Annotated in this window: 55 protein-coding genes and 8 pseudogenes (2 of these 63 running past the window's edge); 37 read left to right on the top strand and 26 right to left on the bottom strand. The window is 57.4% G+C overall.

Annotation, left to right across the window (positions count from 1 at the left end):
• A protein-coding gene (locus PSQ19_RS07020) for a UDP-2,3-diacylglucosamine diphosphatase (protein WP_282220176.1) crosses the window boundary here: on the top strand, positions 1-539 show its 3' portion. Its footprint begins 271 nt before the window's first position; 539 of the gene's 810 nt are visible here — the last part of the coding sequence; its start codon lies beyond the left edge, outside the window; it ends in the stop codon at positions 537-539.
• A 112-nt stretch (positions 540-651) separates the two neighbouring features.
• On the top strand, positions 652-1,833 hold the full coding sequence (locus tag PSQ19_RS07015) for an MFS transporter (protein ID WP_282220175.1): 1,182 nt from the start codon (positions 652-654) through the stop codon (positions 1,831-1,833).
• 96 nt (positions 1,834-1,929) lie between these two features.
• Here the strand turns inward: PSQ19_RS07015 and PSQ19_RS07010 are convergent, their stop codons facing one another.
• Positions 1,930-5,718, bottom strand: a complete 3,789-nt coding sequence (locus tag PSQ19_RS07010) for an apolipoprotein A-IV repeat region-like domain-containing protein (RefSeq protein ID WP_282220639.1) — start codon at positions 5,716-5,718, stop codon at positions 1,930-1,932.
• A gap of 132 nt (positions 5,719-5,850) precedes the next feature.
• Positions 5,851-7,434, bottom strand: a complete 1,584-nt coding sequence (locus PSQ19_RS07005; protein WP_282220174.1) for a coiled-coil domain-containing protein — start codon at positions 7,432-7,434, stop codon at positions 5,851-5,853.
• A gap of 331 nt (positions 7,435-7,765) precedes the next feature.
• On the opposite strand from PSQ19_RS07005, the gene PSQ19_RS07000 reads away from it, so the two are divergent.
• From PSQ19_RS07000 to PSQ19_RS06945, 12 genes and pseudogenes are all read left to right on the top strand, one after another.
• A complete protein-coding gene (locus PSQ19_RS07000; protein WP_282220173.1) occupies positions 7,766-7,915 on the top strand; it encodes a hypothetical protein in 150 nt (49 codons plus the stop codon).
• The gene (locus PSQ19_RS06995; protein ID WP_282220172.1) at positions 7,896-8,186 is read left to right on the top strand and encodes an Hpt domain-containing protein; all 291 of its coding nucleotides are present in this window, start codon (positions 7,896-7,898) and stop codon (positions 8,184-8,186) included. Before PSQ19_RS07000 ends, PSQ19_RS06995 begins: the two co-directional genes overlap by 20 nt.
• Before the next feature lie 161 nt (positions 8,187-8,347).
• Positions 8,348-9,952 (top strand): annotated as a pseudogene (locus PSQ19_RS06990) (peptide chain release factor 3).
• A complete protein-coding gene (locus PSQ19_RS06985) occupies positions 9,949-10,422 on the top strand; it encodes a hypothetical protein (protein WP_282220171.1) in 474 nt (157 codons plus the stop codon). Before PSQ19_RS06990 ends, PSQ19_RS06985 begins: the two are co-directional and overlap by 4 nt.
• The gene (locus tag PSQ19_RS06980) at positions 10,400-11,128 is read left to right on the top strand and encodes a class I SAM-dependent methyltransferase (protein ID WP_282220638.1); all 729 of its coding nucleotides are present in this window, start codon (positions 10,400-10,402) and stop codon (positions 11,126-11,128) included. Before PSQ19_RS06985 ends, PSQ19_RS06980 begins: the two co-directional genes overlap by 23 nt.
• Positions 11,129-11,191: 63 nt before the next feature.
• On the top strand, positions 11,192-11,512 hold the full coding sequence (locus PSQ19_RS06975) for a 2Fe-2S iron-sulfur cluster-binding protein (protein WP_282220170.1): 321 nt from the start codon (positions 11,192-11,194) through the stop codon (positions 11,510-11,512).
• 266 nt (positions 11,513-11,778) lie between these two features.
• Positions 11,779-13,110 carry a siroheme synthase CysG gene (gene cysG, locus PSQ19_RS06970; protein ID WP_282220169.1) on the top strand — a complete coding sequence of 444 codons (1,332 nt, stop codon included), beginning with the start codon at positions 11,779-11,781 and terminating at the stop codon, positions 13,108-13,110.
• Entirely contained in the window at positions 13,107-13,433 is a 327-nt protein-coding gene (locus PSQ19_RS06965) for a DUF2849 domain-containing protein (RefSeq protein WP_282220168.1), read from the top strand. Before cysG ends, PSQ19_RS06965 begins: the two co-directional genes overlap by 4 nt.
• Positions 13,420-15,078, top strand: a pseudogene (locus tag PSQ19_RS06960) (nitrite/sulfite reductase). The gene PSQ19_RS06965 and the pseudogene PSQ19_RS06960 overlap by 14 nt, the downstream one beginning before the upstream one ends.
• Positions 15,065-16,339 carry a phosphoadenylyl-sulfate reductase gene (locus PSQ19_RS06955; protein WP_282220167.1) on the top strand — a complete coding sequence of 425 codons (1,275 nt, stop codon included), beginning with the start codon at positions 15,065-15,067 and terminating at the stop codon, positions 16,337-16,339. Before PSQ19_RS06960 ends, PSQ19_RS06955 begins: the two are co-directional and overlap by 14 nt.
• Before the next feature lie 84 nt (positions 16,340-16,423).
• A pseudogene (locus PSQ19_RS06950) lies at positions 16,424-17,453 on the top strand (NAD(P)/FAD-dependent oxidoreductase).
• A 15-nt stretch (positions 17,454-17,468) separates the two neighbouring features.
• Positions 17,469-17,789, top strand: a complete 321-nt coding sequence (locus PSQ19_RS06945; RefSeq protein WP_282220166.1) for a 2Fe-2S iron-sulfur cluster-binding protein — start codon at positions 17,469-17,471, stop codon at positions 17,787-17,789.
• Positions 17,790-17,852: 63 nt separating this feature from the next.
• Here the strand turns inward: PSQ19_RS06945 and PSQ19_RS06940 are convergent, their stop codons facing one another.
• Together PSQ19_RS06940 and PSQ19_RS06935 are read right to left on the bottom strand one after the other, a co-directional pair.
• Positions 17,853-18,281 carry an SRPBCC family protein gene (locus PSQ19_RS06940; RefSeq protein WP_282220165.1) on the bottom strand — a complete coding sequence of 143 codons (429 nt, stop codon included), beginning with the start codon at positions 18,279-18,281 and terminating at the stop codon, positions 17,853-17,855.
• Positions 18,278-18,499, bottom strand: coding sequence for an ArsR/SmtB family transcription factor (locus tag PSQ19_RS06935; protein WP_282220164.1), 222 nt, complete (start codon positions 18,497-18,499; stop codon positions 18,278-18,280). Before PSQ19_RS06935 ends, PSQ19_RS06940 begins: the two co-directional genes overlap by 4 nt.
• Before the next feature lie 267 nt (positions 18,500-18,766).
• On the opposite strand from PSQ19_RS06935, the gene PSQ19_RS06930 reads away from it, so the two are divergent.
• Entirely contained in the window at positions 18,767-19,132 is a 366-nt protein-coding gene (locus tag PSQ19_RS06930; RefSeq protein ID WP_282220163.1) for an SRPBCC domain-containing protein, read from the top strand.
• Positions 19,133-19,154: 22 nt separating this feature from the next.
• On the opposite strand, the gene PSQ19_RS06925 is transcribed toward PSQ19_RS06930, so the two are convergent.
• The 5 genes and pseudogenes from PSQ19_RS06925 to PSQ19_RS06905 all read right to left on the bottom strand — a co-directional run bounded on the left by PSQ19_RS06925 (position 19,155) and on the right by PSQ19_RS06905 (position 23,582).
• Positions 19,155-20,174 carry a YcjF family protein gene (locus PSQ19_RS06925; protein WP_282220162.1) on the bottom strand — a complete coding sequence of 340 codons (1,020 nt, stop codon included), beginning with the start codon at positions 20,172-20,174 and terminating at the stop codon, positions 19,155-19,157.
• Positions 20,171-21,596, bottom strand: a pseudogene (locus tag PSQ19_RS06920) (YcjX family protein). The gene PSQ19_RS06925 and the pseudogene PSQ19_RS06920 overlap by 4 nt, the downstream one beginning before the upstream one ends.
• A gap of 147 nt (positions 21,597-21,743) precedes the next feature.
• Complete coding sequence (locus PSQ19_RS06915; protein WP_282220161.1) at positions 21,744-22,655, bottom strand: homoserine O-succinyltransferase; 912 nt, start codon at positions 22,653-22,655, stop codon at positions 21,744-21,746.
• A gap of 59 nt (positions 22,656-22,714) precedes the next feature.
• A complete protein-coding gene (locus tag PSQ19_RS06910; protein ID WP_282220160.1) occupies positions 22,715-23,257 on the bottom strand; it encodes a hypothetical protein in 543 nt (180 codons plus the stop codon).
• Entirely contained in the window at positions 23,244-23,582 is a 339-nt protein-coding gene (locus PSQ19_RS06905) for a hypothetical protein (protein WP_282220159.1), read from the bottom strand. Before PSQ19_RS06905 ends, PSQ19_RS06910 begins: the two co-directional genes overlap by 14 nt.
• Positions 23,583-23,821: 239 nt before the next feature.
• Between PSQ19_RS06905 and PSQ19_RS06900 the strand changes: the two genes are divergently transcribed.
• From PSQ19_RS06900 to PSQ19_RS06875, 6 genes are all read left to right on the top strand, one after another.
• On the top strand, positions 23,822-24,997 hold the full coding sequence (locus tag PSQ19_RS06900) for a flagellar hook-basal body complex protein (protein ID WP_282220158.1): 1,176 nt from the start codon (positions 23,822-23,824) through the stop codon (positions 24,995-24,997).
• Positions 24,987-25,577 carry a flagellar hook-basal body complex protein gene (locus PSQ19_RS06895; protein WP_407649098.1) on the top strand — a complete coding sequence of 197 codons (591 nt, stop codon included), beginning with the start codon at positions 24,987-24,989 and terminating at the stop codon, positions 25,575-25,577. Before PSQ19_RS06900 ends, PSQ19_RS06895 begins: the two co-directional genes overlap by 11 nt.
• 101 nt (positions 25,578-25,678) lie before the next feature.
• On the top strand, positions 25,679-27,472 hold the full coding sequence (gene flgK, locus PSQ19_RS06890; protein WP_282220157.1) for a flagellar hook-associated protein FlgK: 1,794 nt from the start codon (positions 25,679-25,681) through the stop codon (positions 27,470-27,472).
• Between the two features lie 12 nt (positions 27,473-27,484).
• A complete protein-coding gene (locus tag PSQ19_RS06885) occupies positions 27,485-28,006 on the top strand; it encodes a hypothetical protein (protein WP_282220156.1) in 522 nt (173 codons plus the stop codon).
• A 90-nt stretch (positions 28,007-28,096) separates the two neighbouring features.
• Positions 28,097-28,891 carry a hypothetical protein gene (locus PSQ19_RS06880; protein WP_282220155.1) on the top strand — a complete coding sequence of 265 codons (795 nt, stop codon included), beginning with the start codon at positions 28,097-28,099 and terminating at the stop codon, positions 28,889-28,891.
• A complete protein-coding gene (locus tag PSQ19_RS06875; RefSeq protein ID WP_282220154.1) occupies positions 28,845-29,135 on the top strand; it encodes a flagellin in 291 nt (96 codons plus the stop codon). Before PSQ19_RS06880 ends, PSQ19_RS06875 begins: the two co-directional genes overlap by 47 nt.
• A 73-nt stretch (positions 29,136-29,208) precedes the next feature.
• On the opposite strand, the pseudogene PSQ19_RS06870 reads toward PSQ19_RS06875, so the two are convergent.
• The 8 genes and pseudogenes from PSQ19_RS06870 to PSQ19_RS06840 all read right to left on the bottom strand — a co-directional run.
• Positions 29,209-29,370: pseudogene (locus PSQ19_RS06870) on the bottom strand (flagellar biosynthesis regulator FlaF); the annotation flags it as partial.
• Positions 29,371-29,446: 76 nt separating this feature from the next.
• A pseudogene (locus tag PSQ19_RS19765) lies at positions 29,447-29,575 on the bottom strand (hypothetical protein); the annotation flags it as partial.
• Positions 29,529-29,951 (bottom strand): flagellar biosynthesis repressor FlbT, encoded by a 423-nt coding sequence (flbT, locus tag PSQ19_RS06865; protein WP_282220153.1) that lies wholly within the window; start codon positions 29,949-29,951, stop codon positions 29,529-29,531. The pseudogene PSQ19_RS19765 and the gene flbT, both read right to left, overlap by 47 nt.
• 111 nt (positions 29,952-30,062) lie before the next feature.
• Positions 30,063-31,526 carry a flagellin N-terminal helical domain-containing protein gene (locus PSQ19_RS06860; RefSeq protein WP_282220152.1) on the bottom strand — a complete coding sequence of 488 codons (1,464 nt, stop codon included), beginning with the start codon at positions 31,524-31,526 and terminating at the stop codon, positions 30,063-30,065.
• Positions 31,527-31,696: 170 nt separating this feature from the next.
• The gene (locus tag PSQ19_RS06855) at positions 31,697-32,020 is read right to left on the bottom strand and encodes a hypothetical protein (protein WP_282220151.1); all 324 of its coding nucleotides are present in this window, start codon (positions 32,018-32,020) and stop codon (positions 31,697-31,699) included.
• Positions 32,021-32,121: 101 nt separating this feature from the next.
• Positions 32,122-32,589: a hypothetical protein gene (locus PSQ19_RS06850; protein WP_282220150.1), complete on the bottom strand. Its 468-nt coding sequence runs from the start codon at positions 32,587-32,589 to the stop codon at positions 32,122-32,124.
• Positions 32,586-32,915, bottom strand: coding sequence for a rod-binding protein (locus PSQ19_RS06845; protein ID WP_282220149.1), 330 nt, complete (start codon positions 32,913-32,915; stop codon positions 32,586-32,588). The genes PSQ19_RS06850 and PSQ19_RS06845 overlap by 4 nt, the downstream gene beginning before the upstream one ends.
• Positions 32,915-34,039, bottom strand: coding sequence for a flagellar basal body P-ring protein FlgI (locus PSQ19_RS06840; RefSeq protein ID WP_282220148.1), 1,125 nt, complete (start codon positions 34,037-34,039; stop codon positions 32,915-32,917). Before PSQ19_RS06840 ends, PSQ19_RS06845 begins: the two co-directional genes overlap by 1 nt.
• Before the next feature lie 211 nt (positions 34,040-34,250).
• Between PSQ19_RS06840 and PSQ19_RS06835 the strand changes: the two genes are divergently transcribed.
• Both PSQ19_RS06835 and dksA read left to right on the top strand, forming a co-directional pair.
• Complete coding sequence (locus tag PSQ19_RS06835) at positions 34,251-34,715, top strand: flagellar assembly protein FliX (RefSeq protein WP_282220147.1); 465 nt, start codon at positions 34,251-34,253, stop codon at positions 34,713-34,715.
• 158 nt (positions 34,716-34,873) lie between these two features.
• A complete protein-coding gene (dksA, locus tag PSQ19_RS06830; RefSeq protein WP_282220146.1) occupies positions 34,874-35,293 on the top strand; it encodes an RNA polymerase-binding protein DksA in 420 nt (139 codons plus the stop codon).
• 75 nt (positions 35,294-35,368) lie between these two features.
• On the opposite strand, the gene PSQ19_RS06825 is transcribed toward dksA, so the two are convergent.
• The 7 genes from PSQ19_RS06825 to flgF form a co-directional block, all read right to left on the bottom strand.
• Positions 35,369-36,949 carry an ABC-F family ATP-binding cassette domain-containing protein gene (locus tag PSQ19_RS06825; protein ID WP_282220145.1) on the bottom strand — a complete coding sequence of 527 codons (1,581 nt, stop codon included), beginning with the start codon at positions 36,947-36,949 and terminating at the stop codon, positions 35,369-35,371.
• A 145-nt stretch (positions 36,950-37,094) separates the two neighbouring features.
• Entirely contained in the window at positions 37,095-38,585 is a 1,491-nt protein-coding gene (locus tag PSQ19_RS06820) for a carboxypeptidase M32 (RefSeq protein ID WP_282220144.1), read from the bottom strand.
• A gap of 107 nt (positions 38,586-38,692) precedes the next feature.
• Positions 38,693-38,851 carry a hypothetical protein gene (locus PSQ19_RS06815; RefSeq protein ID WP_282220143.1) on the bottom strand — a complete coding sequence of 53 codons (159 nt, stop codon included), beginning with the start codon at positions 38,849-38,851 and terminating at the stop codon, positions 38,693-38,695.
• Positions 38,852-39,056: 205 nt separating this feature from the next.
• Entirely contained in the window at positions 39,057-39,791 is a 735-nt protein-coding gene (flgH, locus tag PSQ19_RS06810; protein WP_282220142.1) for a flagellar basal body L-ring protein FlgH, read from the bottom strand.
• Between the two features lie 21 nt (positions 39,792-39,812).
• The gene (gene flgA, locus PSQ19_RS06805; RefSeq protein WP_282220141.1) at positions 39,813-40,760 is read right to left on the bottom strand and encodes a flagellar basal body P-ring formation chaperone FlgA; all 948 of its coding nucleotides are present in this window, start codon (positions 40,758-40,760) and stop codon (positions 39,813-39,815) included.
• Between the two features lie 14 nt (positions 40,761-40,774).
• Positions 40,775-41,560 carry a flagellar basal-body rod protein FlgG gene (flgG, locus tag PSQ19_RS06800; RefSeq protein WP_282220140.1) on the bottom strand — a complete coding sequence of 262 codons (786 nt, stop codon included), beginning with the start codon at positions 41,558-41,560 and terminating at the stop codon, positions 40,775-40,777.
• A 15-nt stretch (positions 41,561-41,575) separates the two neighbouring features.
• Positions 41,576-42,313, bottom strand: a complete 738-nt coding sequence (gene flgF / locus PSQ19_RS06795; protein WP_282220635.1) for a flagellar basal-body rod protein FlgF — start codon at positions 42,311-42,313, stop codon at positions 41,576-41,578.
• 290 nt (positions 42,314-42,603) lie between these two features.
• Here flgF and PSQ19_RS06790 point away from each other — a divergent pair, with 290 nt between their 5' ends.
• The 6 genes from PSQ19_RS06790 to PSQ19_RS06765 all read left to right on the top strand — a co-directional run bounded on the left by PSQ19_RS06790 (position 42,604) and on the right by PSQ19_RS06765 (position 49,360).
• Positions 42,604-43,089: a flagellar basal body-associated FliL family protein gene (locus PSQ19_RS06790; protein ID WP_282220139.1), complete on the top strand. Its 486-nt coding sequence runs from the start codon at positions 42,604-42,606 to the stop codon at positions 43,087-43,089.
• 76 nt (positions 43,090-43,165) lie between these two features.
• Positions 43,166-44,272, top strand: coding sequence for a flagellar motor switch protein FliM (fliM, locus tag PSQ19_RS06785; protein WP_282220138.1), 1,107 nt, complete (start codon positions 43,166-43,168; stop codon positions 44,270-44,272).
• A complete protein-coding gene (locus PSQ19_RS06780; RefSeq protein WP_282220137.1) occupies positions 44,269-44,739 on the top strand; it encodes a DUF6468 domain-containing protein in 471 nt (156 codons plus the stop codon). Before fliM ends, PSQ19_RS06780 begins: the two co-directional genes overlap by 4 nt.
• A complete protein-coding gene (locus PSQ19_RS06775) occupies positions 44,736-45,809 on the top strand; it encodes a MotE family protein (RefSeq protein WP_282220136.1) in 1,074 nt (357 codons plus the stop codon). Before PSQ19_RS06780 ends, PSQ19_RS06775 begins: the two co-directional genes overlap by 4 nt.
• Before the next feature lie 160 nt (positions 45,810-45,969).
• Positions 45,970-46,944 carry a hypothetical protein gene (locus PSQ19_RS06770; protein ID WP_282220135.1) on the top strand — a complete coding sequence of 325 codons (975 nt, stop codon included), beginning with the start codon at positions 45,970-45,972 and terminating at the stop codon, positions 46,942-46,944.
• Positions 46,934-49,360 (top strand): tetratricopeptide repeat protein, encoded by a 2,427-nt coding sequence (locus tag PSQ19_RS06765; protein ID WP_282220134.1) that lies wholly within the window; start codon positions 46,934-46,936, stop codon positions 49,358-49,360. The genes PSQ19_RS06770 and PSQ19_RS06765 overlap by 11 nt, the downstream gene beginning before the upstream one ends.
• Here PSQ19_RS06765 and fliP read toward each other — a convergent pair.
• Together fliP and PSQ19_RS06755 are read right to left on the bottom strand one after the other, a co-directional pair.
• Positions 49,357-50,086, bottom strand: a pseudogene (gene fliP / locus PSQ19_RS06760) (flagellar type III secretion system pore protein FliP). The gene PSQ19_RS06765 and the pseudogene fliP sit on opposite strands and share 4 nt — an antisense overlap.
• Before the next feature lie 16 nt (positions 50,087-50,102).
• Positions 50,103-50,687 (bottom strand): flagellar biosynthetic protein FliO, encoded by a 585-nt coding sequence (locus PSQ19_RS06755; RefSeq protein WP_282220133.1) that lies wholly within the window; start codon positions 50,685-50,687, stop codon positions 50,103-50,105.
• 301 nt (positions 50,688-50,988) lie between these two features.
• On the opposite strand from PSQ19_RS06755, the gene flgB reads away from it, so the two are divergent.
• The 8 genes and pseudogenes from flgB to PSQ19_RS06715 all read left to right on the top strand — a co-directional run.
• Complete coding sequence (gene flgB / locus PSQ19_RS06750) at positions 50,989-51,378, top strand: flagellar basal body rod protein FlgB (RefSeq protein ID WP_282220132.1); 390 nt, start codon at positions 50,989-50,991, stop codon at positions 51,376-51,378.
• A gap of 18 nt (positions 51,379-51,396) precedes the next feature.
• Entirely contained in the window at positions 51,397-51,810 is a 414-nt protein-coding gene (gene flgC, locus PSQ19_RS06745) for a flagellar basal body rod protein FlgC (protein WP_282210949.1), read from the top strand.
• Positions 51,811-51,830: 20 nt separating this feature from the next.
• Entirely contained in the window at positions 51,831-52,154 is a 324-nt protein-coding gene (gene fliE / locus PSQ19_RS06740; RefSeq protein ID WP_282220131.1) for a flagellar hook-basal body complex protein FliE, read from the top strand.
• Positions 52,155-52,172: 18 nt separating this feature from the next.
• A complete protein-coding gene (fliQ, locus tag PSQ19_RS06735) occupies positions 52,173-52,439 on the top strand; it encodes a flagellar biosynthesis protein FliQ (RefSeq protein WP_282220130.1) in 267 nt (88 codons plus the stop codon).
• A gap of 58 nt (positions 52,440-52,497) precedes the next feature.
• Positions 52,498-52,617 (top strand): annotated as a pseudogene (locus tag PSQ19_RS06730) (flagellar biosynthetic protein FliR); the annotation flags it as partial.
• Positions 52,618-52,669: 52 nt separating this feature from the next.
• Positions 52,670-53,209 carry a flagellar biosynthetic protein FliR gene (locus PSQ19_RS06725; RefSeq protein WP_282220129.1) on the top strand — a complete coding sequence of 180 codons (540 nt, stop codon included), beginning with the start codon at positions 52,670-52,672 and terminating at the stop codon, positions 53,207-53,209.
• Positions 53,210-53,212: 3 nt separating this feature from the next.
• Positions 53,213-54,307 carry a flagellar biosynthesis protein FlhB gene (gene flhB / locus PSQ19_RS06720; protein WP_282220128.1) on the top strand — a complete coding sequence of 365 codons (1,095 nt, stop codon included), beginning with the start codon at positions 53,213-53,215 and terminating at the stop codon, positions 54,305-54,307.
• Between the two features lie 92 nt (positions 54,308-54,399).
• A protein-coding gene (locus PSQ19_RS06715) for a PAS domain-containing protein (protein ID WP_282220127.1) crosses the window boundary here: on the top strand, positions 54,400-55,865 show its 5' portion. The gene runs 352 nt beyond the window's last position; only the first 1,466 of its 1,818 coding nucleotides appear in the window; the start codon lies at positions 54,400-54,402; its stop codon lies off the right edge, out of view.

Raw genomic sequence — 55,865 nt, 5'->3', positions numbered from 1 at the left:
TCTTACGCGAATATCTGGGCACCTATTTTGGCGAGATCGAATTTGTTGATCGCACGGTGCATACAACTGCCCAGGGCAAGACCTATCTGGTGATCCATGGCGACCAGTTCGATGTGGTGGTGATGAACGCCAAATGGCTGGCCCATGTCGGCGACTGGGCCTACAATCTGGCGCTCAGGGTCAATATTGCCATCAATTGGGTGCGGCGTCGGCTCGGCCTGCAATATTGGTCGCTATCCTCGTGGGCCAAGCAAAAGGTCAAGAATGCCGTCAGCGTCATCGGGCGTTTCGAGGAGGCGTTGGTTTACGAAGCCAAACAGTCCGGCGTCGACGGGGTGATTTGTGGCCATATTCACTTTGCCGACATGCACGACCGGCTGGGGATTCATTACATCAATACCGGTGACTGGGTGGAAAGCTGCACCGCGATTGCAGAGACTGAAGATGGCAGTTTCGAGTTGATCAAATGGACCGAAATGGCCGCGGGTGAACCGCGCAAATTCCGCCGACGCCGCCAGGACCGTTCGACCGCATCCTGAGGGTTTTGCCCCGCATCCACACTATTTGATCGCAATGGCGCCGGTCGACTTGATCTTGTGACAAATGCGGGCAAGGTTGGCGCCGGGCTTATTTTCGCCCGGAGTTCAATCCATGACCTTGAATATGGTGCAGCGGCTGACGCCGGAACTGCGCGCGTCCATTTTTCATTTCACCGTATTCATGTCGATGGGCGTGGCGTCGGTCTATCTGGCGATCTGGCTGACTGAAAAAGGGCTGAATACCGATCAGATCGGTATCATCAATGCTTTTCCTGTGTTGGTGTTGCTGCTGCTCAACCAGCTGATCGGTCGACTGGCCGATCGCGCCAGCGACTGGCGGACAGTCATTGCGATATTGGCGATATTTGGCGGTATGGTGCCAATCGGCTTGTTTTTCGTCGACGAGTTCTGGGGCATTTTGTTGTTCTGGGGCTTTTGCGCCATGGCCGCCGGCTCGATACCACCGGTGGTTGATGCGGCCACCGTCAGGCTGACCCAGCGCAATGGCAGCGACTTTGGATTCATCCGGGCATGGGGAACCGTTGGGTTCACGCTAGCGACTATTGTGGCCGGATTGGTTATCGCATGGCTGGGGCCGGGGGCGTTCTTGCCACTATTTCTCCTTGCCTCGATGTTGCGTACCCTGGCCGCGCTACAATTGCCACGATTTCGAGCACCGGCGCATCAGTTGACGCTGTCGACGGCGACGCCTGCGACGTCCAACATCAGGACGCTACTGAAACCGTGGTTTTTGTTGCCGCTCATTGGTTTTGCTCTGGTAAATTCCACCCATTCGATCCTGGGTGGCTTTGCAGCGCTGGTTTGGCATCAAAATGGTGTCTCCGATCAGCTGCTTGGGCCACTGATCGCTACGGCCGCAGCGGCGGAAGCGGTGATCATGTTTGTCTGGCGGCGGATCGGCGGCAATATTTCGGCGCGGCACATGATCATGATAGCGGCAGTGGCAACGGTGGTGCGTTGGACCGTTATGGCGTTCAACCCGCCCGTCATCGTGTTATTCGGGGTGCAAATGCTGCATGCCTTCACGTTTGGCATCGGCTATTTTGGCGTTGTGCATTTCATCGCCAATTGGACCAGCGAAGATATAGCAGCCGAGGCGCAGGGCGGAGCGGTTATGCTGCAGCAGGCCGCGTCGGTGTTGGCGCTTGTCAGCTTCGGCTGGCTACTGGGGCAGGCCGGCGTCGCAGCGTTTTTTGCACCGGCGGCACTAGGCGCCGGGGGGGTCGTGCTGTTGCTGATATCCCTCAAGTTGCAGCCTCCAAAGGCTTCGTAAGCAACGTCGCAACGCAGAAATTTACTCCCCACGCAAAACGGCCCCATGGATGTCCATGGGGCCGCATCTATTTCGGCATTACGCGCGGGAGAGAGTTCAGGTCAGGCGACCGCTTGCGTGGGCCAGGGTGGTATAGACCTTGCCACGATCCGAAAGCAGGTAGGTCCGGGTTTCAGCCGCACCGTTTGGACCGGCGACAGCGCGTTTCAGCAATTGCTCGAACTCGCTCATATAGGCCTGTGCGGTGCGGGCGAATTCGGGGTCGCGCTGGATCTTCTTGCGAACCTCGTCATAGGTGCCTTGACCGGACAAGGTATAAATCCGACGCGAGAATACGTTGGATTCACCTGCCTGATAGCGTGCCCAGGCTTCTGACAGGGCAGTGTCGTCAATGGCGCGGGCGATTTCTTCGGTCAGGCCGGAAAGGCTGGCCTGTTGAGCGCCCACCTGCTTGGCAGTAGCGTTGCGCAACACATCACGCAGCCAACCGCCGCCTTCCTGATTTTGCGCGGGCACCTCGGCCGTCACCGTGTCGCTGTCCTGACTGCTGGTCGAAACGCGGGCGGTTTCAACAGGGGTGGGTTCGCGGCGCGTCTGCTCTGGTGCCGGTGCTGGTGTCGCTGGACGTGGTTCCTGGCGGCGAACCTCGGTGCGGGCAGGCGGCTCCTGGTATGGCGGGCGTTCAACAGGCGCGCTCGGCAAAGCAGGGCGCGCTGGTGGACGCCGCTCGTTGTAGTCACTGGTGGCTGGTTGCGCGCGCACGATGGCGTTGAGTTCTGACAAGGCCTCGATCTGCTCGGCGACGACGCGTCGCATGGCCGCCGCGCTGGAGCGTGTCTCCTCGGGCAGTTCGGAAACGCCGCGGGCCAGTTCGGAACGGGTGGCCTCAAGTTCGCTGCCGACTTCACGCGCGGTTTCACGCATGGCACTTGCGGTTTCATTGAAGCGCGCGGTTGCGTCTTCAATGGCCTTTTGCATTTCGGCCAACATTGCCTCCTGCGCGGTGCGCAGTGCATCGTTGGCGCGTCGGCTTTCTGCATCGGCGCTTTCGCGGAAGCCGCCCATGCGTGCGGTGACTTCGCTGCTGGTCTGCTCGAGTGTCTGGCGAAGCGTGCCGGTGTGTTCCGCCACCGCTTTTTTGACCGTGTCGGCGTTTTCGGCAATCGTGCTGGCGAGGGCGCCTTTGCTGGAGTCGAGCGCGTCGGAAACGCCATCGGTGGTGTGCGACAGAACCTCGCTGACCCGCTCGGACGTGATCGTGAGAACCTCATTGACCCGCTCGCCATTGGCAGACAGGGCGGCATTAACCTGCGAGGTGTTTTCAGCGAGTGCGCTGGCCACGACATTGCCGGTCTGGTGCATGGCCGACGACGCGGAGTCGCTGGCACGCAACAGGGCGCTATCGACTTGGGCGCTAGTCGATGTCAGCGCGTTGTTGACCTTCTCGGTGGTGACATAGAGAGCGTCGTTGACCTTGTCGGTGGTGCTGTTGAGCGTATCGTTGATGCGTTCGGCCGTCGTGGTCAGCGAAATATTGACGGTTTCGGTGGTCGTGGTCAGCGCCTCGGTCACCGTGCTTGAGGTGACAGACAGGGTTTCGTCCATGCTCCGGCGGGCATCGATCATGCGGCGCTCGGTTTCGTTGACCGTGTCGGCGATGGACTGGGCGAACATGCGCATCCGCCCTTCGATGTCGTCTGCACGCGCCGCGAAGCTGGCGGCGAGCGAGTCCATGGCGCCGCGGCGCTCTTCAAGATTTTCAATGGCAAAGCTGCCTGTTGTCGTCAGGGCAGTGGCGGCTTCGCCAATATTGTGGCTTTCGGTATCGAGCTTACCAAGGATGCCGGCGAATTCGGCGACCATGGACTGGATGGTAGTTTGCAGCGCGCCAACGTGCTGGCTGACCATTTGGCCGGCCTCTTCGGTCTGGCCCACGGCGTCGCGCACGGTATTGGAGTAGTTGGCTGTCTGCTGAGCCACGCTTGATTCCAACTGAGACAGGTTGGTAGTCGAGGCCTCGAGCACACGCTGCAACAGGCTGTTGCTGTCGTTGAGCTTGCTAAGCGCGTTGTTGACATCATCGAGAATGCGCGATGTCGAGTGTGCCATGATCTCTTCGGCTTCTTTGGCATTTTCGCCAAGGGCCTCACGCAGAACATTACCATGGCTGAGCAAGGCGATCTGCAACTGGTCGGATTTTTCGCTGACCAACGCAGCGAACGCGCTGGTCTGCTCGTCAACCGCTGAATTGATTTCGGACATGCGCTGGGCAATGCCCTGGGCGGTGTTGACGGCTTTAACCGAAACCAGATCATCGATATTGGTGGCGGCCAGCTGGATCTGCTCGAGGGCGCCGCGAACGGCGAGGTCCATACGATTGGCCGTATCGGTAACATCGGCCGTGATCGTATTGGTGGCAGTGACCAGGCGGGTGGCGATGGTTTCTTCAATGCGATCAGCGCCAGACTCCAGATCCGCCATCGACTGTGTGATGGCCGTATTGATGGTGGCGTTAAGTGCCGTCAGGCGATCAGCGGTGATGTCAGCGCGCGCGGTGATGGCCTCGGGCAGGGTGCCCAAACGCTGATCAACCATGTCGGTGATGGCCTGGCGGGCCGAATTGACACCATTCTCAATAAGATCGGCAGCCTGGCGGTTGCTTTCGCTGACCGTGGCCGTCGCGGCTGCAATCCGGCTGGTCAGGCCGGTTTCGGCATCCACAATGCGAACAATCGCGTCATCAATGCCAGTGCCCAAGGTGTCGTTGAACTCGGTAACTCTGGACCCAATGAGGTGCGACATCGAATCGACACGCTCGGCCATAGTGTCGGTGACACCGCGAAGCGAGGTTTCGATCTTGTCGCGCGCTGTATCGCCCTGATGTTCGATGGTCGTTGCCAGTTCTGCTGTCCGCTGGCCGATGGCCTCGGACAGTTCGCCGGTGCGTTCACCCAGCATTTCAGACATTTGCTGGGTACGGGTGTTGAGCGCTTCGGACAATTGGGTCGTCCGCGTGCCAACAATGCCGGCCAATTGCTGGGTGCGGGTGTCGAGCGCCTCAGACAATTCAGTGCCGCTGGTGGAGATGGCACCCGATAGCTGGGCAGTCCGGTCGGCAATATTTTGAGAGAACAGTTCCGACTGTGAATTCAGCGCGCCGGTCAGGCTCTGTGCACGGTCATCGATCTGGATGGCCAGATTTTGCGCCCGGTCATCAATCTGGGTTGCCATGCGTTCGGTGCGTTCATCGACCTTATGAATGAAATTTTCAGTGTGGCCGTCGATCTGACTGGACAGGTTCCGGGCCCGGTCATCGATCTGGTTGGTCAAATGCTCGACCCGGTCATCGATCTGGGTGGACAGGCTCTGAGTGCGCTGATCAAGCTGCGTGGTCAGGTGTTGAGTGCGATCGTCGAGTTGGGTGGTGAGTGTATCAGTGCGATCGTCGATCAGCGTGCTTAGCGTCGTGGTGCGTTCGGCAAGCGTGTCGGCCAGACGCTGGGTGCGCCCGGCAATGGCTTGATCAAATGCCTTGGTGCCGCCAACAAGGGTCTCGCCGAGTTCCTGGGAGCGAACGCGGATTGCTTCGTTGAGGTCGCGACTGCGATTTTCGAGCGTTTCCTCGAGTTCGCTGGCATGGGTCTGGAAGGTGGTGCTCAATTCCTTTGAGCGCCCACTCAGCATGCCGTCCAGCTGCTGGGTGCGCCCGTCCAGCGCCTCGGCGATGATTTCGGTGTGTCCGGCAAGGGAATCAACGATTTCGCGCGTGCGGCTGCCAATCGTGCCGGTGATCTGTTCGGCGCGCTCGCCAAGAGCCGCGTCCATTTCGGCGGTGCGCTGTGCAACAGCCTCGCTGAAGCGGCCGGATTGCTCATCGAGCGCCATTTCAAGCACGTTGGCTCGTGCCGCAAAGTTTGAGCCTGTGACGACTCAAAGCCTCAACAAGGCGGTCGCCCTTGTCGCCAAGCACACCATCAAGGCTGTGCAAGCGTGAATCGAGGATATCGGAAATTTCGTTCAAGCGACCATCGAACAGCGAGAGGATTCCGAGCCCGCTGTAACGATGGTGCCATGGGCCCGTTCGGAGGTTTCGTCTAGTGCGCCGCTGATTTCGATCAAGGCAGATTGCAGGCGGCTATCCATGGCGTTGAGCTGGATCGCGACACTTTCATCAAGCTGACGGGTCAATGCCGTCAACATGGTTTCAGCTTCGCGCGAGCGACTTGAAATATCATTGTTGACCTGGGTGCCGATCATATCGAGGGCACCAGCGACTTCGTGGCCGCGTTCACGCAATTGGTCGAGCAGCGCACTGCCACCGTCGGTGAGCAGATTAGACAAGGCGCCGGTGCGCTCCTCGAAGGCGCTGGATAGTGCATCGGTGCGCTGTTCCAAAGCGCTGGCGAGGGCGCCGGAGCGATCCGCCAGCATCCCCGACAGAGAATTGGTGCGCTCCTCGAATATGCCTGTCAGGGCATTGGTGCGATCCTCTAGTGTGCCCGAGATCGTGGCGGCGCGGCTGTCGAGTGCGTCGGTAAGGGTCGCCATGCGGCTGTCTATGGTCGAGGCGATTTCGTTTTGACGAGCCTCAAAGTCGCGTGAGAGCGCGCTGGTATGATCTTCGAAACTGCTCGACAGGCGTGCGGCACTATTGTCCAGCGCACCGAGGAAATCGCCGGTGCGATTGTCAACCAGCGCAATAAAGCTCTCGCTGCGGTCGCCGAATGCCGTTCCCAGGGTATTGCCAGCGGTTTCGAGGGCTTTGGTCAGGTTACCGCCGCTATCTACAATCGATCCGGCAATACGCTGGGAGATCATGTCGAGGTCGAAAACGAGACCGGTATGGCTTTCGGTGATCGCTTCACGGACGCGGTCAGTATTGGTCAGAACGCTTTCGCGCTGGCTGGCCAGTTCCGAGATCAATGAGCGCATGCGCGATTCATTGTCTGAATAGGTGCGCTCCAGCGCGGTTACCTCGTTGTGGATCATCACTTCGAGTTCGCCGGCCCGTGAGAGCGCGCGTTCCAGTCCGTCACCGAGGGCGTTGACTTCACGCCGGACAGCCTGACCGACTGAGGCGACCTTATCGGCTGCCGCCACTTCAGGCTCGGCCAGCCGGATTGCGGCCTGCGTGATCGAAGAGGCGGCATTGCGCAAATCCTGTGCGCGCCGGAATAAAGTGGCAATGCTAAAAAAGCCCAGTACAGGCAGGATCATGATGGCCAGGAGGCCAATAAACTCAAGTGTGCCGACAAAGCTGGCAAGATCTACAGCGCCAAACCGCATATAGGCCGCAATACCGGTAACCGCCAGCCAGGCGACAGACAGCGCCAGGGCGATCCATGTTGGTCGAGCCGATGAGGTTCCATTCAGAGTGTAAAGCGCCCGGGCGGCGGGGAACCTATCGTCATTGGCGACCGATCCGGCTTGCGCTGCAATCTTGTCGGCGGCTCGCGAGCGCTCGGATCGCGAACTATCGCTCTTGGCGGGTTCTGCGTCGGCCGGGGCTGCGGTAAACACCGAGTCCTTGAGGGCATCCTCTACGGCCGAAAATGCCAGTGCTGCGGGATCATTTGCGGATTGGGTCGGGTTCTTAGCCATACTCTATTACAACTCTCGCGTCGGCCTTGTTGCGACTATGCGGCATGCGCGAGTTGTTATGACACGCGCCCAGTTTCCAGGACGTCCGCCAAATGAGTACAATTGGATGCAAAACCCCATTGCCCCATCAACCCACGCCGCCGCGCGCTGGTTAGCCCTCATTAATACATTCAATTTGATCCAAACCGAACAATTTCTTACCCAAAGGTTAATTTTTCAGTGAGGAACTTGAAGAGCCAAGCCGTAAACAAAGGCAAAGGTGTGACTTAATCACCTGTTCATCCCGGCAAATTATGGTTGTCCCAGCAAAAATGCCTCGTGGGAGGCGGATGTGCCCGACAACGAGGTAAGTGACCCGATGAAACGCGGTTCGGCAGCAGTTGAAGTTTCACATCCCGCACCTGGTGGGAGCCGTCAGGGCCCGATTGATCGCGAGCATCTGGCCAAGCAGTGCCTGGGGGATGCAAACCTCGAGCCTTGAAGTGCTGGCGATGTTTGACGAGACCATCCAGGCCTATATGGCCCGGTTGCGCGGCGTGAACGCCGTCTCTGACTATGCGCCAATCCTGCATACGCTCAAAGGGGCGGCGGCAGGCGTAGGTGCTGTTGGTATCGCCACATTGGCCCGTCAGGCAGAGCAAGCGTTGAAGGACGGATTGCCGCCCCAGCAGGAAGCAATCGATGACATCGGCATAGCGGTGGAAGAGGTGCGCGCCTTCATAGCCACGCAAATTGTCGACCTCGACGACTAGCCACCGATGCGGCGGCAGTGCGTGTCCGGTCGGCATTTGTTTGACGCCTGCGCGGGCTTGGGCCTATAGAGCGGCCATAGGCACTTACAGTCCACTGATGTAAAGTTGCAAGCGCGCCTTATATAAAGCGGCTGGCAACCGGCAAGGCGTTTCGAATTTTCATGAGCATGACAGACCTGTCCCCCGAAAAAGAGCGCATGGTAGCAGCGCCATTTCAGACGCGGCGAACCTTTGCCATCATCTCGCATCCGGATGCGGGCAAGACGACGTTGACCGAACGGTTGCTGGCGGCTGCCGGCGCTATTCAGGCCGCTGGAGCGGTGCGGGGCAAGGCGGGCGCACGCTCGACACGATCTGACTGGATGGAAATCGAGCAGAAGCGCGGCATTTCGATCACCTCCTCGGTAATGACCTTTGAATTGAATGGATTGACGCTCAATCTGCTTGATACACCCGGCCACTCGGATTTTTCCGAGGATACTTATCGAACCCTTACCGCGGTTGACGCGGCGATCATGGTCATTGACGCGGCCAAGGGTATCGAGGCGCAGACGCTCAAATTGTTTGAAGTATGCCGCCTGCGCGATATTCCCATCATCACCTTTATCAACAAGGTGGATCGCGAAGGGCTTGGCCCGCTGGAGCCTAATGGACGAGATCGCGAGCAAGCTTGCACTCGACCTGACGCCGATGCTTTGGCCCATCGGGCAGGGCGTCGACTTTCATGGCTACATAGATTTGCTGGAAAGGCGCGTGCTCAGTCCGGCCGGCAAGCCAATTGCCGAATATGGGGAGATCGAGGATCTGCTCGACAATGAAGCGCTGGTGGATGACCCGGTATTCATGACCGCGCTTGAATCATTGGAGCCTGGCGCGTTCAGCGCTGCCGCCATTTGATCTGGACACTTTCCATGCCGGTCATTTGAGCCCGGTCCTGTTTGGCTCTGCGCTCAAGGGCATCGGGGTGGCCGAATTGTTGCGCACCTTGGGCGAATGGGGACCAGAACCGCGGCCCCAGCCGGCGATCCCAGAGCCGATCCAGCCATCGGACAAGAAGGTTTCGGGCTTTGTCTTCAAGGTTCAGGCAAATATGGATGCCAACCATCGCGACCGCATCGCCTTCGTGCGGTTATGTTCGGGCACCTTCACGCGCGGCATGCGCCTCAAGAATGTTCGTTCCGGCAAGGACATGGCGGTTTCCAATCCGATGTTCTTTTTCGGCCATGATCGCGAACTGGCCGAGGAAGCGGTGGCGGGCGATATTGTCGGCATTCCCAATCACGGCACGCTCAGCGTTGGCGATACGCTGACCGAGGGGGCATCGATCAATGTGACCGGCATTCCCAATTTCGCCCCGGAAATCATCCGTCGCGTGCGGCTGATGGATGCGATGAAGACCAAGCAGATGGCCAAGGCTCTCAATGATCTGGCCGAGGAGGGCGTCGCCCAGGTATTTCGGCGCATGATGGGTTCGGACTGGATCGTGGGCGTCGTTGGTCCCCTGCAGTTGGAAGTGCTCGGTTCGCGCATCGCCAAGGAGTATGGCGTGCCTATCGATTTCGAGAACATGAATTTCGAGGTTGCACGCTGGATCGAAAGTGATGATCCCGAGGAGCCTGAAACGCTTTATCGCCGTGCAGAAAACCAATATTGCCGAGGATCGCACTGGTGCGCCGGTGTTTTTGGCCCAAAATGCCTGGTGGGCGGATCGGGCCAAACAGGATTTTCCCAAGCTGCGCTTCATGGCCACCAAGGAACGGCATTGACCGCCGCCCCACAAATTGAAACCTTCCTGAACGATGTGAAAACGGCGTTCAACGATGGTCGTTTGGTGCAGCTCAAGCTCATGGGCTATCAGGGGCCGGATGCGGCACTCAAATCGGTTGCAATCAAGAAGATCGTCGTGAAGCGGCAGGACATGCTCAGTTTCACTTATCGCTACAAGACCCGCGACATTATCAAAAACCATATCCTGCCCGAAGCTATGGCGTTGCTGCGCGCTGATCTCGGTGCGGTGTTCCGCACGGCCCTGCTGGAAACGACCGAGTTCGACCTAAACTTTGAGCAACATGGCGACAAGGTGCGGATCAAGCGCCGGGACGCCAACCGAGACGTGCCGTCGACGAGCCATGATCGCACCAAGCATCGATTGATTGCGCCGGAAGGCAAGAGCCTATCTGCATGCGCTCAAAATCGCGGATGCGCAAGGCAATGTGCTCAAGGCTGCACAGGATAAATATCGACAAATCAACAAGATGGTCGAAATATTTGCGCCGTTGATTCAAGCGATCCCTGCAGATCGGTTGCACAAAATTGTCGATATGGGATCAGGCAAAGGCTATCTCACATTTGCGCTTTACGATTATTTGACCAGCGTGGCCAAGGCCGATATCGAGATTGTCGGCGTGGAGTTCCGCGATGAACTGGTGGCGCTTTGCAATCGGATCGCGGCAGAGGCCAAGTTTGCAAGATTGCGCTTTGAGCGGGGCGCCATCGAGCAGTTTGACAGCAGCGACGCATCGGTGGTCATTGCGCTGCATGCCTGCGATACCGCGACCGATGATGCCATTCACAAAGGCATTGCGGCGGGGGCCGAATTGATCGCGGTGGCGCCGTGTTGCCACAAGCAGATCCGCCGCCAGATTGAAGCGAACAAAGCCAGCAATGACCTGGATTTTCTGCTGACTCATGGCGTTTTCATGGAACGTCAGGCGGAAATGGTCACCGATGGCCTGCGCGCGCTGATCCTCGAAGCTGCAGGCTACAAGACCAGGATTTTCGAGTTTATTTCCGACGCACACACGCCCAAAAACGTACTGATCGTGGCGCAGAGGGCGAAAAAGTCACCGGCAGAACGGGAGGTTGTCCTGCGCAAGATTGCGGACACCAAAGCCTATTTCGGCATTGGCTATCATCATCTTGAACGGCTGCAGGGCCTCTAAAACTTGCAGCGTTTCGGCGCTGCGGCTATATCCCCAAAATATTCTCACCCAAGAACTGGCCCCATGACCAAAATTACCTTTATCGAAGCCGACGGCACGCGCCATGAGACTGATGCGGAGGCTGGAGCCACCGTCATGGAGACGGCGATCATGAACGCTGTACCGGGGATCGTTGCCGAATGTGGTGGCGCCTGCACCTGCGCGACGTGTCATGTTTATGTCGATAAGGACTGGGAAGAAACCGTGGGCGGACCGTCGGCCATGGAAGAGGACATGCTCGATTTTGCATTCGAGGTCAAATCGTCCAGCCGCCTGAGTTGCCAGATCAAGGTCAAGGATGAATTGGATGGTCTGGTGGTTCATGTGCCGGGTCGTCAGGGCTGATAACGGCTGTTTGGACCCAAATCGACCAACGCAAAATTTTCCCGCACTGGCCATGCAGCAGTTTTTTTGGCGACATTGTCTGTTTGCATCGCGGCACGTTCTAAGTCGGTGGTCCGGCGGGAAATATAAAAGCGATTGAGGCTGAAAGCCTTGTGAAAGCTGGGGTTTCCGGCCTATTTTTAGCCTCAAAGAGAGAGGCGCAAGAATGGGTCAACTCAACACATTTCCGTTGAGCCTTCAAGGTTCAAGGGCAGCGCGTCGTCATCGTGGGTGGTGGCGTCGAAGCGCTGAACAAGGCGCGGCTGGTAACCAAGACCAGTGCTCAAACCGTCGTCATCGCGCCGAACATCGACGCCGATTTTTCGGGCCTCGATGTGACGCTGCACCGTCGGCCATTCCGTGAGAGCGACCTGGACGATGCAGCGCTGATCTTTGTGACCGACAATGGTCCGGATGGAATGTTGGCCAAGTGCGCGGCCCGGGCCCGCCGAGTTGCGCTCAATGTTGTCGATGTCCCTGCAGAATGCGATTTTTATACGCCATCGATAATTGATCGGGCGCCGCTGACGATCGCCATTGCCACCGAGGGTACGGCGCCGGTGTTGGCGCGGCTGGTGCGGGCGCGGATTGAGGCGATGCTATCGCCGCGTCTCGGTGCCATTGCCGCGCTGGCGGGTCGGATGCGGCGACAGGTCGAGGCGCTCATCGGCGATAGTGGTTCGCGGCGGCGCTACTACGAAGATCTGGTTCAATCGGCCGAAGTCGACATTGCCGTCGCGACGGATCAGGGCAATATCGCGGCAGAGGCTTTGTTGGGCCGCCATCTGGAGCACAAGCGTCAGGGATCGGTCGCGCTGATCGGGGCGGGACCGGGTTCCGAGGATTTGTTGACCCTGCGGGCGCAGCGTCTGCTGCAGCAAGCCGATGTCATCGTCCACGACCAATTGGTGCCTGACCTGGTTGTGCAGATGGGGCGCCGCGACGCCGAAGTGATCGCCGTGGGTAAGGCCAAGGGCCACCACTCGTTTTCCCAAGCCCAGATCAATAGTTTGCTGGTGCGGTTGGCCGGACAAGGCAAGCAGGTTGCGCGGCTCAAATCGGGCGATCCAATGGTGTTTGGGCGCGCTGGCGAAGAAATCGCGGCATTGCGTAGAGCCGACATAAGCTATTCGATTGTACCGGGAATCAGTGCCGCAATGGCGGCGGCCGCCGATAGCGCGACGCCACTTACCCTGCGCAAGGTTTCAAGCGGACTGGTGATGGCAACTGCACATGGTGCGGACGATATCGAACTCGATCACTGGGCCGCTCTTGCGGCAGCGGGTATCACGCTGGCGCTCTATATGGGCAAATCCATCGCCGACAAGGTGGCGACAAAGCTGATCGCGCATGGCGTTTCGTCACAGTTGCCGGTGGGCATCGTTATCAATGCTGGTCGGTCGGACCGGGCATTTTATCGCGGCACGTTGGGCGCGTTAGCAGGTGGCACGGTGCCGTTCCCGGCGGGGCCGGCAATAATATTGGCGGGCGAGGCGGTGGCGGCCGGCGATTGGTCCGGAGCCGCCGATGTCGCGGTCGAACTCAGTAAGGTGGCATGATGGAAATTCTGGCGGGTAATGAGTTGACGTCTGGCGGCGTGGTTTATCTCGATCCAGCGGGTCGCTGGGTGCAGGACATGCAAGCCGCCTGGCGATTCAGCGAGGATGATGGCGCGGCCCGCGACAAAGCCATTGCCGATAGCAATGCAACAACGCGGATTGTCAGCGTCGAAATCGTTGCGGTCTGTGAGATCGACGATATCCTCGTGCCGTTGCGCATGCGGGAGCGTATCCGGTCCAAGGGACCTACGACCCGCAATATCCTCGATGGCGCGACTTTTGACCGTCAGCATTTGAACGAGGACGGCCATGTATCGATATGACGAATTTGACGCGGCGTTTGTTCGCGCGCGCACCGGGCAATTTGCCAATCAGGTCGAGCGTCGCCTCAAGGGCGAAATCAGCGAGGAGCAGTTTCGGCCGCTGCGGCTGATGAACGGACTCTATCTGCAGTTGCACGCTTATATGCTGCGGATTGCCGTGCCCTATGGCACGCTTCGATCCCAGCAAATGCGAAAATTGGCCCATATTGCGCGCACCTATGACCGGGGTTACGGGCATTTCACCACGAGACAGAACATTCAGTTCAACTGGCCGCGCCTCAAGGACGTGCCGGTTATTCTGGGTGAGCTGGGCTCGGTGGAAATGCATTCGATACAGACATCGGGAAATTGCATTCGCAATGTCACCACTGATCAGTTTGCAGGCGCTGCTCATGACGAAATCATCGATCCGCGCCCGGTTGGCGAGATCATTCGCCAGTGGTCGAGTCTGCATCCCGAATTTTCCTATCTGCCCCGCAAGTTCAAGATAGCGCTCAATGGGGCACCGCACGACCGTGCTGCTATCCGGTTTCACGACATAGGTCTTCAGGCCACGACCAATGGGGATGGGGCCATTGGTTGGGAAGTCTGGGTCGGTGGCGGGTTGGGACGCACGCCCATGGTGGCCAAGCTGATCAATGGTTTTGTGCCCCATGAACATTTGCTGGCCTATCTCGAATCCATCGTCCGGGTTTACAATCGCTATGGTCGTCGGGACAACAAATTCAAGGCGCGGATCAAAATTCTTGTCCACGAAGAGGGTTTGGAGACGATCAAGGGGCAGGTTGAAGCAGAATTTGCTGAAATGCGCGGGGGCGAACTTACCTTGCCGCAAGAGGAACTGGACCGGATCGGCGCCTATTTCGCCCCGCCTGAGTTTTTGAGCCTTGCCCGATACGCCGATTGATATTGCCCGCGAGGATATTCTCGATCCAACCTATGCCCGCTGGCTCAAAAACAACCTCAATCGCCATGCCACGCGGGGCTATACGTCGTTGACCATTTCACTCAAGCCGGTCGGCGGATCGCCCGGTGATGCCACTGCCGAGCAAATGGACGCCGTTGCGGATCTGGCTGAACGCTATTCGTTTGACGAATTGCGCGTTACCCATGAACAAAATCTGGTGTTACCACACGTGGCCATCCGCGACTTGCGCGCGGTCTATGATGGACTGGTCGCGGTGAAACTGGCCGAGGGCAACACGGGGCTGATTACCGACATCATTTGCTGCCCCGGCATGGATTTTTGTTCACTGGCAACGGCGCGCTCGATTCCAATTGCCCAGGCAATATCTGAAAAGTTTGCCGCACCGGAGCGGCAGAAGGACATTGGCGATCTCAAGATAAAGATCTCAGGCTGCATCAATGCCTGTGGGCATCATCATGTTGGCCACATCGGGGTTTTGGGTGTCGAAAAAAGGGCGGCGAGCTTTATCAGATCACGCTGGGGGGCGATGCCAGTGAAAATGCATCGGTCGGCAAAATTCTGGGGCCCGGCTTTGACGCAGAAGGCGTGCCGGAGGCTATCGAAACGCTGGTCGAAACCTATTTGACCAGGCGCGAAAGCGCCGATGAAAACTTTATTTCCACCTATCGCCGATTGGGCGAGGCACCCTTCAAGGAGGCGCTTTATGGCACTGCCTAGCACCCTTCATTCGGACCGGCAGCCCGACAAATTGCGTTCACTCGGCATTGTCGCGCTCAATGGCATGTTCGACGAAATGGACGCTGTTGGCGTGCTGCGTCAGGCGGTCACTGAAATTCTACCCGGCGATGTGGCCATCGTTTCCTCGTTTGGAGCGGATTCAGCGGTCCTGCTGCACATTGCGGCTCAGGTTGATCCCAGTCTGCCGATCTATTTTCTGGAAACGGGAAAGCATTTTTCCGAAACGCTGGCCTATGTCGAGCAACTCAAAAAGCAACTTGGCTTGATCAATGTCACTGCCATTCACCCGGATGCGGCCGATCTGGCGCGTTTTGATCCCGATGGCGATCTTTGGGAAACCGATCCTGATAGTTGCTGTCATATTCGCAAGACCGAGCCGCTGGAGCCGATTACGGAGCAGTATGGCGGCTGGGTTACCGGGCGCAAGCGGTTTCAGACCAAGGAACGCGGCGTGTTGCCGCATTTCGAACTGACGAGCGATGATCGTATCAAGATCAATCCGCTTGCCTATTTCAACGACGCCGATGTTGCGACTTACAAGGCCGAGCACGATCTGCCAGAACATCCGCTTTTTGATCAAGGCTACAAGTCGATTGGCTGCGCGCCATGCACTTCGGTCGTTGCCGAGGGCGAGGATCCGCGCGCCGGACGTTGGCGCGGCCTAAACAAGAAAGAATGCGGGATACATTATGATTTCAGCGGTGCCATTGCCTCGCCGATGCGTGCGGCTGACAAGTACACCCTGTTCAAGGATGGCACCTTTGTCGCCGATCCATTCCGCGCATGGGATGACACCGAGGCTCCCGCGGCGGCTCGCTACACCCATGTACCGCTGTCGGTATTTCGGGCGCACCGCGAGGCGTTTCTGGCCAATCCTCATCCATTGGGTTTGCTGATATCACCGGGCGATCGAATTGAGGACGCCGAGGGCGATCTTGGTCGCTTTGCCTCGATTGCGATAATGTTTCCGGCCTTTACCGACGGTCGTGGCTATTCTACCGCGCGACTGCTGACTGAACGTTACCACTATGCTAACGAATTGCGCGCTGTTGGTGACGTATTGCAGGACCAGATTCCGCTTATGCGTCGCTGCGGTATCAACGCGCTTGTGATATCCCACAAGCCGACGCGCGAAGCCCTGATTGAGAATCGTTTGCCCGAGGTTAACATTTTCTATCAACCGGTCGGGACCACCGAAGTGCCTGTTGGCACACGGCCCTATTTGCGCCGGGCAGGCTGAACACGACCATTACGCATTCCCGCAGACGTGGGGGTGACCCCGACGAAACGAGGGCATTTGCCCTCCAATTGGACTTGAGACCTGATGAGCGGAACTGAAATCGTCACCGATGTTGTGGTAATCGGCGCTGGCCCCTGCGGGCTTTTTGCAGCGTTTGAGACTCGGCCTGTTAGATATCAAATGCCAGTTCATCGACATTCTTGACCGCCCAGGTGGGCAGTGTGCCGAGCTTTATCCGGAAAAGCCAATCTATGATATTCCGGGTTTTCCAGTCGTTACCGGGCAGGAACTAACCGAAAATCTGATGACGCAGATTGCGCCGTTTGCGCCGGAATTTCATTTCAATCGCATGGTCAATTCGATTGATAAGCAGGCCGACGGTTCGTTCAGGCTGGTCACTGATGCTGATGAAGTGTTTTTGGCGAAAGTCGTCGTCATTGCGGCAGGCGGTGGCTCGTTCCAGCCGAAACGGCCGCCTGTGGCCGATATTGAACAGTTTGAGAACAGCTCGGTATTTTACTCGGTCCGCAAGATGGACGATTTCCGCGGTCAGGACGTGGTGATTGTCGGTGGCGGTGATTCTGCGCTCGATTGGACGTTGAACCTGCAGCCGATTGTGCGGTCGTTGACGCTGGTGCATCGCCGGGCAGTGTTCAAGGCGGCACCGGCCTCGGTCAGCAAGATGCAGGAGTTGGTCGGCGAGGGAAAAATCAACTTCCTGACCGGCCAGATTGCAAAGCTTGATGGTGAAAATGGCCAGCTCAACCATGTGCATCTGACCACTGATGCCGGTGATTTGTCAGTGCCCGCAACGCGGCTACTGCCGTTCTTTGGGTTGACGATGAAACTCGGTCCCGTCGCCGACTGGGGGTTGGAACTCAATGACAATCTGATTGTGGTGGACACTGAGAAATTTGAAACCTCCGTTCCGGGCATTTTTGCGATTGGTGATATCAATACCTATCCCGGCAAGCTCAAGCTGATCCTTTCGGGGTTTCACGAAGCCGCGCTTATGGCGCAGCGGGCCAAGAAGATCATTTCGCCCGATGAACGTGTGATTTTCCAATACACCACCTCTTCGACCAAGCTGCAGAAGAAGCTGGGTGTCGCCTAGCGGAGAGGACCGGCTATGAAAATCCATGTGACCGATCAAGCTGGTGCCGAGCATGAACTTGAAGGGCTGGACGGATGGCGGGTGATGGAAGTCATCCGCGATTGGGGGCTTAATATCAAGGCAGAATGTGGCGGCGCCGCCGCCTGCGCGACGTGTCATGTTTATGTTGATCAGCAGTGGCTGGACAAACTGGCTGACCCCAGCGATGACGAAGAGGATCTGCTCTATTCTACACTGGACAAGAAGCCGAATTCGCGGCTGTCCTGCCAGATATTGTTGAGCGATACACTGGACGGCCTGAAGGTGACATTGGCGCCAAGCGCTGCACAAAGCTAATTGTTGCCGCCCCAATGACAGCAACAATGAATGAGGAGCCAATTTTGGCGCTGGTCGTCTGCGTCAGGCGGCCATGAGGGCTTCGAGCTTGTCGATGCAGCCACCCCAACCTTCCAAATGCATGTCGCGCACACTCGGATCGGTAAAACGGGAATGGTGCAGGACCAGTTCGGTGCCTTCCGGGTGGGGGTGGAAATCAAGCGTTACCAGGGTTGGCTCGCCCGGGATCATGCTGACGCTCCAGGTATAGACGAGTTGATCTGGGGGCGTGACGCTCTGGAATACCCCGGAAATCCAAGTGATCGAACCATCGGGCTGCGCGTTGGCGATGCGATAGGCGCCACCAACGCGCAGGTCGATCTGTGCTTCGGGGCAGGTTACGGTCCCCGGACCCCACCATTTGACCAGAATTGCGGGGTCGGTCCAGGCTTTGAACACACGATCGCGCGGGGCGCGGATGACGCGCGACATCGATAGAGCAGTGGGCGTCATGGTTTGTCCGGGGGGTGGCATTTTCGGTTTCGACGAATTGGACGAAATTGTCGAGCCTTGTCGTCCCAGAATGCCTTGTAGGTATCAAGCCACTGGTCGGCGCTGGCGAGGGCACCAGTATTGAGTGCACATATGTGCACGCGTCCGTGCACGGTTCGATCTACAATGCCAGCGCTTTCGAGCACCAGAAGGTGCTTTGAAACGGCAGCAAGCGACATTTCGAACGGCGCGGCAAGCCTCGGTGACCTTGGCCGAACCCTGGGCGAGCCGGGCGACCAATGCGCGACGCGTGCGATTGGCCAGTGCCTGAAATATGACGTCGAGCCGGTCTTCGAGCGGAAACGGAACGGCGGCGGACAATACAATTCTCCAATATTCAACCATATGGTTGACAATGAGCGACGCGGGTGACATACCGCTGTTCATTCAACCGATTGGTTGATCAATATCGTGACATTGTCTCAAAGTCAAACAGGAGTGCCAAAATGACCATCCATCAGGAAGTGAAAATACCCGCCAGCCCGGACGCTATATTCGGTATATTGACCACGTCGGACAAGTTTACCGCCATGACTGGCGGTCGCAGCGCTGATATTGCGGCTGAGGAAGGCGGCGCGTTTTCACTGTTCGGCGGCGATATTCGTGGTCGTCACATAGAATTGGTGCCCGGCAAGCGCGTCGTGCAGGCGTGGCGCTCCAATGCGTGGCCTGAAGGGGTTTATTCGATTGTCAGCTTCGTGCTGTCAATAGATGGCAGCGAGACCAAGCTACAATTTTCTCAATCCGGCTATCCCGATGGGGCACAGGAAATGCTCGAAGGGGGTGGTCACAAATGTATTGGCAGCCCATGACGGCAATGTTGACGACCAAGGCCTAGCGTGCCGGCCGGGTTTTATCCGGATTGAGATTGGTGAGTTCGGGTAGAAAGTCCCGAACCACCGGTTGAGGCTGGGTATTAAACGGCAGCGGGCGCACGACGCGGATGGCGGCGATACCGACCCGCACTGTCATCAAACCGTTGACGACGCCTTCGCCGAGACGGGCCGACAATTTGGCGGCCAACCCCTGGCCGACCAATTGTTCGACAATGCCGTCGGTCAACACCAAACCGCCGGTGACGGCGAGGTGGGCAAGGATGGCCCCGGTCAGGCGCCAGAAGCCGAAAAAACCTGGCCTGGCACCATATAAGGCAGCTATGGCGCCGGCGAGGCGGATGCTCTCGTATATGACGAACATGATATCGACCAGAGCGCGGGGTGAGACCGCTGTTACCAACGCTACCCGGCGGGCCGAGGCCGCTGTGAGGGCCTTGGCCTTGCGGTCAAGCGGTGACATCAGGCCACGTTCGGCCAGGTCGATCAGTTCGTTGCCGTCAAACAGATGCCTGGCGTGATCGTCGACATCTTTGCGTGCAGCGGCTAGATCGGGTCGGAGGGCGTAGATGTTTTGAAGGTTGCCAAGCACATGCTGGGCTTCGTGCAGGTTGTTGTTGGCAAGCGCTTGCGTAGCGGTTCTGCGCAGCCGGTCCAGAACCCGGAGGCGGCGAAGCGCCAGGAACTCGCGGAGGGCCAGAAGGATTAGTGCCAGAGCGAACAGGGCGAGGACCACGACGCCCACCCAACCCAACCATTCATAGCGAGCGAACAGATCGCGGATTAGGCGGTCCGCCATCAGGCTGAGGCCAAATGACACTAAGATGGTGCCGGTAGTCCAAGCCAGGCGCCCCAGCCATCCCATGGTTTTTATCGGTAGGTTGGCCACTGTGTCGTCGGGTGGCGGCTCAAAACTTTTCTGGTCAATGGTTACCTGATCCGGCAAGAAAGCGCGGGGCGTTCTGCTGGTGTCACTTGCGGGATTGGCGGTGTTGATCGGGCGTGCTACCGGGCGCTTCATGCGAGTTTGTCCCCAATGAGAAAATCCAACGCGCGATCAAAACGAATGTGCGGAAGCACCGGATCGCCACTCGCGTTGCGATCCAAATTTTGAGGCGGCACAAAGCGCAGGAAATTCAGCGAGACAGGATTGCCATCTTCAAACAATGAGTCCGGATGTTCGGGCAAGTCACCAGGGAACAGTGCAATTTCGGATTTGCCGTCATAGGTGGTGCCGTCCAGCACTTCTCCAGGCATTGGTGTGCCAACGATGGTGGGCAGGACCTCGCCGGCCTCAAGGAAACTGCCTTCACGGGTAGCGCGGATGCCTGCAAGGGCAAGGGAGCGGGTTTCTGTGCCAGCAAAGCGAGCGCGCCGACTGGCATTGGCGACCAGGCGATTTAGGATGGCTTCAAGCCGGTCGTGACTGGTGTGATGAACGTGGTCGGCCTTGGTGGCGGCAAAAAGGATACGGTCTATGCGGCGCGAGATCAGGCGGGTAAGCGGGTTACTGTCGCCCTGCCGGAAACAGGACAGCACCGCCGTCAGCGCCGTTTCAAGATCAGCCACCGCCGCAGCGCCGGTATTGAGCGCGCGCAGCGTGTCCACCAGCACCACCTGTCGGTCCAGACGGGCGAAGTGGTCCTTGAAGAATGGGCGCACGACCTGAGCCTTGTAGGCCTCATACCGACCCTCGAGCATGGCATAGAGGCTCGTCGAACGAACAGGCTGCGTGGCGGGGGAGCGGGGCAAAGGTCAGGGCCGGCGACCCCTCGAGATCGCCGGGCAGCAAGAAACGACCCGGCGGTAGCGTTGACATGGCATTGTCTTCCCGGCTCTGTCGCAAATAGCGGGTGAAACTTGCGGCCAGCTTTTCGGCATCGGAATCGTTGGCAGGCTTTTGTGGGTCGATCGACGCCAATATGTTCAGGAACGGGGTTGCCTCATTTGCCGATCCCGGGCGATTGGCGCGTTCGAGGGCTTCGCGGCTCCAATCGGCAAAGCTCAGGCTCAACAAGGGCAGGTCGAGCAACCATTCGCCGGGATAATCAACGATATCGAGATTGAGTGTTGCCGGGCCGCGCCAACCGGCGATCCAATTGGCAGATTGATATTTGAGGACAAGCCGCAATTGGGAGATGCGACGCGTGCTCTCGGGCCATGACGGTTTTTGACCGGTCAGTGCCGCCAGATGTTGCTCATAGGCAAAACGGGGGATGGTGGCGTCGGGATATTCGGCCAACTGTGCGCCGATAAAGCGGCCGTCCGCCATTGGCGTGAAGCCGGGCAGGCGGCCGCCGGTCAACAGATTATGCACCAGTGCGGTGATGAAAATGGTTTTGCCAGCGCGGCTCAGCCCGGTAACTCCAAGCCGTAGCGTGGGCGTGAAGGTGCCGGTGGCCGCGTCCGCCAGATTGGCGAGGGCGATGCCGAGACTCGTCAACGATGGTAGTTGGCGGTTGTGCCAAGCTCGAACCCTTTGTGTGTTGGTGAAACGTAAGGGGCCAGCGTATTAATGCAAGGGGTCAGTCCGCTGACAGATTGATTCCGTCGTTGGCGGCAAACCCCTCGCACAGTTGGATGATTTCACCTACTGCCCGATATGATCCAAGTCAAACGGGGTGGTCTGGTAGATTTCATTGATCCAGTTCTGAAAGAGCAGGTGGGCATGGCTGCGCCAGCGGTTCTCCGGCTCGACGGCGGTGTCGCCATCCGGAAAAAGGTTTGTGGGCGGCGGCGTATCCAGTCCCGATGTAATGTCGCGCTGGTACTCGTCTGCAAGCGAACGATTGTCATATTCGAGATGGTTGAGCATATGTATCGCGCGATGCTTTGGATCGTCGAGCATGCAGATGCCGATATCGGCATTGTCGATGAGAACTTCAAGGTCGGGATTTAGACTGGTGCGGTCGATGTCATTGAAGCGGGAGACCGGCACCATCGGACTGTCGGAAAAACCGCGCAGAAATGGTGATGGACCTCCGGCAAGGGTGTGGCGGAAAACGCCAAAGGCCTTTTGGGGCATACGATAGCGTTTGACGCCATGAAAGTGATGCAGGGCCGCCTGGGCGCCCCAGCAGATGAACATTGTGTGGTTCACATGGGTCTGGGTCCAGTCCATGATTTCAATCATTTCCGACCAGTATTTAACCTGATCGAACGGAATATGGGCAATCGGGGCCCCGGTGACGATGAAACCGTCGAATTTGCGCGACCGCACTTCCTCCCAAGTCTGGTAAAAACTCTTCAAGTAGTCTTCGGACGTGTTTTTTGAGAGATGGTCGGAAACCCGCACCAGCGACAATTCGATTTGCAGGGGGGTGGAGCCGATCAGGCGAGCAAATTGGGTTTCGGTGCGCTCCTTGTTGGGCATAAGGTTGAGCAGGCCAATCTGGAGCGGACGGATGTCCTGACGCGCGGCGCGCGTGGAATCCATGACGTTGACGCCCTCGCGTTCGAGGGTTTTTCTGGCAGGCAGGTCATCGGGAATACGTATGGGCATGATGTGATCCCTTACAGGCAGGCAAAGAAGAAACTGAGCGGGGTCGGCGGGCCTTACGGCTAGCGCATTCGATCGGTAATGGCGCTGGCCATCAGTTCCTTGAATTCGTTGCCATTGCGAACAGCCGCCAGATCGGAGGCTTCAATCGCGTAGCCAAAATTGTCGGCGAGCGCCTGATAGCGCGGTAGCCGATCATGCAGCAGTGCCTCAAATCCCCAGGCGGCAAAGCCGGCGGGATCGACCGCGCAGTCATCGGCGATGTCGTTGAGTTTTTTATATTCGGCCCATTTGCGCACCAGAAATTCAGGTGTGTAGTACATGGGCTTGGGGTTTTGGGTGAACCGATCGACCAGTTTTTCGGCATCGGTTTCCGTGCCGCGAATGTAGAGCAGGGCCGTTGATTCCGCCAAGGTCTGGATTACCGGATCTTCGGGATCATGAGGATCGACAACCTCGATTAGCGAGCCGCCGGTATCGACGATGAAATCGTCATAGCCGTAGAGCACTTTGGCCCGCTCGATAAAGCGCGGGACGTCCTGGAGTGCGAATATCTCGGCGACACGATGCTGTTCCTGTCGGCGCTGATATTCAGCCAGTGGCAATCCACCCTCGGCGGGGTTGCCCGGCGTGCCGAGATAGGCTCGACAGCGGGTCGAGATTGGCGAAGGTGATGTTTGAGGAAATATAGATCGAATCTGATCGCAGCAATTGGGCAAGGAAGGGCACCTTCATGGCCTCGGCCTTGAAATTGTCGACGATGAACTCGCCCATGTGCCTGGTGCCGATACGATAATCGACCGAATAGTGAAACCAGCGGCTGGCGCGCAGCAGGGCGCTCAGACGGGTTTTACCGACGCCAGCCATGCCGAACACCGTTACAGCGCGGCGGGGCGCGTTGAGAAATTCATCGGCATTCTTGTACAGCATAGCGTCTTATACCCCAGCCACGGCACTTGATGTTGCGTTTAGAACAGTTGGAGCACCCGCACAAGCGGGCGGCAATTTCTGCCGGTTGGGCGGACTCTCTTGCCGGTCCCACCAGTCGGGCCCTGTTCGTCGCCCGATATTGTTCAATGGATTCAAGGCGTGGGTTAGTTGGCATCGTGCTTGCATGTTGCTGATCAAGAATGCGTCGCGGGGGCGCGACAACGCTTATGGAGTTTTAAATGGGTATCTATGGGGCTCTTTCCAGCGCGGTGACCGGTCTTAGGGCACAGTCACACGCATTGGAAAATATTTCAGGCAATATCGCCAATTCGCAAACTACCGCCTATAAGCGGCTTGAAACTGACTTTGTCGACCTCATTCCCGATGCGCCTTTGGCGCAGCAGGTGCCCGGCGCCGTATTGGCGAAATCGCGGAGCACCAATGATGTTCAGGGCGACATTCAGACTGTTTCCACCGAGACATTTATTGCGTTGAACAGTAACGGTTTTTTCGTGGTCGAACCCTCGGTGGGCCAATCTGATGGCAATCCGGTATTTGCCGGAACCAACTATTATACCCGGCGCGGCGACTTTCAGATCGACAAGGATGGTCTGCTGGTCAACGGGGCTGGCTATTATCTCAAGGGGCTGCCGATCGACACCAAGACCGGTAACGTTTCGGGGTCGGTCCCAGAGGTTATCAAGCTCTCCAACGCCTTCCTGCCTGCCCAACAGACCGAGCGGATCAACTATCAGGCCAACCTGCCGCAACTGCCCAAGAACGCCGCCTATAATCCGGCGATCCCAAATAGCGAACTGATGAAAACGAGCAGTTTCTCGGGCGCCCCGGCAACGGCAAACGGGGCAGCCGCAACCACGGCAACCACTGCCGCCAGTCTGATGGCCGCGGGTACATCCATTACGCTTGATGCGGGCGGTACGCCTGTCGTCTTCGATTTTTATGATAGTGCGGGCGGTCCCTATACGGGGACCAACCAGGGCATCGACATCGGGGCGGGCAAAAAGATCAATGTTGCGCTGAGCGAGATGCAGTCAGCGTTCAGAGCGAATGCCGGACCGGATGCGTCTACGGCAACGTTCGGTCTGAGCGGCGGTCAGGTCGCCGTTACCCTTGGGGACAACAAGACGGCAACGCTGACGGTTTCAGCCGATACCACCGCTTTGGCGCTTCCTGCCACGTCGACGCCTGTTGCGCCGCTTCCTGCCTCAACCCGCGTCAGGCTCGGTGACGGCGGATCAGGCTTCGAAATTCGAAGACAGTTCGGTTGCCGGTGGCGCCATTACGGTTTACGCCGCCAATGGCTCGCCAGCCAATGTGCAAATGCGCTGGGCAAAGGTGGACAGCACCGCTGCTGGTGGAGCGGAAACCTGGAACCTCTATTACATGAGCAATAGCGGTGCCATGGGCAGTCAGGCGATGTGGACCAATGTTGGCAAGGATTACACCTTTGGCGCCGACGGTTCGCTTCTGCCGCCGGGCATCGACTCGGTTACACTGAATAACCTCACGGTCAATGGCGTCAATGTAGGCAATGTTGAATTGCACCATGATACCAACGGCATATCCCAGTTTGCCGACGTCAACGGCACCGCTACCGTTTCAACGCTCAATCAGAATGGCTACGCGGCCGGTGAGTTTGTTTCGGTGGCCATTGACGACAGTGGCCGGGTCGTTGCGACCTATTCCAACAACCAGCGCGTTGATATGGCACAGGTGGTGACGGCCCAGTTCAATGGCATCAATTCGCTCAAGCGCATGGATGGCGGGGTGTTCGCCACGACATCTGAGTCGGGCGATGCGATTCTTGATTTGAGCGGTAGCGGCATTATCGGCAGTTCGCTTGAAGCGTCCAATACCGATATCTCGGATGAGTTCACCAAACTCATCGTTACACAGCAGGCCTATTCGGCGGGCACCAAGATCGTGACCACCGCCAATGACATGCTGCAGGCTGCCCTGAACATGATCCGGTAGCGAAAAGTTTGGCAGCCCGGCGGTTGCGCCGGGCCTGCCAGTTTGAGGAGTTGGAGTAATGGGTTTAACAACTTCGCTGGGCCATGCGCTTTCTGGATTGAATGTCACCCAGAGACTCAATCAGCCTGCTCAGCAAAAATGTCGCTAATGCGGGTACGCCCGGATATCATCGGCAGTCGCTTAATGTCGTTGACTACGATACGGGCGGCGCAAGCTATGTGCGCGACGCCGGTACCGTCAGGGCGTTCAACAGCAGCTTGCAAACCTACTACACAAGGCAGGTTTCGGACACCTCGACCTCAGGCGTGCAGGCGAGTTATCTCGACCAGCTACAAACCTATCTCGGCAAACCCGGCTCGGCCGGGTCGCTCGATACGATTTTTGGCGACCTGCAGAATGCGATGCAGTCACTGGCCACCAGCCCTGATGATTTTACTGCCCGCGCCCAGATGCTGGACAAGGCGCAAAACATGGTGGCGACGCTCAACCAGCTCTCTGGCGCTGTTCAGGACATGCGACAGCAGACCGAAGGGCAGATGGCCACAGACGTGGGCCAGCTCAACAGCATGTTGAAGTCGCTTGCCGAGGTAAATTCTCGCGTGCTGAACGCGGGCACGGCAGAAGATGCACGCGCCTCGCTATTGGATCAACGTGATCGGCTGGTGTCGTCCATTGCCGAAATGGTGGACGTGCAAGTCGATTACCGCAGTGATGGATCGGTCGCACTGATGACCCGCTCCGGCGTGGGGCTGCTCGACGGGGGCGTTTCAACCTTCAATTTTGAAAGCGCCGGCAATCTGGCCGCGACCTCGCAATATGATCGCGATGCCTCGCAATCCAAAGTTGGTGCGCTGACCCTGACGACGCCGTCAGGTTTGACCATCAATCTGGTAGGCACTGGCGTAATCCAGGGCGGCGAACTGGGCGGCTTACTGACGTTACGCGATCAGACGCTGGTCACTGCGCAAGATCAACTTGACGAAATCGCTTCGGGTCTGGCGCTGGCTTTTTCGACCGTTCAAACACCTGGGACAGTAGCAACTGCCGGTGCGGCAACCGGGTTCGATCTTGATCTTACAGGCCTTCAGAAGGGCAACGATCTGGTCTTTTCCTATCATCAGGGCAGCACCGACATTCCGGTCCGACTGGTGAATTCGACCCAGCCAACAGACTATCTCGACGCGAGCGGTCAGCGCGTTATCGGGGTCGATCTGAGTAATCCTGCCAATGCGGCAGCGCTTTTGAACAGCAAACTGCCGGGGCTGGCGATCAGCAGCAGCGGACCGAACAATTTGCGCATCATGGATGATGGCGCGGCCAATACCACCGACGTCAATTTTGCCGTTGTGCGACGGACGTCATCGGGATTGCAGGGCGACGGTTCGGCTCTCTCGCTTTTTGTCGACCAGGGCAACACGGCGTTTACAAACAATCTTGATGGCAACACGCCGCAAAAGCTTGGCTTTGCGTCAAGGATTGCCATTAATCCAGCTGTTCTGCTCGACAATACCCTGTTGGTGAAGTCAACCACCGGCACCGCCTCGGGCGACGATACGCGGCCCAAGTTCCTGCTGAACCAACTCAACAATATGCAGTTCGTTTCTGGCGGTGATCCCAAACAGAATGCTGGCAAATTTCAACTTACCGGCAATTTGTCCCAGATTGTTGGGCAAGTCATTAATTACCAGGGCAGCACAATCTCAACGGCGATTGCGCAGCGGGATAATCGTCAGCTGGCGCTCGATACCGTGGTTCAGCAAATGGACAGCGAGTATGGGGTCAATCTGGACGAGGAAATGGCGCGGCTGACACAATTGCAGAACGCATATGCTGCCAACGCCCGCATCGTTTCAGTGGTGCAGGAATTGCTCGATTCTCTGCTTCAGTCGGTCTAGGGGGTGAACTAAATGATCGTCAATAAGTCCATGTACCCCCTGCAAACCGGGTTTGCCGCCATCTCCAGGATGCAGGAAGCGCTGGGCACTTTGCAAAAACAACTCGGGTCGGGCCAAAAAGCCTCGAACCTGTCCGAAATGGGACGGGATCTGCCGATGTCGCTGAGTGTGCGGGCGCGCCTGTCCAAGATCGAGGGTTATTCTGCCAACATTGATACCGTCAACCTCCGGTTGAGTTTTCTGGACAATTCGATGTCGCGGTTCGACGCGATCGAAGGTGAGGCGCGTAGCGCTGCAATAGTGGGTCAATACGGCACCGACGGGATCAATCTGGCGACGGGACCGGGCCTATCGACCGCGCGGTTCGACGAAATTGTCACGATGCTCAACGAGCAGGTGGCAGGACGATATCTGTTTGGCGGAAAGGCCACGGACAAGGCACCGTTGCCGGACAGTACGACATTGTTGAACGGCGCGGGGGAAAGCTTGGCTTTACCGGCGTCCGCGACCTGCGACAGGACGCTGATGGTGTGAATAGTACATCGGCGCCCGGGCGACTGACGAGTTCAATTGATCCACTGGCGACTGCCACCGTCAATCTGACCGAGGACGGTTCGCACCCATTTGGGTTCAAGGCTCTCAACGATCAGCACCAATGCTGCTGCCACGATCAATGTCAGTGGTCCGAACCTTACTGTTCCTGGCGATCCGACCAGCGCCAAACAGTTTGGCGTCGAGTTCACCGGACTGCCGACACCGGGGCAGGTGGTCAGCATCGGGCTGACAATGCCAGATGGCACCGAGACGCAGGTCAAGCTGACCGCGACCGCCGACAATCCTGCCGGGGCGGGGGCCTTTACCATTGATGCTGATCCGGCAATCATGGCGTCAAATTTTCAGGCGGCGCTGGACAAGAGTCTTGGAACGGCGGCACGAACTGATCTCAAAGCGGCGTCCACCTTCGCCGCTGCGACCGATTATTTTAGTGATGACGGCGTGCCGCGGCTGCCCGACGGCGGCCCTCCAGCGACAAGCCTTGTACCCGACACCGGCAACACGGCAGTCCACTGGTATACAGGCGAGGTGGGCTCTCCCGGCGACAACCCTCGCCAGTCGGTGACAGCGGCAATAGGTGACACCAGCAAGGTCGATTATGGCGTACGCGCCAATGAGAGCGGGTTTTTGCGACTGATCAGGTCGCAGGCAGCCATGGCCGTGTCTGACTATCCATCAGAAGCCGAGGTGCGGGCCAAATATGATAGCGACCGGGTCGCAGCGATGGGACTGCCCGCTGGCAGCGGTCGCGACAGCGCCCTTGCGGCCTACGAAGCCAAGGTTGCGGGAGAATATCGAGAGTCGACTGGCTTTTTCGATGGTATGGCGCAGCGACAGGCTCTCAGAGTTATCGGAAAGCCATAACAGCGAAGCGGGTTCTATCGAAATCATTACCATGCAGATGGGCGTGGCCCATGGAGCGCTCGAAAGTGCCAGCACACGCCACAGTGACTACAAGTCGCAACTTGAAAATCTTTTGAGTGACACCGAGGGCATTGATGAGAACAAGACGGCGATGTCGATCCTGGCGCTACAGACCCGATTACAGGCCAGCTATCAGGTGACATCAATGGTCAGTCAATTGAGCCTTGTTAATTACCTACGTTAGAATTTGCGTTACTCAAATACAACAAGGCCCCGCACATTGCAGGGGCCTTTTCTCATTGGCAGGAACTGATCGGTTATTTACCGCGTAGCCCGGCGGCAAGTTGGCGATTGATGTTGACCAGCGCTTCGAGCCGCGCAGGATCCTGAGGGTTTTCGAGAATTTCGCGGGTTTCGTTCAATATGAATATTCCCAGATTGGCAATATTCTGGCGAACGGGGGCCGGCAGTCCACCCTCCTGCTCGGTCGCGGAGACTCATAAATATGGTCCACAATTTGCGATTGTAGGTCAGGGCGTCAACCAGTTCTGAAAAGTCAACCGGCCAGGAATCGTGGGTGCGCTGGATGCCAGCCGCGGCTTTGACAAGTAACGCCGCTTCACGCTCGCGCGGTGTTTCAACGGTCTTGGTTGTCTGCTGGTACGCTAGTGCCCCGTGCTGCATTTTCGATTAGATCCTGTTCGAACTGAATGAGCTTTTTTGCTGACTTCAGAGCTTTGTACAGGTCGCCAGTTAAGATGTCGTTATTTACCGCATCGACAATTGCCAGACTTGAGGGGGCGGCGCGTACGATTTCGTTGATCAACTCGAAATATTGCTCGCGCAGTTTTTTTGAATCGTTGTCGATATACATGAGCTGTACCGCAAGATAAACGCGCTTGGCGGGTGTATCGGCGGTGGTTGAGGTCAGTATGTCTTTTTCGCGCAGTATCGGTGCCTTCCCCTCAATGAAGAGGCGCGTACGCTGGTCCGCATTGGTGATGATGCAATTGCCCACCAGCAATTTCTCGCCGGGTTTGAGTTCGACTTTAAGCGCCATTTCGGTTCTCGATCCCTGATTGGAAGGGGAGGGTCCCTATGCTGACCTGATTTAGAGCAAAAAGAAAAGGCGGGCTTGTGGCCCGCCTTTCCAAATCGGTCTGTGCGGCGATTAACGCAGCAGCTGCAGGACGCCCTGATCGGCCTGGTTGGCCATCGACAGGGTCGACTGGGCCAGAGACTGGCGGGTCTGCAGAGCCAGCATGTTGGCAGCTTCCTGGTTCATGTCAGCCAGGGTCAGGTTGCCAGCGCCGGTTTCAAGCGTGTCGATCATCGACTTGGTGAAGTCCTGACGGTTCTGAACGATCGAGAGGTTCGAACCAAAGGCTGAGGCCTGTGAACGAACGGTGTTCATCGCCGACTTAACCTGGGTCAGGTAGCCATCAATGCCGGTGTCGCCGTCGAGATCTTTTGACACAAGCGTCGTTGGCAGCATCAGGTTAGTAGCATTTACAGCAGCATTACCCTTGCTGTGAATGTCGATCGAGGAGGAGCCGGTTTCGTTAAAGGTGATCTTGAGATTGTCACCACGAAGCAGGTTGATACCGTTGAACGATGCGTCATCGGCAAGCTTGTCCAATTGGTCGCGCAATTCATTGAACTGCTTGGCCAGATCGGCCCGGACAGTGTTACCGGAAATATCGCTGGTCGCGACGCCACCGGTGATCTTGTTGTCTGTCAGGCCCGTAACGGTCAAGTCCTGAGTCGACTGGTTTTCTATGCGCAGCTTGCCATTGTCATTCGATGCCCGGACTTTGCCGGTCAGATCGGTGTTGGCGTTGATGGAGGCGACCAGTTCGTCAACAGTGCTGACCGTGCCAGTAACGCCAGCAACACCATCGGTCGAGGTGGTACCGGTTGCGATACCCATGGCAGTCGCTGTAGCCGCATTGGAAGTTGTCAGCGTAACCTGAGCGCCGTCTGCGCGACTAACGTTCAAACCACCGGCGACGCCGGTTGCCGTGAAGCCCGATGCGCTCAAAGCCGCTTCGAGTGCTGCTTTTTGGCCGGCGGCGGCGTTGGTAAAGGTGTAGGTCGCGGTATTGGTGCCGTCAGTAAGCGTGACCGACTGACCGTCGAGTGCGCTCAGATCGGCGTCGCCAGTCAGGTCGGTACCGCCGGCGGCTGTCAAGGTCGCAGCAGTCGCTGCCACATCAGCCGTGTTCAGCGCTACATTGACGCTGCCAGTAACGGCGCCGCCGCTGATTGCCAGGTTCTGGATGGCGCTTGTATCTACCGTGCCAATGTCGAAAGACTTGGTCTGGAAGCTCTTGTCCTGACGTGCCTGGGTCAAGGTCGACTGCATCGATTCCAAAGTCTTGGTAATCGAGGTCAAGCCGTTGTCGGCAGCTTCAATGGTCTTGATACCATTGGCCATCGAGTCCATGAGGCTGTTCAGATCGCCAGCGCGGCTGTTCAGCGAGGAGGCAGTGAAGAAGTTGGTTGGATTATCCAGCGCCGAGTTGACCTTGTTACCAGTCGAAAGACGGGTCTGGGTCTTGGACATCATCGAAGCAACGTTCTGCAGCGACGAGAGGTTGGAACGGACAGACTGGGTAAGATTGATTTCAGCCATTTTTGATTCCTTTTCTAGGATCAGTAATTGTGACGCCTCTTCCTGAGACGCTGGGATATTCAAACGCTGCGGTCTAAAGAACTATTAATTTCATCCCGCAGTTTCTTGTTAAATTAGAAATACGCCGGGGCAGTTAACATTACCTGAATCAGACCCGACCAGGTGGCAGGCTAGACTGAGAGATCGCGTAGACGCGAACTGGCCTCCGGCGGGATTTCGCTGGTGCCAATACGCAGATAGAGTTGATCGAGCGTTTTGGGGGTTGGAGTAAGAGAACCCGCCAGCACGGCCGCTGCAAAGATAGTGCCGGACTTGGCGTTACTCGACGGCGGCGTGGGTGGGCCGGATTTTCTGTCCGCATTGGGGGCAGGCGCAGCTGGCGTGCTGGCCACGCTTTGCGGGGTTATTGTACGCTCATTATTTTGGGGGCGCACGGCGTTGCTGCCCGGTTGGGCAGGTAATTGAATCGGCTCCGTGGCAACTATTGAGAACATTGTTCCTATCCTCGAAGGCACTAATGCCGTTCGCAGAATAGGGCGCAAATGCTAGCAGTGGCGTTGCCGGAAATGTGCGCAATTGTATAAAATTGTTTGTTCTACAGTGCGCGATTTAGGGTTATGCCGCGTGCAGAACTTTTTGGATCGGTGGTAATTCTGCCGGCAGCACCATAGACGCTGGTTCGATCCTGTTGTCCTACAGCGATAGCAACGTCGGTCAACAGGTCCTCGGTCACCGTTTTGGCCGTGGCGAGGACGCGCAGGTTTTCCGCCATCTGGGTGGCAAGTTGTTCATGGCCGACGCGCAGCCGATCGACGCTTGATGGCGCTTCCTGGCGCAGCCGCGTGTTTTGTCGCTGAACCGTTCGGGCAAACACAACATAATCCTGTGCCAATCGCGCCTTGTCGGCCGTCAGGGTTGAGGCCTGACGCAAGCGGCCGGCACGCAGCAGCATGGTTTCCTCGTTCATGACATTGATCAGTGAATTGAGTGCCGTTTCGGCCATGGTGCATAGTTCGGCGGCGGGCATGGTGTCCAGGGCGGCAAGGCGTTCAGCAGCGCTCATTTGCTGTAAGCTCCATTCGGTACAGTCGAATTGTTGATCGGGTTTTGCGCGGCCTCCTGCATGGCAATCAGGCTGGGCATGAGTTGATCGGCAAGGCCGATGCCACCGGCCTGGGCCATGGCGGTTGAATATTGTTCGGCTTGCATGCCGCGCCAGGTCTGTTCTGCAAAACCGCCCCCGAACGAACTCTTGTCGGTCTTGATGCTTGAAAACATTTCCTTGACCAACGTATTCAGAAACACGCCCTCCAGCCCTTCGGCCTGTTCTCGCAGCTTGGCAATTTGCGGGGTGGACAGGGTTTTGTTGTGTTCGATATTGTCGATCATCACAGCACCTCTATTTCGGCTTGCAGAGCGCCGTTGGCCTTGATCGCCTGTAGAATCGCAATCAGATCACGCGGAGTGATGCCCAGCGCGTTCAAACCGTCGACAAGCTCCTGCAGCGTGATCGAGTCATCAATTACGGCGAGGGCGGTGTCGCTCTGGTTGACATTAAGCTGTGTGCTGGGCTGAACGGCTGTGACGCCATTGCTCAGCGGGGCTGGCTGCACGACAGTGGGATTTTCCGCGATTGTGACGGTCAGATTGGATTGTGCGACCGCCACGCTGGAAACCTTGACATCCTTGCCCATAACAATGATGCCGGAATTTTCGTCGATGACGATTTTGGCGGTCTGGTCGGTTTGCACTACCAATTGCTCGATATCGGTCAGCAGATCGACAATATTACCGTTAAAGCCGCGTGGCAGGGTGATCCGCACCGTCGCCGGGTCCTCGGGAACGGCCGTTGGGACGCCAATGAAGTCATTGATCGACAAGGCAACCCGGCGCGCGGTGGTCAAGTCGGGATTGCGCAACGCCAATCGCAGTGTGTGTTGGGCGCCAAGCTTGAAGTCGATTTCGCGCTCTATGAGCGCCCCTGAGGAAATGCGCCCGGTCGTGGGGACGCCGGCAATAATGCTGGCGGAATCGCCCGTTGCGTTAAAACCATTGATCAGGACCGATCCCTGAGCGATGGCATAAACCTCGCCATCGGCACCGAGCAGGGGCGTGACCAGCAGCGTGCCACCCTGCAAACTTTTGGAATCGCCCAGCGCGGCAACCGAGACGTCCATGCGGGACCCCTGGGTGCTGAATGGTGGCAAATTGGCAGTGACCATTACCGCTGCAACATTGGCAGTTCGAACATTCTGTCCGGCAGTGTTGACGCCCAGTCGTTCGAGCATGGATTGCAGGGATTGCTTGGTAAACGGGGAATTGTTGAGGCTGTCGCCGGTGCCGTTCAATCCAACGACCAGCCCGTAGCCGACCAGTTGGTTTTCACGAACACCCTCAATGTCGACGATGTCTTTGATCCGCGCCGATGCGGCCATTGCAGTGTGAGCGCTCATCAATGCCAGCGTGGCTGCGATCAGGAAGGCTATCAGTGTGCGCGACAATGTGGATTTCATGGTCGTCCCCGTGGTTCTGACTCTTCCATCCCCATGGGCGAGCCAATCGAGAACCATATTGCGAATATCGTGCCAGCTTCGTTCGAGCCTGGACGATTGGCGCTAATGATTTGAAAAATAACGAGTTATCAATCAATCGCCGTCGACAGTGTCGTCTTGTTCTCGGACAGGTGAGCAATTCTTGCCGGGTGCGTTAAGCTGGTGTTAACGGTTGGCGGCAGATTTTGCCGATAAGGCAAATCAACTCATTGGGTTCATTGTGCGGATTGACGCCAAAAATCAAACGACAGGCGTGACGGGGCGCAAGGTATCCGGACGGTCGGGTGGTGCGGCGTTCGAACCGGTGGGCGCGGCGACTACCGCGCCTACCCAGAGTGCTGCCCAGGTTACCGCGCCGACAGATATCGGCGCGCTTCTGGCGCTGCAGGCGGTCGAAGATCCGCTGACGGGTCGAAAGAAGAAAGCCTTACGCCGTGGCAAGTCGCTTCTGGACAAGCTCGAGGACGTAAAAGCCGATCTTCTGGTCGGCACCGTTAGTGAGTCGCGGCTGGATGCGCTGATGGTGCTGGTCGCCGAGGCGCGAGAACGCAGTGTCCCACAGGTGGATGAACTGCTTGACGACATTGAGTTGCGCGTTCGCGTCGAACTGGCCAAATTTGGGCGTTTTCCTGGGTAAAGTCGCGCCACATCATTACAATGCAGACAATCCTGAGCTATGGGATTGGTGCAAAAGACCTTTCACTTATTAACGACAGGTGCTTTGCGTGCTTGCCCGCAAGGGACAGCTTGACTATACAGGCCGCCATTGGGGGCGCATTGGAGTTGAGTCTGCTAATGTCTTCGGTTGAAAATCTAGTTGAGTATCGGCCCAGTGATGATGAGCCGTTCATGAATCCTCGCCAGCGCGACTATTTTCGCGCCAAGCTGAATGGCTGGAAAGAGGATATTCTACGAGAAAGCCGCGAAACGCTCGATAGTTTGCAGGAAGAGAGTACCAATCATCCTGATATGGCAGATCGAGCATCTTCAGAAAGCGATCGTTCGCTGGAATTGCGGACGCGGGACCGCCAGCGCAAGCTGATCTCCAAGATCGACGCTGCGATAAAGCGTATCGACGACAATACCTATGGCTACTGCGAGGAGACAGGGGAGCCGATTGGCTTGGCCCGGCTGGACGCGCGGCCAATTGCCACCCTGAGCCTTGAAGCGCAGGAAATGCATGAGCGCCACGAGAAGGTTTATCGCGACGAATAGACCGTTTGTGGCGGTTTCTTAAACTCAATTGTAAGGGGCGGCGCGGGCGCGGCCCCTTCTTTTTGACCACGTTCATCAGGTCAAAGTGATCTCGCGGGTCACCCCAATATTTTCCAGAAATGCGGGGTCATGGCTGACGACCAATATCGCCCCGTCATAAGCGCTGAGCCCGGCTTCAACAGCTTGAATTGCATAAATATCGAGATGATTTGTGGGTTCGTCCAGAATAAGAAGTTCAGGCGGGCGGGTGCCACCGATGGTGGCGGCCAGGGCGGCGCGCAGAAGTTCGCCGCCACTTAGCGTTTTTACCGTTTGCAATGCCGCGCCAGCGCGAAACATGAAGCGAGCCAGTGCAGCGCGGCAGACATTTTCGTCGCCGTCGGGATTAAGAGCGCGAAAATTGTCGCGAATTGATAGATCAGGGTCCAGCAAACTGGCGGTTTGATCGAGAAGCGCGTAGGTGCAATGTATCCGGGCTGATCCCGATTGTGGCCGCAACTCGCCGGTCAGCAAGCGCAATAGTGTGGATTTTCCGACCCCATTGGGCCCGGTGATACCGACACGCTCCGGACCGGTCATGGAAAATGACAGATCATGTATCAAGGGTACGTCAGGTGCCGTGCCACCGGTCAGTCTGGTGCAAGTCACAACGGTTCTTCCCAAGGGCAGGGCGGTAGTGTTTAGGGACACCGTCAGCGGCGTTAATACTTCAATTTGATCGCGGGCGGCCTGCAGGTCGTCGATGGCCGCCCCTCGCTGCTTGTCGGCCAGTCGCGCATGATCGGCGCTGGTATTTTCGGCACGCTCCTTTAGCCCGCCCAGCAATATTTTGGGTGCACCGCCGCGTTTGGCGCGCTTGGCGCCTTCTCTATTTTTCCGGTCCTGGCGCTCGGCTTGAACTTGTCGCTTGCGATCAATTGCGCTCAACTGCCGTTCCGCTGTGTCCAGATCATGCTGGTGCGCCGCCAGTTCTAAGGCCTTTTGTGCTGCATATTGATCCCAGTTGCCGCCATAACTGCTGCAGCCAATCGATGTGAGTTCGACAATTGCATCCATAAGTCCCAACAGCGCCCGATCGTGACTGATTACGATGGCCCCGCCACGCCAATCCATGAGAAAGCGGGTGACGATATCGCGACCATCGGCGTCCATATTATTGGTCGGTTCATCCAGAAGGACGAAATCAGGTTGAGCCAAAACGAGTGCTGCCAGGGCAAGGCGCGTGCGTTGTCCGCCGCTTAGATTGGCAATAGGACGGTTCGGCGTCATGTCGGGCAGGCCCATTTGTCTGATCGCACTTGCCATCCGGTCGGGCAGGGTCCAATCGGCGTGTGCGGCATCTTCGAGGGTGCCGGCGCCGGCTTCGAGACGGAAAAGTCGAGCGAGATCAGACGCGATGCCAAGTTGATCGGCCACGGTGGCAGCATCCAGCTGAGTTGATTGGCGCAAAATGCCTGCCGTTCCGGCTACGCTGACCGACCCCGAATTCGGGGCGAGTTCCCCCATGATCAGTTTGAACAGGGTGGACTTGCCAACGCCATTGCGGCCAATCAGACCGGTTTTCTGGCGATTGAAGGTCAGGTTGAGCTTGTTGAAGAGCTCGTGATTACCGGGCGTGGCGTAGGAAAGGTCGTTGAGTGTAATTGAGGCGGGCATGAATGGATTCCGGATGGGCGATGCGGGTGAGGCAGTCGTTCATCGTGAAATCCATCTGGTACCGTCCGGTCAGTGCTGCAACTGCTGGGGAATTTACGCAGCGATGTGGTCAAGTCAAGTCGGTCTTTGACCTCGGCCTAACCAATCAGGGCAAATAGCGTTTTTTCAAATGTGCCTTGAAGTGGACTGCGTTTAACGGTTCGCCGGTGGCGCGCGTGATCAGGTCGGGCGTCGAATAGCGCGATGCCTGCGACCAGATATTGTCGGCGCGCCATTGATTGATTGCCGTGAAATCGCCCTTCGCAATTGCCGTCCCGATCGTTGGCTGGGCCTTTTCCAACGCCGTCCATTGCTGCGCGGCGATCATGGCGCCGAGAGTATAGCTGGGAAAATAGCCGAAGGCGCCGCTGGGCCAATGCACGTCCTGCATTGGACCATCCTTGGGATCGGCAATAGTTGAAATACCCAGATATTCGATCATTTTTGCGTCCCAGGCCTCCGGTATCTGGCTGGCCTCGAGCTTGCCGTTTACAAGATCCTGCTCAAGTTCGTAGCGCAGGATGACATGAAGCGGGTAGGTAACTTCGTCGGCATCAACCCGGATATAACCGCGTTCGACAAAATTCACGTGCGCCAGAATATCGGCAATTTCCCAACCGGCAACAGCATCGTCGCCCATATGTTGGCGGACCAATGGGAGAGTAAACTCCCAGAACTGCGGGCTGCGTGCCAATTGCATTTCGACAAACAGCGATTGGCTTTCGTGAATGCCCATGCCACGCGCCTTACCCAGCGGCCAGTGCGACCATGCTTTTGGCAGGCCCTGTTCGTAAAGTGCATGACCGGTTTCGTGCAGGACGCCCATGAGCGAGGACAGGAATTCATCGGTGCGATAGCGCGTGGTCATGCGGACATCGCTGGGGACGCCGCCACAGAAGGGGTGATGGGAAACCGCGAGACTCCCATGGGTGAAGTCGAAGCCGACCGCGCGCATGGCGGCGAGGCCCAGGTCACGCTGATGTTCGATGGGGAACGGACCGTGCAGCGGTTTGAGCGGCCGTTTGGTGAGGCGTTCGTCCTGCGCCGCCAGTGCCTCGGGAACAAACGATTTGAGAAAACTCTTCAGATCGGCAAAAACCGGGTCGATCTGGGCAATGCGATTGCCGGGGTCGAATTGCTCCATCAAGGCGTCATAGGGCGCCAAATTGAGTGCTTCGGCGCGCATTTGGGCTTCCTCGCGCACGAGGGTAACGACGCCTTCCAAAGCGGGCAGGAAGCTGGTCCAGTCGCCGGTAGCACGTAATTCGCGCCAAAGTTGCTCGGACCGCATCGTCGCCGCGGTCTTGCGCTCGACGAACTCGGTGGGCAGACAGGTGGCGCTGATATAGGTGCGGCGGAATTCCTCCAGTGCCAATTGCTGGTCGCTGGAGTCAGCCGTGGCCGCATCAAGCCAGTCGGCGATTTCGGGAGCGGTGGATTGGGCGTGGTACATGCCAGCCAGGTTGGCCATCGCTTCGGCGCGCTTTTCGCCGCCACCAACGGCCATGTGCGTTGCTTCGTCGGCACCCAGTATGGACAAGGCATGTTCCAGCGCTTCGAGGCGGTGACCGAGGGCGTCAAGTTTGGCGAATGACATAGCTAGCTCCGAATATCAGTGGCGGAGATGTTCCACAGGTCAGCGCCAGATGAAAGGCCAGTGCCGAGATTTTCCCCGACTGGCCGGCGCAGGGCGCCCCGGGATTGCTATTCCGATTTATCGCCACGGTTTGTCGCACTCACGTGCCAGGCCAGGCCAAGGGCAATGCCGATGCCGATTCCCGCGCCGATATTGCCCATCAGGGACCCGATCGCGACGCCGAGCACGACACCGAGTGTGATGCCGAAGGTCAGGGATTTGGTCATTCTGGTTCTCCTTTCAGGTCAGCGCCAGACTTAGGAACACGCGCCAATTTGTAAAGGGGCATGAAAATAACGACGAGGCGCAGCCGGGGGACTGCGCCTCTGATAGCGGCTCTATTCTGGAGGCGCCTGTGGCAATTTCCTTCTGGAGCCTGCCGCGAGCCCTGATGCACCATTGGGGGAATGTGCAGCAGGGAAGTTCGAAGGATCAGAATGGCAGGATCGCGTCGAGTACCTGCTGACCGTATCGCGGCTGCTGGACATCGGTGATCTGGCCGCGACCGCCGTAGGCAATGCGTGCCTCGGCAATTTTGGAGGATGGGATGGTATTATTGGCCTGGATGTCGGATGGGCGCACGATACCGGCAACTACGAGATCACGAACCTCGAAATTGACCCGTACTTCCTGATGACCTTCGATGACCAGGTTGCCGTTGGGCAGCACCTGTGTGACCACAGCGGCGACGGATGTTGTCAGACTTTCCGCCCGATTGACCGAACCATTGCCACTATCCTTGGTGCCAGAATTAAGATCGATGGCGGCCGACGGATCGATGCTGGGTGCGACATTGCCAACGACCGCGCCGAAGATACCGCCCATGCCCGCCGAGTTGGTCGAGGTGCGGGCGCGCTGCGTCGAATTGTTGATCTTGGCACTATCATCGATGGTGACCATGACGGTGAGAATGTCACCGATGCGGTGAGCACGTTCGTCCTTGAAAAAGCCTTTTGCGGACATGCGGTAGAGCGAATTGGGCTGGTAGGTGTCCTTTATCGCTTCCGGCATCGGCATCCGTACTGGCTGATAACCGGCGACCGTGGTGGGGTCGGAAATCGCCGACAGAGCAGGGGCCTGACCGACATTTGCGAGGCGGTCCATGGTATTGCAAGCGCCGAGCAGGCCGGTCAATGTCAGGAGTGTTGCGAGTTTCAAGGCGTTCATGATTGTTCTCCTGATAACGGCTTAGAGCTGTGCCAGATTTGTTGGCGCGCTGGCGATTTCGACGGCACCGGGCGCCGTGGCGGTGGCCGATACCACCCGGTTGGACATTAAGTTCAAGACCTGGACGGCTTCGCCGGGTGCCGCACTGGCCAGTGCCTGCCCCTTGACGGTCAGTGTCATCGGGCCCTTGTGAAAATAGATTGTGACGAACTGGTTGCGGGCGATCAGTTGGGCGGTGGCGACGTCGGCGGGTTTTAGCAACATGCCCTCACGGCTTTGTCGCTGCAGTTGTTTTCCAACGAGTTGGTCAAGTGACGCGAAGCCCGTGGATTCGGCATATTTCAGCGGCACCGGGCGCATGATGATGTCCTGCTGTGACAGGATGGTGCCAGCGGGCAGGTTGGCGGCCAGATGAGGCGCGGGAATCATCAGGTCGATCGTTCCGGCGAGGTCGAGCGGCGTGGCGATGCCCGAGATCATGAAACGGGCGGTAAAAGCACCGGTTTCCGGCAAGTAGCGCAAATTCACAAGGGTCGCGGGGGCATCAACGGCTTCCGCATTGATCGGGGTGATGGCGTTGGAAAACATTGTCTGCGCGGTCATGCCGGTGGTTAAGATACCCTTCGATGTCAAATTGGTCGCGATCAGTTTGGTCAGTGATTGCTCGTCGACAACGGTGGACTTGCGCATGACGCGGACATTGACCACTCCGGCAGCGTCAAACGTCTTGAGACCAATGCGCGCCGCCGCGGTTTTTATCGCGTCAAGCGGCACCATGCCTGCGGTGCCAGGTTTGGGAGCGCGGAACAGAGGTGCTTCGGCCATGACGCCAGCATCGTCGAACATGTCGCCCACGGTAACTACCTGGGAGACAACGTTGACTTCGGGTTTGAGAACGGGCGCCGCTAGCGTCGTCACGCTCATCGAAGCGGCAAGAACGAGTGCGGCAAGTGCTGTGCGAATGATCATGGCCATGGCTCCTATCAGCGCATCTGGCTGGTTGACTGCATCATCTCATCGGCGCCGGAAATGACACGGGCGTTCATCTCGTAAGCGCGTTGAGCCGCAATCAGGTCAGCGATTTCAGTGACGGAATTGACGTTGCTCATTTCGAGATATCCCTGGAGCAGGTCGCCATTATTGTTGGAGTTCGGTACCCCGATTTGGGCGGGGCCGCTGGCCGCGGTTTCAACGAACAAATTGTCGCCGATAGATTCAAGGCCAGATTTGTTGACGAAGTTCGCGAGTTGAAACTGCCCCAACTGCGTCGGCGTTGAGTCATTGTTGAGATAGGCTTCTACAGTGCCGTTGGCCGAGATGGACAGGGACTTGGCGCTATCGGGTACGACGATGCCGGGCTGGATGGCATAGCCGTTGGCGTTGGTGATCTGGCCGTTGCCATCGCGCTTGAAGGAACCATCGCGAGTGTAGGCGGTGCGTCCATCGGGCATGTCGATCATGAAAAATCCGTCACCGCGGATGGCCAGATCGAGTTCGGCTTCAGTCGGATTGACGCTGCCCTGGCTCATGACGCGGGGTGTCGCGACGGTGCGCACACCCGAGCCAACCTCAAGGCCAGCTGGCAAAACAGTGCCCTGATCAGATGTCTGGGATCCGGCGCGGCGGTACTGCTGATAGAGCAGATCCTGGAATTCGGCCCGCTGGCGCTTGTAACCAGTGGTGCGCATGTTGGCGATATTGTTGGATATCACTTCAACATTGCGTTCCTGGGCGCTCATGCCGGTCGATGCGATATAGAGTGCTTTCATCGGGCTGGCTCCTTACTAGACGGACGCGGCGCCGAGGCGCTGGATGGCGGATTGGCGCATTTCGTCCTGCCGTTGCATGATCTGCGCGATCGATTCATAGGATCGGGTCACACGGATCATGTCGGCCATTTCACTGACGCCGGTTACGTTAGAGCGCTCGATTGCACCCTGGGTGACCGTCGTTTTGGCGTTGGGCTGGGGTGTGCCACCGGCATAGAGGTTGCTGCCTTCGCGGGTCAGTGCCTGGGCGTTGGCGAATTCAACGATCTTCAGCTTGCCCTTGATCCCGGCGCTGGTCGAAATGGCGCCGTTAGCGCCGATGCTGATATCGCCTTCATCGGGACTGAACTGAATAGGACCACCCTCGCCGAGCACGGGATTGCCGCTAAGATCAACAAGCGTGCCGGAATTGTCGATCTGGAATGAGCCGGATTTGGTCCAACGCTCACCGGCGGCTGTTTGGACGGCGAAAAAGCCATCTCCGTTCAGCGCCGCATCGAGTGGATTTCCTGTCTGGGTGATAGCGCCACCACGCAAGTCATGCAGCGTCGCCCAATCCTGCACATAGGAGAGCGGTTGATCCTGACCCGGGAAGTCGCGGTCACGGGCGACAGGCATGACATATTGTTCGAACAGAAGCTTTTCGGCCTTGAAGCCGGTTGTGTTGACGTTGGCCATGTTGTTGGCCACCACGTCCATCTGCCGCTGAAGTGCCATCTGCCGTGACAGGCTGATCAGTTGCGCATTTTCAATCATGCGAGTTCCCCGAAATCTTAAATCCTGAAACGCACTGCCTCCCCAGGCCGAACGTTTCGTCGTTTACATTGCAGAAACCATGCCAAAGTAGAAAATTTAATAAAACCAAATAGATAATGTTTATTCTGCGTTGGGGGTGTTCGCGCCTAACGGTACCAGAAGGCAAAAACTGCCCGGCAAAATCTGCCGCTTCGAGCCGGATCGTAAGACTTCGTTAACCACGCGCCTATTAGCTGGTGGGGAACCGGAATCGCCCGGATTTACTCTCAGGCGCGGGAATTGTCGCAATGGCTGCCGATGCGGAAATTGATGAAGGTGCGGCCGAGGCCCCCAAGAGCAAGAAGAAGCTGTTCATCATTATTGGGGCGGCCGCCGTCGTAATCATGGTTGCGGGGGCGGGACTATTTGTTGTGCTGTCAGGCAATAGCGCACCCGCGCCCGATGAAGCCAAGGTCATCGCGGCGCATCAGAGCTTTATTTTCAATCTGCCCCCCATGACGGTCAATCTTAATACCGCAGGCGGGGACGAGGCATTTTTGAAACTGACGGTGGCACTTGAAGTGGCCAACGAAGAGGTGATGACCGAAATACAACCGCGCATGGCCAAGGTCGTTGATGCATTTCAGGTCTATCTGCGTGAGTTGCGAAAGAGCGACCTTGAGGGATCGGCGGGCATTTACCGGCTTAAGGAGGAACTGCTGCGCCGGGTGAATGTCGCGATCTATCCCTCCAATGTCGAGAGCATCCTGTTCAAAGAGATATTGGTACAATAGATGGCGCAACCCACTGATCAGGACAAGCTGGCCGAAAACTGGGACGCCGGTGGCGGCGCCGCATCTAGTAAAAACGATGTTAGCGCCAGACTCAAACGACGGGTCTCCGGATGCGGCAGCGGAATGGGCCGCGATGCTGGAAGCCGATCCGGCGGCTGCGATTGGGCCGGGTGAGGCCGATCGCGTTCTCAATCAGGATGAAATTGATAGCCTGCTAGGGTTCGACCCCAACGCCAGTGGTAGTGTTGAATTGACCGGTGTACAGGCGCTGATCAATTCCGCGCTGGTTAGTTACGAGCGCCTGCCAATGCTCGAAATCGTCTTCGACAGGTTGGTGCGACTGGCGACGACCTCGTTGCGAAATTTTACCTCGGACAATGTCGAAGTTACTCTGGATTCTATTTCGTCGGTGCGTTTTGGTGACTATCTGAATTCCATTCCTTTGCCGGCAATTCTATCGGTGATCAAAGCCGAAGAGTGGGAAAATTACGGGTTGCTGACCGTTGATTCCAGCCTGATCTATTCGATGATCGATGTATTGCTGGGCGGACGGCGGGTCTCGGGCAATGTTCGTGTCGAGGGGCGCCCATACACCACCATTGAGATGGCACTGGCCCGCCGAATGATCGAGGTTATTCTTGAAGACACACATCGCGCCTTCGAGCCTGTGACCCAGGTGAATTTCAAACTTGAGCGCATGGAAACCAATCCGCGGTTTGCAGCGATTTCCCGACCCGCCAACGCAGCGATCCTTATTGAGATGCGGATCGAGATGGATGATCGCGGCGGCAAGATCGAAATCCTGTTGCCCTATGCGACGATCGAGCCGATCCGTGTGCAGCTGTTGCAAATGTTCATGGGCGAGAAGTTTGGCCGCGACCCGATATGGGAAGGGCATTTGGCGACGGAAATTTACGCCGCTGATGTTGAGCTATCAGCCATCCTGCATGAGCAGGAACTGCCATTGTCGCGGGTGCTGGGGCTGACACCTGGCGATACGGTGCTATTTGACCGCACGCCGAGCGAGCCCATCCAGCTGCGGTGCGGCGATGTTGATCTTGCTGAGGCGATCATGGGTCATATCGGCAATAATGTTTCGGTCCGGGTGACGAGCCCACTCAATCCGCCAAAGGTCACGATGGCGGGCTTTGAGGCGCTGGACCAATCTATGGAAGGACGATGATGTTTGGATTGCCTTTGGGCCTTATCGTTGAAGGGTCGGTTGCCGTTCTTCTTGTTATGACAATAGGTTATTGCACCGTACTAAATGGGCGTCTCAAGCGACTGCATGCAGACCGCGAGGTGTTGCAACAGATGGTCAATGATCTGGTTGGCGCAACAAACCTGGCCAATCAGGCGATCAAGGAGCTTAAATCCACTGCGGTCGAGGCAGATTTGGTGCTTGGTGCGCGATTGGAAGAAGCTGAACGTTTCGGAATTGAACTGGCGAACCATGTGAGCGCGGGCGCGGACGTGATGGAACGCATCGCCAAGATAACCAGTGTCGCCAGAAAAAGCCCATCATTGGATGCCGCCAAACCCGTGCCGACCACAATGCCGGTCGAGGACGCACGGCCGGCACCCAACAAGCTGCACTCGGCGCTGGAGCAGTTGGCGACACGAGCACGGACGCGCGGAGCCGCGGCATGAAATCGGTCCGCCTGCTGCCGGTCGTTATTTGCGCCATCACGGCTTTACTGGTGTTCAAGACCGTGAGCCTGGTGACGACAGGCAGCTATGTGCTTGGTGTGGCCACCGCCCGCGCCGAGGAGCATGGCGGCGGTGCTTCCGAGACAGGCGGCGATGCAGCGATCGAGCTGCCGGGCGAACCAACGCTGCAGGACGATAGTCCGATCATGACCGACATGTCGCCAACGCTGGCGCAGATCGTCGGCAAAAAGGTGACCGACGGGGAGCACTTGCAGGCAAGCGCGGACGCGCCGGCAACAAGTGACGGCCACTCGGCGACGGCAGCGGAAAGTGACAATTCGAGTGGGCATGAATCGCCGCCGACAGACGGTGAGCCAACACCGGTTGCGAACGCGGCGGTTAGTTGCGCTGCTGATGGCTCCACTGGCGAAGCGGGCGCGAACGGGAATGGCGCCGCGGCCGAGGGTGCGGGCGGCCACGCGGGGACGGGTGGGGAGTCCGCCGGTTTTGCCGAGGGCATGGTGAGTGGGGACTGTGATCCTTATGCCGAAGCCATTCCGATGAAATATGGGCCAGATGGCACATTGATCCCGCTTACAGACGCCAATGGTGGGTCTTTGACCGAGCGTGCCCTGCTGGAACGGTTGGGCGAGCGACGCATCGATCTGGACAAATATGCGGCCGAGTTGGACATGCGGCAGTCGCTGGTGGACGCTGCCGAAAAGAAAATCGACGAGCGGGCAGCAACGTTGAAGGCGCTGGAAGAGCAGATATCCAAACTGGTTGATCAGCGCAAGGAAATGGAGACCGGACAGTTTGCGGGCATTATCACCATGTATGAGAGCATGAAGCCCAAGGATGCCGCCGCGATTTTCGACAATCTCGACATGGATGTGCTGTTGCGCGTCGCCAAGACCATGAACCCTCGCAAGATGGCGCCGGTTCTGGCGGCAATGAGTTCAACGCGGGCGCAGGAACTTACAGTGCGGATGGCGGCAAGCGCCGACGCGCCAAACGACATTATGGACAAGGCCGACCTGTCGGCGCTGCCCCAGATTGTAGGGCAATAGCCATCCGGCTGGAGAGGGGTGCCCTGGCGCGCCGCTGGGTAAGGCGGCGTTAAGCACGACGCGATAGTGTCACGACATTAGTTGTGTAATCGCGTTTTCAGTGTCCGGGCTAATAGCAGTTCGTTTGAAGACGCCTAATTTGCCAGGCGGGCTGCGGTCGGTGAAGACTGCGATACAGGTGGGCTGGAAAAGGGCGCGTATTGCCCTAATGGTTGGTGCCGTCACGCTGGCGGGGCTTTTGGCATGCGCAACGCCGGGTTTGGCGCAGGATCGCGGCCAATTATCGGTCAGTGCAGAGAATGGCTACGGCCGCATGATCGTTACCTTCCGCTCCCGCACTGACCTGCCCGCCTATAAGGTGAGCAGCGAAAACGGTGTGCTCTCCGTCACCTTTGATGAACCTGCCGATGTAATTTTGCCGGATGTGGGTGGCATGTTGCCTGACTATGTCACGGCGGCACGGATGGATTCAGACAAGAAAGGACTGCGGTTTGGCTTGCGGACCGCCCTTGAGGTGCGGCATACGGAGGCCGACAATCAACTTTACATCGACTTGTTGCCAACCGACTGGCAGGGCGCGCCGCCTGCGCTGCCCCAGGATGTGATTGATCGTGTGGCCGCCAATGCCAAGGCGTCCGCCAAGCAGGCGGACAGACAGCGCAAGGCGGCAGTCGTTCGCGATCAAAAGCCAAAGGTTACGGTAAGAATCGGTACCAACCCGACCTTTATGCGGCTCCAGTTTGACTGGAGCATCGATACCAAGGCCGATTTTTCATTCAAGCAAAAGAATGCCACGCTTGATTTTGAATGGCCGGTGCCGGTCGATATAGCGGAACTGGCGACCAGTTTGCCGCCCGAAATTGTCAATGTTAACAATAGCGTATCCGAAGATGGCAGCGCGGTCTCGCTGAAGTTTGCCAGTGGTGTTGTACCGAGATTTTATCAGGAGACGCCGCGAACCTATATTGTCGATGTAGATCTGCCGCACGCCGGTTTGCCCCCGATTACCGCACAAGCGCTGGCTGACAAGTCGAATACGGCCGATGCAGCAGGCTCGACCGATGATGGCCACGACACGGGCGCAGCGGGTCACGAGGAGAGGGTGTCGTCCGAGACTCGGCGTTTTGTACCCTGATACCGCACCAGCAGCGATCCAACCCTATGTGAGCCAGGTAGGGAGCACTTTGCGGATCGTGTTTCCGTTCGAACAGGATACGGCAGCGGCGGTATTTCGCCGTGGCAACACAGTGTGGACAATTATTGACACAACCTCGGCCATCGACACGCCAAAGGACATGAAATCGCTATCAGCCGTGGCGAGCGATTTCTCGGTCATTGCAGGGGGCGACACTCAGGTTGTGCGCATTGATCTGGCCCAGGACAGGTTGGCAACACTTGGATCGGAGGGCCGGGCCTGGGTGCTCTCGCTCGGCGACATGGTGTTAACACCCACTGAGCCTATCAGTTTGACTCGCGAGCGTGCACAGGATGGCGGGTATGAAATGGTCGCCAATGTGGATCGTCCGGCGCGGGTACACCAGTTTGTGGATCCCCTTGTTGGCGACAAGCTTGAAGTGGTGACCGCCTATCCACCATCCCGCGGCATGTTGCGCGACCAAAAATATGTCGATTTTACCGCGTTGCGCACTGTGCACGGTCTGGCGATCAAGCCCCAGCATGACGGGTTGAATATTCAGGTTGAGAACAAGCTGGCCGTTATCAGCATGGAAGGGGGTCTGGTGCTGTCGAGTGCGGACCAGCAACGCGCGTTGCGGTCAGGCTTTGACTCGGCCAATCGACTTAGCTTTGTTGATCTGGACAGGTTGCTGGTGAGCGATCCCGCCCGATATGAACAGCAATATGATGATCTTGCCTCAACAGCCGCCAGTGCCAAAGGTGGGGCCCGTGATGCGGCTCGTTTGGATCTGGCTCAATTCCAGCTGGCAAACGGCTTTGCCTACGAAGCACTGGGTGTGTTGAGCGTTATCGGTGACAAGCCCGAAGGCGGTGACGATCTTGTCCAAAAAGTGCGATTGACCACGGCGATCGCGGACACCGTCGTCAACAGATCAACTGAAGCATTGGCGATCTTGAACAGTGCGAAGTTGGCGAATGAAGGTGACGCCCTGTTCTGGCGCACCATCGCGCGCGCCGACAACAATGATTATCGCGGGGCGTTAGAGGACGCATTTGCGTCCGAGGATCTGGCGCGGAACTACCCGGCCTGGGCACGCAAGCGTTACACTTTCGCGGCAATCCGCGCTGCGGTTGAAACGGGCGACGAGGACAGCGCCGATCGACTGCTGGACAGCATCGACACTGCCGAATTGAATGTGGAGGAGGTTAGCCAGTTGCATCTATTGATGGGGCGGGTTGACGAATTGAAAGACCAAAGCGCCGAAGCCATAGACAATTATGGCCAGGTCATTGCCGCCGATATCCGTCCCACACGCGCCGAAGCTATTTATCGGACACTCAAGTTACTGGACAAGGAGGGCAACCTCAATCTTGACAAGGCGACGGCGACGCTGTCGGCCGAGGCGATGTTATGGCGTGGCAATGGGCTAGAGGCCGACATGCAGCAGTTGCTGGCCGGTTTCTATTTCCGCCAAAACAATTTCCGAGCCGGCTTCGAAACGGTCAAGCAGGCGGTGTCGGTTTACCCCGAGAGTCCACCGGTCAATGCGTTGCGGGATCAGGCACAACGGATATTTGTCGATCTGTTCCTGAATGGGCAGGCCGAAGCGCTGGCGCCGATTGATGCGCTGAGCCTGTTTTATGATTTTCGGGAGCTAACGCCGCCGGGTGCACGCGGTGACGAAATGATCCGCAATTTGGCACGACGGCTGGTCAAGATCGATCTGTTGCCGCAGGCAGCCCAATTGCTCGACTATCAGTTGAACAATCGACTCAAAGGCGCTGCCAAAGCACAGGTTGCGGCCGATCTGGCGGTGATTTATCTGGCGGATCGCAAGCCACAAGACGCTCTGAGGGTGCTGGGATCGACACGGACGCCGGGACTGTCGGAGGCGTTGACGCGGCAAAGGCGTGTGCTGGAAGCACGTTCGATGATTGATGGTGGTCGCGACGAGTTGGCACTGGACCTGCTCAAATCCATGCAGGGGCGCGACGTTGACCAATTGCGCGTTGACGCGCATTGGCGGGCCAAGCGCTATGGGGATGCGGCCGAACTGTTGGAGGCCATGTATGACAATTCAACAGATATACAGTCGTTGAGCCAGCCAGCACGCATGAACGTCATCAAGGCCGCCGTAGGGTATGTGTTGGCGGGTGATCGGTTGGGCCAGTCGAGATTGCGGGCGAAATTTTCTGACGCCATGGTGACGGCACCGGAATGGCCAATGTTTGACTATGTTACTGGGACGATCACCACGGACAGCCTGGAATTCAAGAATGTAGCCAGCGCCGTGTCAGGTCTGGACGGGCTCAATTCGTTCCTGTCTGCCTATCGGCAGACCTATGGCGCGGACGGGGCGATGGTGCCGCCATTTGCCGCCAAACCGGACTTGAAGGTTGCCGGGTCTGGCTAGCCGGATGCAAAGCTTCGAACCAGCGATCCCGCGACCAGATACCAACCATCGACCAGAACGAAGAAAATGAGCTTGAACGGCAGTGAAATCACCACTGGCGGCAACATCATCATGCCCATCGACATCAGGACCGACGCCACCACCATGTCGATGACCACAAAGGGCAGGAATAGCAGGAAGCCGATTTCAAACGCACGCCGCAGGCTCTGAAATCATGAAGGCGGGAATGAGTAGCGTGAGCGGAATAGTTGCGGGGTCCTCGGGTGGCGGTGTGTCGGTAAGGTCGTAAAAGAGCGACAGGTCCTTCTCGCGGACGTTGGCGCGCATGAAAGTGTGGATTGGAACGCTACCCGCCTCGAATGCCTCGCTAATCTGCATGTCACCGGCGAGTAGTGGCTCAATCCCAAGATTATAGGTTTGCTCCAGAGTTGGAGACATAATGAAAATCGTCAGGAACAGCGCGAGCGATACCATGACCGAATTGGGTGGGGCGCTCTGCAGGCCAATGGCGGTACGCAGCAGCGACAGTACAACCACAATACGGGTGAAGCTGGTGACCATCACCAGAATTGACGGGGCCAGCGCCAGCACGGTGATCAGGCCGATGAGTTGAACGGCCCGTTCGGTCAGCGTTGTGTCGTTTCCGAAATCGATCGACACATCCTGGCCAAAGGCGACGCTGGGCACCAAAGCCAGACCAAGAAAAACTGCGAGGCCGGCCCACAGGGCGTACCTTGAGCGCTTAGTTGCGGTCGGTGTTGTAACCCTTGTCGTCGATGTGGCTGCTGGAGTCGTCAACTTGCGGACGCCCGTTCTGCTCAGTGGAAGTGTTAACAACTTCTTTAACTGAGTCGGCGCCTTGGCTATCGCTCTTTTCTACAGGAAGTCCGGTTGGTTCGACTTTACTAACAGGTCGCATCAGGCCCGTCTGGCGAATTGAGGTTGGAGCTTTGTTCGATGAGGGTTTGCGCAGTTCGCGCAATCGATCCAGCGGCGACACTTTAGGGGGCGTAGCTGCCGACGCAGACGAGCGTACCGACGGTTGCTGATTTGCCGCAACGACCCGCGTCTTAACTGGACGGGGAACAGGCTTGGCCGACGCGATGTTGGGCACCGCGCGACGGTTTGACGCGGTTTGTGCGACCTCGGTTACGGGAATGCCCGTCTCGATGACAACATCTTGTGGACCACCGGTCAAAAGCAGATGCTCGACATTGTCGCGGCGAATGATGACCAATTGCCGTTTTGGGTCGATGGCCAGGGTGTCGATCACCAGCAGGCGGCGGTTTCTGCCGCGGGCGACGTTGCTAGACGCCTTAAACAGCATTTTGAGGGCCCAAAGACCAAGCACTATCAGCACCAACACGATGCCAAGAGCAAAAGTCGCTGTCAGAATGGAATTGCCCGAACCGCCGAAAAGGCTGGTGATGAATTGCAACGCGTCTACTCCACTACGATTACCGAAGGGCTCGGCACAAATTGCCTATTTGGCCCCGAAATCTGCAAATTGCGAGACTAATGCCCCACCAAGCCGTTCCGGTTAATAGTTGATTAACCATACCTCGGCAAGAATTGCCTATCGCGAGGCGAGTCTGCCAAGGGGGTATCAGGCCATGGGCATTATGAACATGCCATTATTTACAGCGCTATCCGACAAGATGCGCTGGCACCAGGCGCGTCAAGGTCTATTGGCTGAAAATGTCGCAAATGCGGAAACGCCAGGTTACCAAGGGCGAGATCTGGCCCAGTACAATTTTGGTGACCATATGGGTGGTGGGTCCAGCGCCAGCCTCAGCGTCACGGCGACCCAGCCGATGCACATTTCCGTTGGCGGGGATAATAGCGCGGCCTTTGGCGCGCAGCGCATGAACAGTTTTGAGGTCACGCCCGAGGGTAACGCAATCTCACTCGAAGACGAGATGATGAAGGTGACCACCAATATGAGTGATTATCAGGCCGTCACCTCGGTGTACCAGAGTTCAATGAAAATCCTGCGGACCGCCCTGGGGCGGTCCTAGTACGGCTAGGTTGGCACCATGAGCGACTTTAATTCCTCCCTGAAAATTGCGGCTACCGGGCTGCATGCGCAGACCGCGCGAATGCGTGTTATCGCGGAAAATCTCGCAAATGTGGATTCGGCGGGCAAAACGCCGGATGAGGATCCGTATCGACGCCGTATTCCTACCTTCAAGACCGAGTTTGACGCGCAGGCTGGCGGCAATATTGTGGAAGTGGGCAAGCTCGCGTACGACATGAGCGATTTTACGACCCGCTTCGAGCCCGGTCATCCAGCGGCTGATCCTCAGGGTTACGTCAAATATCCAAACATCAATCCGTTGATTGAATCGATGGACATGCGCGAGGCCCAACGAACATACGAAGCCAATTTGAACGTGGTGACGGTGACCCGGCAGATGCTGGGCCGTACCCTGGATATTCTGCGCAGTTAGCCCCATCAGGACCAAAAAACATGGCAATACCCTTTAACGCCGCCGCTGCTGCCTACGGTAACGCATCCAAGCTGATCGCCCAGACGGCAAAGCCGGGCACCGATATTGTCGCCAAGGCCGATCAGGGAAATGACTTTGCCAATATGCTGGCGCAGTCCGTTCAGGATGTCGTTGATACCGGCAACAAATCGGACAAGATGGCGATGGAAATGGTCAACGGCAAAGCCAATGTCGTGGATATGGTCACCGCACTGTCCCAGACCGAATTGGCTATCGACAGCATGGTATCGGTTCGCGACAAGGTCATTTCGGCGTATGAAGAGATCATGCGAATGCCGATCTGATTCTCGAAAGGCCGTGCCATGAGCGGCGCTGAAGTTCTCGATATCGCGACTGACAGTATCTGGGTTTTAATTATCGTGTCGTTGCCAATGATGCTGGCGGGCCTATTGGTCGGCGTAGTGATTGCCTTGTTCCAGGCGCTGACACAAATCCAGGAACAGACATTGGTATTTGTTCCCAAGATTTTGGCAATCTTTGTGACATTGTTGATCTCGCTGCCGTTTCTGGGCGCTACCATGGGTGCCTATATGAACCGCATCGTCGATCTAATCATCATCGGCGGTTAGGGTGACGCTCAGTCTAAATTGGCTGCCCGAGGTTGCCTATATCTATATCCTGCTATTCATGCGGATCGGCGCCATTCTGATGCTGATGCCCGCGCTGGGGGAGCAGATGATTCCGGCGCGGATGCGGCTCAGTTTTGCGCTGGCATTTACACTGGTTCTTTATCCCCTGTTGGCCAAGGTCATGCCGCCGATGCCAACGCAGTTTCCGGCGCTTCTGGCATTGATCCTGCATGAGCTTCGCTATCGGGCTGATCATTGGTGCGATTACGCGCATTACCGTGATGGCGACGCAGGTCGCCGGGGCGGTGATAGCCTTTCAGTCCGGACTAAGTGCGGCACAAGTGGCCGACCCGACCCAAAGTGGTGTGCAGGGCGCTGTCATCGGCTCGTTCCTGTCCTTTGTCGGGGTCACCTTGATATTTGCGACCAATCTGCACCACATGGCACTTGCCGCAATATATGACAGCTACATGGTGTTCCTGCCTACTGAGCCGTTGATGTTTGCCGACGCGGCACAAATGGCTATTCAAACTGTCGCACATGCCTTTACGATAGGTGTGCAGATGTCGGCACCGTTCATTGTGTTCGGGTTGGTGTTCAATCTTGGCGCCGGGATATTGGCGCGACTGATGCCGGCGCTACAGGTTTATTTTCTGCTGATGCCGGCCAATATTCTGGTCGGGCTGGTATTGTTGGCGCTGCTGCTTACCATGATGATGGGCTGGTATATATCGGCGTTCGAGAATCATCTGGCGATGTTGCGAGGTTAGGCGATGTCCGACGAAGCCCCGGAACAGTCCAGTAAAACCGAGGATCCCTCCCATAAAAAGCTTGAGGACGCGCGCAAGAAAGGCGATGTGGTCAAGAGCCAGGAGGTGACTACCTGGTTCATGCTTGGGGGGACGACTGCCCTGTTTGGTTTCATGGCACCGGGTGCAAGTTCGGGCCTTGCCAACTCACTCAAGGAAATATTTGCCAATGCCGATCAGTTCGAAATTGGCGGGGCGGCACTTCAGGCATTTTTCGATGGCTTGGCGCTGCAACTGGTGTTGATCGTGCTGGGACCCCTGCTGGTGTTGTCGATATGTGCCATTGCTGCCAATCTGCTCCAGCATCCGCCACTGCTTTCCGTCGAGCCGATCACGCCTAAACTAAGCAAAATATCGCCATTGGCTGGCGCAAAACGGCTGTTCTCAAGCGAGGCGCTGGTCAACTTTATCAAGGGGCTGCTCAAGTTATCGATTGTTGGTGTGGTTGTCGCGGTAACGGTCTGGCCTGAACAGGACCGACTTTCGACCCTTATGACGGCTGATCCGGCGATCATTTTGGGAGAGTTTCAGGAAATCGGGCTAAAAATTCTGCTGTCGGTGCTGGCCGTCGTGACCATCATAGCGTTCGCGGACTTTCTTTATGTGCGTCAAAAGTGGTGGAAGCGCCAAATGATGACGGTTCAGGAAACGCGCGACGAATATAAGCAAATGGAAGGCGATCCAGCAGTCAAGGGCCGGATACGACAGTTGCGACAGGAACGCGGGCGGCAGCGGATGATGGCGTCGGTGCCCGATGCTACCGTCATTGTTACCAACCCGACGCACTTTGCCGTCGCGCTCAAATACGACAAGTCGATGAAAGCGCCGCTCTGCCTCGCCAAGGGGGCAGATGCCATTGCGTTGCGTATTCGTGAAGTTGCCAAGGAACACGATGTGCCGATCGTTGAGAATCCGCCATTGGCACGGGCACTGTTCGCCAGCGTCGAAATTGATCAACCCATTCCGAACGAGCACTTCAAGGCGGTGGCCCAAGTCATCGGATTCGTGATGCGCCTGCGTGATAATCGTGGATGGACGCCCGGCAATTCGGTAAACTAGGCATTAACTCTCCCAAGGCCGTGAGCCATTTGGTAGAGCTTAGGTATCGATTGATTCGGCTAATTTGATCCGTCCCCGGAGCATATGCATCCATGGCAGCTACCCCGCTTGGCGAGGACTCGTACCCAGAACCACTCCAAACGCGCCAACGAGGCAATGCTGGATTGTGGCGAGTCATGGTGCTCGGCGTCAGTCTGGTGCTTATCGCCGCCGTGTTTTCGTTTTACGGCGAGCGCATACCTGCCGATGTGACGCTTACTTTCGTGGGTCTCTTGGCTGTTGCGGGGGTGTTTTGTCTGTTCGGGCTGGCCGCTGGTCTGTTCAAATTTGCCAATGGCGAAGAAAAGCGGACCGTCTCGCGGGCCGTTGTCGACAGTTTGCCTTATGGCGCGGTCGTTGCGGATCGGGACGGCAAGATTTCTTACGTCAATGCGCATTATGGCACCTTCGCGGGTGCGATCGTCGGTGGCGTTCCGGTGGGCGTGTCACGGTTGTTTGCGGGGCAGTCTGAGGCCAGCGAAGCGGTCTATCGGTTGTCTCGCGCTGCCAAGGATGGACGCAGCGCGATTGAGGATATTCGGCTGATCGGTGGATTGGGCGGATCACACACGGACGCAAGCCGTCCATTCTGGTATCGCGTCGCTGTCCGTCCGCTGCCGGACGTTGACGGTGGCACGAAGTCGCTATTGGTTTGGTCAGTCGAGGACATTACGCGGGACCGCGAGAACAATGAAAGTGCCTTTCGCGATCTGCAGCGCGCGATTGATTATCTTGATCATGCACCGGCAGGCTTCTTTTCATCTGACGCCCATGGGCGAATACAATATCTCAATTCCACTCTGAGTGATTGGCTGGGATATGATCTGGCCGAGTTCAACTCAGGGCAGCTAAGCCTTGGCGACATTGTGCGCGGTGACGGTGACAGCCTGCTGATGCGTGGTCGTGGCGACGGCGAAATCGGCACCGAAATCATCGACATTGATCTGGTGCGTCGCAATGGCACGGCGTTGCCTGTACGCCTGCTGCATCGCGCGGCCCGATTGGCCGAGGGCGAACTGGGCGAAACGCGTACACTGGTGCTCGACCAAAGCAGCGCACCCGATAGTGAAGAAGAACTACGCGCGGCCGAAGTCCGGTTCTCACGCTTTTTCAATGATACGCCATTTGCGATTGCGACGCTTGATACCAGTGGCCGGATTGTGCGTACCAACGCGCCGTTCAGCCGGATATTCAAATGGTCAGGCGAGCAGAAAAGCCTCGAACTGCAGCCGCTGGCCGACCTTATAGGGGAAGGGAGCCGCGAGCGGCTGGCACGGGCAATTGTTGATGCTGGTGCCCAGCAATCGGCCATCGAGCCGGTCGATGCACTATTGACCGCCGAAGGCGATCACGCTGTACGATTATACATTTCCGGATCGGAAATGAGCACCGGTTCGCCCGAGCGCGTCAATGTCTATGCCCTTGATATGACCGAGCAGCGCAAGTTGGAGGCCCAGTTTGCCCAAAGCCAGAAAATGCAAGCGGTCGGGCAATTGGCCGGTGGCGTTGCCCACGATTT

Origin of the sequence: Devosia algicola, from assembly GCF_028816455.1 — a bacterium.
Lineage (GTDB): Bacteria > Pseudomonadota > Alphaproteobacteria > Rhizobiales > Devosiaceae > Devosia > Devosia algicola.
The sequence above is the reverse complement of the archived record's forward strand: the minus strand, read 5'-3'. Positions and strand labels throughout refer to the sequence as shown.

Excerpts from the sequence above, each read along its gene's own strand:
- PSQ19_RS07015 (WP_282220175.1), top strand. The coding sequence starts at position 652 with ATGACCTTGAATATGGTGCAGCGGCTGACGCCGGAACTGCGCGCGTCC.
- PSQ19_RS07010 (WP_282220639.1), bottom strand. The coding sequence starts at position 5,718 with ATGGCGCTCGATGAGCAATCCGGCCGCTTCAGCGAGGCTGTTGCACAG.
- PSQ19_RS07005 (WP_282220174.1), bottom strand. The coding sequence starts at position 7,434 with ATGGCTAAGAACCCGACCCAATCCGCAAATGATCCCGCAGCACTGGCA.
- PSQ19_RS06995 (WP_282220172.1), top strand. The coding sequence starts at position 7,896 with ATGCAAACCTCGAGCCTTGAAGTGCTGGCGATGTTTGACGAGACCATC.
- PSQ19_RS06975 (WP_282220170.1), top strand. The coding sequence starts at position 11,192 with ATGACCAAAATTACCTTTATCGAAGCCGACGGCACGCGCCATGAGACT.
- PSQ19_RS06965 (WP_282220168.1), top strand. The coding sequence starts at position 13,107 with ATGATGGAAATTCTGGCGGGTAATGAGTTGACGTCTGGCGGCGTGGTT.
- PSQ19_RS06955 (WP_282220167.1), top strand. The coding sequence starts at position 15,065 with ATGGCACTGCCTAGCACCCTTCATTCGGACCGGCAGCCCGACAAATTG.
- PSQ19_RS06945 (WP_282220166.1), top strand. The coding sequence starts at position 17,469 with ATGAAAATCCATGTGACCGATCAAGCTGGTGCCGAGCATGAACTTGAA.
- PSQ19_RS06940 (WP_282220165.1), bottom strand. The coding sequence starts at position 18,281 with ATGACGCCCACTGCTCTATCGATGTCGCGCGTCATCCGCGCCCCGCGC.
- PSQ19_RS06935 (WP_282220164.1), bottom strand. The coding sequence starts at position 18,499 with ATGTCGCTTGCTGCCGTTTCAAAGCACCTTCTGGTGCTCGAAAGCGCT.
- PSQ19_RS06930 (WP_282220163.1), top strand. The coding sequence starts at position 18,767 with ATGACCATCCATCAGGAAGTGAAAATACCCGCCAGCCCGGACGCTATA.
- PSQ19_RS06925 (WP_282220162.1), bottom strand. The coding sequence starts at position 20,174 with ATGAAGCGCCCGGTAGCACGCCCGATCAACACCGCCAATCCCGCAAGT.
- PSQ19_RS06915 (WP_282220161.1), bottom strand. The coding sequence starts at position 22,655 with ATGCCCATACGTATTCCCGATGACCTGCCTGCCAGAAAAACCCTCGAA.
- PSQ19_RS06905 (WP_282220159.1), bottom strand. The coding sequence starts at position 23,582 with ATGCTGTACAAGAATGCCGATGAATTTCTCAACGCGCCCCGCCGCGCT.
- PSQ19_RS06900 (WP_282220158.1), top strand. The coding sequence starts at position 23,822 with ATGGGTATCTATGGGGCTCTTTCCAGCGCGGTGACCGGTCTTAGGGCA.
- PSQ19_RS06895 (WP_407649098.1), top strand. The coding sequence starts at position 24,987 with ATGAGCAATAGCGGTGCCATGGGCAGTCAGGCGATGTGGACCAATGTT.
- flgK (WP_282220157.1), top strand. The coding sequence starts at position 25,679 with ATGTCACCCAGAGACTCAATCAGCCTGCTCAGCAAAAATGTCGCTAAT.
- PSQ19_RS06885 (WP_282220156.1), top strand. The coding sequence starts at position 27,485 with ATGATCGTCAATAAGTCCATGTACCCCCTGCAAACCGGGTTTGCCGCC.
- PSQ19_RS06875 (WP_282220154.1), top strand. The coding sequence starts at position 28,845 with ATGGTATGGCGCAGCGACAGGCTCTCAGAGTTATCGGAAAGCCATAAC.
- flbT (WP_282220153.1), bottom strand. The coding sequence starts at position 29,951 with ATGGCGCTTAAAGTCGAACTCAAACCCGGCGAGAAATTGCTGGTGGGC.
- PSQ19_RS06860 (WP_282220152.1), bottom strand. The coding sequence starts at position 31,526 with ATGGCTGAAATCAATCTTACCCAGTCTGTCCGTTCCAACCTCTCGTCG.
- PSQ19_RS06855 (WP_282220151.1), bottom strand. The coding sequence starts at position 32,020 with ATGTTCTCAATAGTTGCCACGGAGCCGATTCAATTACCTGCCCAACCG.
- PSQ19_RS06850 (WP_282220150.1), bottom strand. The coding sequence starts at position 32,589 with ATGAGCGCTGCTGAACGCCTTGCCGCCCTGGACACCATGCCCGCCGCC.
- PSQ19_RS06845 (WP_282220149.1), bottom strand. The coding sequence starts at position 32,915 with ATGATCGACAATATCGAACACAACAAAACCCTGTCCACCCCGCAAATT.
- PSQ19_RS06840 (WP_282220148.1), bottom strand. The coding sequence starts at position 34,039 with ATGAAATCCACATTGTCGCGCACACTGATAGCCTTCCTGATCGCAGCC.
- dksA (WP_282220146.1), top strand. The coding sequence starts at position 34,874 with ATGTCTTCGGTTGAAAATCTAGTTGAGTATCGGCCCAGTGATGATGAG.
- PSQ19_RS06825 (WP_282220145.1), bottom strand. The coding sequence starts at position 36,949 with ATGCCCGCCTCAATTACACTCAACGACCTTTCCTACGCCACGCCCGGT.
- PSQ19_RS06820 (WP_282220144.1), bottom strand. The coding sequence starts at position 38,585 with ATGTCATTCGCCAAACTTGACGCCCTCGGTCACCGCCTCGAAGCGCTG.
- PSQ19_RS06815 (WP_282220143.1), bottom strand. The coding sequence starts at position 38,851 with ATGACCAAATCCCTGACCTTCGGCATCACACTCGGTGTCGTGCTCGGC.
- flgH (WP_282220142.1), bottom strand. The coding sequence starts at position 39,791 with ATGAACGCCTTGAAACTCGCAACACTCCTGACATTGACCGGCCTGCTC.
- flgA (WP_282220141.1), bottom strand. The coding sequence starts at position 40,760 with ATGATCATTCGCACAGCACTTGCCGCACTCGTTCTTGCCGCTTCGATG.
- flgG (WP_282220140.1), bottom strand. The coding sequence starts at position 41,560 with ATGAAAGCACTCTATATCGCATCGACCGGCATGAGCGCCCAGGAACGC.
- PSQ19_RS06790 (WP_282220139.1), top strand. The coding sequence starts at position 42,604 with ATGGCTGCCGATGCGGAAATTGATGAAGGTGCGGCCGAGGCCCCCAAG.
- fliM (WP_282220138.1), top strand. The coding sequence starts at position 43,166 with ATGTTAGCGCCAGACTCAAACGACGGGTCTCCGGATGCGGCAGCGGAA.
- PSQ19_RS06780 (WP_282220137.1), top strand. The coding sequence starts at position 44,269 with ATGATGTTTGGATTGCCTTTGGGCCTTATCGTTGAAGGGTCGGTTGCC.
- PSQ19_RS06775 (WP_282220136.1), top strand. The coding sequence starts at position 44,736 with ATGAAATCGGTCCGCCTGCTGCCGGTCGTTATTTGCGCCATCACGGCT.
- PSQ19_RS06755 (WP_282220133.1), bottom strand. The coding sequence starts at position 50,687 with ATGCTGTTTAAGGCGTCTAGCAACGTCGCCCGCGGCAGAAACCGCCGC.
- flgB (WP_282220132.1), top strand. The coding sequence starts at position 50,989 with ATGCCATTATTTACAGCGCTATCCGACAAGATGCGCTGGCACCAGGCG.
- flgC (WP_282210949.1), top strand. The coding sequence starts at position 51,397 with ATGAGCGACTTTAATTCCTCCCTGAAAATTGCGGCTACCGGGCTGCAT.
- fliE (WP_282220131.1), top strand. The coding sequence starts at position 51,831 with ATGGCAATACCCTTTAACGCCGCCGCTGCTGCCTACGGTAACGCATCC.
- fliQ (WP_282220130.1), top strand. The coding sequence starts at position 52,173 with ATGAGCGGCGCTGAAGTTCTCGATATCGCGACTGACAGTATCTGGGTT.
- PSQ19_RS06725 (WP_282220129.1), top strand. The coding sequence starts at position 52,670 with ATGAGCTTCGCTATCGGGCTGATCATTGGTGCGATTACGCGCATTACC.
- flhB (WP_282220128.1), top strand. The coding sequence starts at position 53,213 with ATGTCCGACGAAGCCCCGGAACAGTCCAGTAAAACCGAGGATCCCTCC.